This window comes from Oligoflexus sp. (genome assembly GCF_035638955.1).
Lineage (GTDB): Bacteria > Bdellovibrionota_B > Oligoflexia > Oligoflexales > Oligoflexaceae > Oligoflexus.
In genome coordinates this window covers 1-51,217 of record NZ_DASQYZ010000337.1, presented here as the reverse complement: position 1 = coordinate 51,217, position 51,217 = coordinate 1, and the positions used below count along the sequence as shown (strand labels likewise).

The 51,217-nt window shown below is 52.1% G+C and carries 46 protein-coding genes, 1 tRNA gene, 2 pseudogenes and 1 riboswitch; of the genes and pseudogenes, 25 read left to right on the top strand and 24 right to left on the bottom strand.

Annotated features, from left to right (window positions below):
- Positions 1-139: 139 nt before the first annotated feature.
- The 4 genes and pseudogenes from VE954_RS29900 to VE954_RS29885 form a co-directional block, all read left to right on the top strand.
- Positions 140-286: pseudogene (locus tag VE954_RS29900) on the top strand (transposase); the annotation flags it as partial.
- Positions 287-986: 700 nt separating this feature from the next.
- Positions 987-1,124, top strand: a riboswitch (cyclic di-AMP (ydaO/yuaA leader).
- Between the two features lie 47 nt (positions 1,125-1,171).
- The gene (locus VE954_RS29895) at positions 1,172-3,082 is read left to right on the top strand and encodes a potassium transporter Kup (protein WP_324959862.1); all 1,911 of its coding nucleotides are present in this window, start codon (positions 1,172-1,174) and stop codon (positions 3,080-3,082) included.
- A gap of 29 nt (positions 3,083-3,111) precedes the next feature.
- Positions 3,112-3,996, top strand: coding sequence for an AraC family transcriptional regulator (locus VE954_RS29890; protein ID WP_324959860.1), 885 nt, complete (start codon positions 3,112-3,114; stop codon positions 3,994-3,996).
- Between the two features lie 120 nt (positions 3,997-4,116).
- Entirely contained in the window at positions 4,117-5,001 is an 885-nt protein-coding gene (locus tag VE954_RS29885) for a M48 family metalloprotease (RefSeq protein WP_324959858.1), read from the top strand.
- A 24-nt stretch (positions 5,002-5,025) separates the two neighbouring features.
- On the opposite strand, the gene VE954_RS29880 is transcribed toward VE954_RS29885, so the two are convergent.
- A complete protein-coding gene (locus tag VE954_RS29880) occupies positions 5,026-5,439 on the bottom strand; it encodes a DUF1499 domain-containing protein (protein WP_324959856.1) in 414 nt (137 codons plus the stop codon).
- 160 nt (positions 5,440-5,599) lie between these two features.
- Between VE954_RS29880 and VE954_RS29875 the strand changes: the two genes are divergently transcribed.
- From VE954_RS29875 to VE954_RS29860, 4 genes are all read left to right on the top strand, one after another.
- Positions 5,600-6,556: a hypothetical protein gene (locus VE954_RS29875; RefSeq protein ID WP_324959854.1), complete on the top strand. Its 957-nt coding sequence runs from the start codon at positions 5,600-5,602 to the stop codon at positions 6,554-6,556.
- Positions 6,525-6,851, top strand: coding sequence for a hypothetical protein (locus VE954_RS29870; protein ID WP_324959852.1), 327 nt, complete (start codon positions 6,525-6,527; stop codon positions 6,849-6,851). Before VE954_RS29875 ends, VE954_RS29870 begins: the two co-directional genes overlap by 32 nt.
- A 256-nt stretch (positions 6,852-7,107) precedes the next feature.
- The gene (locus tag VE954_RS29865) at positions 7,108-8,157 is read left to right on the top strand and encodes a sulfate ABC transporter substrate-binding protein (protein WP_324959850.1); all 1,050 of its coding nucleotides are present in this window, start codon (positions 7,108-7,110) and stop codon (positions 8,155-8,157) included.
- Between the two features lie 151 nt (positions 8,158-8,308).
- On the top strand, positions 8,309-9,028 hold the full coding sequence (locus VE954_RS29860; RefSeq protein ID WP_324959848.1) for a transporter substrate-binding domain-containing protein: 720 nt from the start codon (positions 8,309-8,311) through the stop codon (positions 9,026-9,028).
- Here the strand turns inward: VE954_RS29860 and VE954_RS29855 are convergent.
- The 5 genes from VE954_RS29855 to VE954_RS29835 all read right to left on the bottom strand — a co-directional run bounded on the left by VE954_RS29855 (position 9,025) and on the right by VE954_RS29835 (position 11,949).
- A complete protein-coding gene (locus tag VE954_RS29855) occupies positions 9,025-9,228 on the bottom strand; it encodes a hypothetical protein (protein WP_324959845.1) in 204 nt (67 codons plus the stop codon). The two genes, VE954_RS29860 and VE954_RS29855, sit on opposite strands and share 4 nt — an antisense overlap.
- A gap of 93 nt (positions 9,229-9,321) precedes the next feature.
- Complete coding sequence (locus tag VE954_RS29850) at positions 9,322-9,945, bottom strand: DUF6151 family protein (protein WP_324959843.1); 624 nt, start codon at positions 9,943-9,945, stop codon at positions 9,322-9,324.
- Between the two features lie 3 nt (positions 9,946-9,948).
- Positions 9,949-10,440 carry an SRPBCC family protein gene (locus tag VE954_RS29845; RefSeq protein WP_324959841.1) on the bottom strand — a complete coding sequence of 164 codons (492 nt, stop codon included), beginning with the start codon at positions 10,438-10,440 and terminating at the stop codon, positions 9,949-9,951.
- A complete protein-coding gene (locus tag VE954_RS29840) occupies positions 10,430-10,765 on the bottom strand; it encodes a metalloregulator ArsR/SmtB family transcription factor (protein ID WP_324959839.1) in 336 nt (111 codons plus the stop codon). Before VE954_RS29840 ends, VE954_RS29845 begins: the two co-directional genes overlap by 11 nt.
- A gap of 65 nt (positions 10,766-10,830) precedes the next feature.
- Positions 10,831-11,949, bottom strand: coding sequence for a sensor histidine kinase (locus tag VE954_RS29835; protein ID WP_324959837.1), 1,119 nt, complete (start codon positions 11,947-11,949; stop codon positions 10,831-10,833).
- A 59-nt stretch (positions 11,950-12,008) separates the two neighbouring features.
- Here VE954_RS29835 and VE954_RS29830 point away from each other — a divergent pair, with 59 nt between their 5' ends.
- Positions 12,009-12,164 (top strand): hypothetical protein, encoded by a 156-nt coding sequence (locus VE954_RS29830; protein ID WP_324959835.1) that lies wholly within the window; start codon positions 12,009-12,011, stop codon positions 12,162-12,164.
- Positions 12,161-12,391, top strand: coding sequence for a hypothetical protein (locus tag VE954_RS29825; protein ID WP_324959833.1), 231 nt, complete (start codon positions 12,161-12,163; stop codon positions 12,389-12,391). The genes VE954_RS29830 and VE954_RS29825 overlap by 4 nt, the downstream gene beginning before the upstream one ends.
- Positions 12,392-12,431: 40 nt before the next feature.
- Here the strand turns inward: VE954_RS29825 and VE954_RS29820 are convergent, their stop codons facing one another.
- From VE954_RS29820 to VE954_RS29800, 5 genes and pseudogenes are all read right to left on the bottom strand, one after another.
- Positions 12,432-12,770: a KGG domain-containing protein gene (locus VE954_RS29820; RefSeq protein ID WP_324959831.1), complete on the bottom strand. Its 339-nt coding sequence runs from the start codon at positions 12,768-12,770 to the stop codon at positions 12,432-12,434.
- Positions 12,771-13,510: 740 nt separating this feature from the next.
- Positions 13,511-13,715: pseudogene (locus VE954_RS43900) on the bottom strand (KGG domain-containing protein); the annotation flags it as partial.
- Between the two features lie 76 nt (positions 13,716-13,791).
- Positions 13,792-14,535 (bottom strand): response regulator, encoded by a 744-nt coding sequence (locus tag VE954_RS29810; RefSeq protein WP_324959827.1) that lies wholly within the window; start codon positions 14,533-14,535, stop codon positions 13,792-13,794.
- Between the two features lie 14 nt (positions 14,536-14,549).
- Positions 14,550-16,712 (bottom strand): response regulator, encoded by a 2,163-nt coding sequence (locus VE954_RS29805; RefSeq protein WP_324959825.1) that lies wholly within the window; start codon positions 16,710-16,712, stop codon positions 14,550-14,552.
- A 191-nt stretch (positions 16,713-16,903) separates the two neighbouring features.
- The gene (locus VE954_RS29800; protein WP_324959823.1) at positions 16,904-17,368 is read right to left on the bottom strand and encodes a hypothetical protein; all 465 of its coding nucleotides are present in this window, start codon (positions 17,366-17,368) and stop codon (positions 16,904-16,906) included.
- Between the two features lie 313 nt (positions 17,369-17,681).
- On the opposite strand from VE954_RS29800, the gene VE954_RS29795 reads away from it, so the two are divergent.
- Positions 17,682-18,497, top strand: coding sequence for an RNA methyltransferase (locus VE954_RS29795; protein WP_324959820.1), 816 nt, complete (start codon positions 17,682-17,684; stop codon positions 18,495-18,497).
- On the opposite strand, the gene VE954_RS29790 is transcribed toward VE954_RS29795, so the two are convergent.
- The 3 genes from VE954_RS29790 to VE954_RS29780 all read right to left on the bottom strand — a co-directional run bounded on the left by VE954_RS29790 (position 18,494) and on the right by VE954_RS29780 (position 22,449).
- Entirely contained in the window at positions 18,494-19,138 is a 645-nt protein-coding gene (locus VE954_RS29790; RefSeq protein WP_324959817.1) for a response regulator transcription factor, read from the bottom strand. The two genes, VE954_RS29795 and VE954_RS29790, sit on opposite strands and share 4 nt — an antisense overlap.
- On the bottom strand, positions 19,138-22,056 hold the full coding sequence (locus VE954_RS29785) for a response regulator (protein ID WP_324959815.1): 2,919 nt from the start codon (positions 22,054-22,056) through the stop codon (positions 19,138-19,140). The genes VE954_RS29790 and VE954_RS29785 overlap by 1 nt, the downstream gene beginning before the upstream one ends.
- 75 nt (positions 22,057-22,131) lie before the next feature.
- Entirely contained in the window at positions 22,132-22,449 is a 318-nt protein-coding gene (locus VE954_RS29780; RefSeq protein ID WP_324959813.1) for a hypothetical protein, read from the bottom strand.
- Positions 22,450-22,702: 253 nt separating this feature from the next.
- On the opposite strand from VE954_RS29780, the gene VE954_RS29775 reads away from it, so the two are divergent.
- Positions 22,703-23,575 carry a hypothetical protein gene (locus tag VE954_RS29775; protein ID WP_324959811.1) on the top strand — a complete coding sequence of 291 codons (873 nt, stop codon included), beginning with the start codon at positions 22,703-22,705 and terminating at the stop codon, positions 23,573-23,575.
- Positions 23,576-23,614: 39 nt separating this feature from the next.
- Positions 23,615-23,953 carry a PilZ domain-containing protein gene (locus tag VE954_RS29770; RefSeq protein ID WP_324959808.1) on the top strand — a complete coding sequence of 113 codons (339 nt, stop codon included), beginning with the start codon at positions 23,615-23,617 and terminating at the stop codon, positions 23,951-23,953.
- 31 nt (positions 23,954-23,984) lie between these two features.
- Here VE954_RS29770 and VE954_RS29765 read toward each other — a convergent pair whose 3' ends face one another.
- Positions 23,985-25,112, bottom strand: coding sequence for a transposase (locus tag VE954_RS29765; protein ID WP_324959807.1), 1,128 nt, complete (start codon positions 25,110-25,112; stop codon positions 23,985-23,987).
- On the opposite strand from VE954_RS29765, the gene tnpA reads away from it, so the two are divergent.
- The gene (gene tnpA, locus VE954_RS29760; RefSeq protein WP_324959805.1) at positions 25,087-25,491 is read left to right on the top strand and encodes an IS200/IS605 family transposase; all 405 of its coding nucleotides are present in this window, start codon (positions 25,087-25,089) and stop codon (positions 25,489-25,491) included. The genes VE954_RS29765 and tnpA overlap by 26 nt on opposite strands.
- 97 nt (positions 25,492-25,588) lie before the next feature.
- On the opposite strand, the gene VE954_RS29755 is transcribed toward tnpA, so the two are convergent.
- From VE954_RS29755 to VE954_RS29745, 3 genes are read right to left on the bottom strand one after another with little or no spacing between them, the layout of a single operon-like run.
- Positions 25,589-28,855 carry an error-prone DNA polymerase gene (locus tag VE954_RS29755; RefSeq protein ID WP_324959803.1) on the bottom strand — a complete coding sequence of 1,089 codons (3,267 nt, stop codon included), beginning with the start codon at positions 28,853-28,855 and terminating at the stop codon, positions 25,589-25,591.
- A complete protein-coding gene (locus VE954_RS29750) occupies positions 28,848-30,314 on the bottom strand; it encodes a hypothetical protein (RefSeq protein ID WP_324959801.1) in 1,467 nt (488 codons plus the stop codon). Before VE954_RS29750 ends, VE954_RS29755 begins: the two co-directional genes overlap by 8 nt.
- Before the next feature lie 13 nt (positions 30,315-30,327).
- On the bottom strand, positions 30,328-30,963 hold the full coding sequence (locus VE954_RS29745; RefSeq protein WP_324959799.1) for a hypothetical protein: 636 nt from the start codon (positions 30,961-30,963) through the stop codon (positions 30,328-30,330).
- Between the two features lie 170 nt (positions 30,964-31,133).
- Between VE954_RS29745 and VE954_RS29740 the strand changes: the two genes are divergently transcribed.
- Entirely contained in the window at positions 31,134-33,185 is a 2,052-nt protein-coding gene (locus tag VE954_RS29740) for a SpoIIE family protein phosphatase (RefSeq protein WP_324959797.1), read from the top strand.
- 3 nt (positions 33,186-33,188) lie between these two features.
- Here VE954_RS29740 and VE954_RS29735 read toward each other — a convergent pair whose 3' ends face one another.
- Positions 33,189-33,863, bottom strand: a complete 675-nt coding sequence (locus VE954_RS29735; protein WP_324959795.1) for a hypothetical protein — start codon at positions 33,861-33,863, stop codon at positions 33,189-33,191.
- A gap of 273 nt (positions 33,864-34,136) precedes the next feature.
- Here VE954_RS29735 and VE954_RS29730 point away from each other — a divergent pair, with 273 nt between their 5' ends.
- The 3 genes from VE954_RS29730 to VE954_RS29720 all read left to right on the top strand — a co-directional run bounded on the left by VE954_RS29730 (position 34,137) and on the right by VE954_RS29720 (position 38,217).
- Positions 34,137-34,361, top strand: a complete 225-nt coding sequence (locus VE954_RS29730; protein WP_324959793.1) for a hypothetical protein — start codon at positions 34,137-34,139, stop codon at positions 34,359-34,361.
- A 184-nt stretch (positions 34,362-34,545) separates the two neighbouring features.
- Positions 34,546-35,700, top strand: a complete 1,155-nt coding sequence (locus VE954_RS29725; RefSeq protein WP_324959791.1) for a hypothetical protein — start codon at positions 34,546-34,548, stop codon at positions 35,698-35,700.
- Positions 35,701-35,832: 132 nt separating this feature from the next.
- On the top strand, positions 35,833-38,217 hold the full coding sequence (locus VE954_RS29720; protein WP_324959789.1) for a TonB-dependent receptor plug domain-containing protein: 2,385 nt from the start codon (positions 35,833-35,835) through the stop codon (positions 38,215-38,217).
- Here VE954_RS29720 and VE954_RS29715 read toward each other — a convergent pair.
- The 3 genes from VE954_RS29715 to VE954_RS29705 form a co-directional block, all read right to left on the bottom strand.
- Positions 38,194-39,522 (bottom strand): sensor histidine kinase, encoded by a 1,329-nt coding sequence (locus tag VE954_RS29715; RefSeq protein ID WP_324959865.1) that lies wholly within the window; start codon positions 39,520-39,522, stop codon positions 38,194-38,196. The genes VE954_RS29720 and VE954_RS29715 overlap by 24 nt on opposite strands.
- A gap of 175 nt (positions 39,523-39,697) precedes the next feature.
- Positions 39,698-40,369 (bottom strand): transcriptional repressor LexA, encoded by a 672-nt coding sequence (gene lexA, locus VE954_RS29710; protein ID WP_324959787.1) that lies wholly within the window; start codon positions 40,367-40,369, stop codon positions 39,698-39,700.
- Between the two features lie 26 nt (positions 40,370-40,395).
- Positions 40,396-41,646 carry a M48 family metallopeptidase gene (locus tag VE954_RS29705; protein WP_324959863.1) on the bottom strand — a complete coding sequence of 417 codons (1,251 nt, stop codon included), beginning with the start codon at positions 41,644-41,646 and terminating at the stop codon, positions 40,396-40,398.
- Between the two features lie 217 nt (positions 41,647-41,863).
- Between VE954_RS29705 and VE954_RS29700 the strand changes: the two genes are divergently transcribed.
- The 7 genes from VE954_RS29700 (at position 41,864) to trxA (ending at position 49,086) form a co-directional block, all read left to right on the top strand.
- Positions 41,864-42,850, top strand: a complete 987-nt coding sequence (locus VE954_RS29700; protein WP_324959785.1) for a YheT family hydrolase — start codon at positions 41,864-41,866, stop codon at positions 42,848-42,850.
- A 163-nt stretch (positions 42,851-43,013) separates the two neighbouring features.
- Positions 43,014-43,997, top strand: a complete 984-nt coding sequence (locus VE954_RS29695; protein ID WP_324959783.1) for an ABC transporter ATP-binding protein — start codon at positions 43,014-43,016, stop codon at positions 43,995-43,997.
- 6 nt (positions 43,998-44,003) lie between these two features.
- On the top strand, positions 44,004-45,002 hold the full coding sequence (locus VE954_RS29690; RefSeq protein ID WP_324959781.1) for a dipeptide ABC transporter ATP-binding protein: 999 nt from the start codon (positions 44,004-44,006) through the stop codon (positions 45,000-45,002).
- A complete protein-coding gene (locus tag VE954_RS29685; protein ID WP_324959779.1) occupies positions 44,999-46,804 on the top strand; it encodes an ABC transporter substrate-binding protein in 1,806 nt (601 codons plus the stop codon). The genes VE954_RS29690 and VE954_RS29685 overlap by 4 nt, the downstream gene beginning before the upstream one ends.
- 15 nt (positions 46,805-46,819) lie before the next feature.
- Positions 46,820-47,755 (top strand): ABC transporter permease, encoded by a 936-nt coding sequence (locus VE954_RS29680; RefSeq protein WP_324959777.1) that lies wholly within the window; start codon positions 46,820-46,822, stop codon positions 47,753-47,755.
- A 12-nt stretch (positions 47,756-47,767) separates the two neighbouring features.
- Positions 47,768-48,640, top strand: a complete 873-nt coding sequence (locus tag VE954_RS29675; RefSeq protein ID WP_324959774.1) for an ABC transporter permease — start codon at positions 47,768-47,770, stop codon at positions 48,638-48,640.
- A gap of 119 nt (positions 48,641-48,759) precedes the next feature.
- Positions 48,760-49,086 carry a thioredoxin gene (gene trxA / locus VE954_RS29670; RefSeq protein ID WP_324959772.1) on the top strand — a complete coding sequence of 109 codons (327 nt, stop codon included), beginning with the start codon at positions 48,760-48,762 and terminating at the stop codon, positions 49,084-49,086.
- Between the two features lie 22 nt (positions 49,087-49,108).
- On the opposite strand, the gene VE954_RS29665 is transcribed toward trxA, so the two are convergent.
- Together VE954_RS29665 and VE954_RS29660 are read right to left on the bottom strand one after the other, a co-directional pair.
- A complete protein-coding gene (locus VE954_RS29665) occupies positions 49,109-50,419 on the bottom strand; it encodes a HAMP domain-containing sensor histidine kinase (RefSeq protein ID WP_324959770.1) in 1,311 nt (436 codons plus the stop codon).
- Between the two features lie 248 nt (positions 50,420-50,667).
- Positions 50,668-50,743 (bottom strand) — tRNA-Pro (locus VE954_RS29660).
- Between the last annotated feature and the right edge of the window lie 474 nt (positions 50,744-51,217).

Genomic DNA, 51,217 nt, shown 5'->3' with positions numbered 1-51,217 from the left:
AGCGCGGTCCCAAGCTTGCGATTCCACAGGATCGAGTTGGAATCAATATCCCAGTCACGCGACAGTCCGTGTTCGTACTCGGGTAGAAAAGTTTCTTAAACTTTCTTTAGCGCTGTCCCAAAAATGCTGACACATTCCGAGGCATCAGATTACGAACTCTGTAGCTGAAGGCATCAATAGTAAAATCATGTCGGTCAAGCGGAGAGCCTGTGGGTTTCGTAATGCAGAGAACTACAAAACTGCCATTTATTTCTACTGCGGCAAGCTTGACGTCTTCCCATGCTAAACCCGGAAGGACCAGAAAGCTTAACGATGTGTAGGCGAGGGCAAACGACAAACTCTAGGCGAGAGTTGGAATCTGGCGCTCGTGGTAGGCTTCACTTCGAAAGATAATACGATAAGGAGTTCTCTTGCTCTGCCTTACGTCGCCTCTTTTGAATGTGCGCTTCCAAGAAGATGGTGCCCAATAAAACCATCGTTAATAGAAATGTCCAAGCAGTTGAGTTGATATCATCAACTATCATTGCCTTGGCTTGGAAGATCGCCTTAATGATAGTGACTATGATCAGTACTATTTGAAATGCACGGAGAGGACCATAATCCAATGACCTCAGAGGCCGTTGTTGGCAGTTTCCTCATGGAAGCAGAGTTATAGGCTGTCGTAGATCTTGCCGCAAAGGCAGGTCCTGTCCAAACACCTCCTGCATCCCTTCAGAAAAATCCTTTGCTATATTGACGTATGCCCTGAAAAGCCTTTAGAACACTTAGTTTCCCAAGGCTATTGTTCAAGGCACAAGTCGTTGCCAAAGCATGTCGCCGCATACGCCAAACAATCACTGCGCTCCAGCTACGCAAAAAATGACAATATTTTCAACAGCTCCCTTTGCGATTTCGTGCAGGACACGGCAAAAAGCATGTGGTCGGACCTGACCTTTGTCGCTTTAGTTTTGCAGCCATACTCGACAACGGCTGCATTGAGGCGTAAATTTCGATTATCGCTTAATTTCATTCATGCGAATGAAAGCGGGGGAACCAATTCAGGGGCGTATCGTATTCATGTATATGTAGGGCACTCTTCGGCCCGAGCCCGGCAGCTAACCTCGTCAGCAACGAAGGGAGACCTTGGAATGGACCAGGGAACTCCTCACTTAAACGATCAGCGAGGATCAACGTGTCCAGTTCCAATTCTGTAGCGCATCAAAATTCTGAACATACAAAAAAAACACCGCTCGCCCTCCTGACCCTGGGAGCTTTAGGCGTTGTCTATGGCGACATCGGGACCAGTCCGCTCTACGCGCTGCGCGAGTGCTTCCATGGTGCCCATAGCATCGAGGTGACGGAAGCCAACATCTTCGGCGTCCTCTCGTTGATCTTTTGGGCCTTGATTATCGTGATTTCAATCAAGTACCTGCTTTTTGTGATGAGAGCCGATAACAAAGGGGAAGGCGGTATTCTTGCCCTTATGGCTCTCGCTCTCTCGGATGGTCGACCCAATGTTCGGAAAACCATTGGGCCAGTGACCGTTCTGGCTCTTTTCGGGGCAGCCCTGCTTTATGGTGATGGCATCATTACACCGGCAATCTCTGTCATCAGTGCCGTTGAAGGTTTAAAAATTGCGACGCCTTTATTCGAACCCTACATTCTTCCCATCACGCTTGTGATCCTGACGACCCTGTTCTTTTTTCAGAAACGCGGGACCGCGACCATGGGCAAGGCGTTTGGGCCCATCATTCTCATTTGGTTTATTACCCTCGCGGTGCTCGGCATCCATGGCATCATGGGCGAACTTCATATCCTCGAGGCCATCAATCCCAGGTACGGTATTGATTTTCTCCTGATCAATTCGTGGCATGGTGTGGTGGTGCTCGGCAGTGTCTTTCTCGTTGTCACAGGGGGTGAAGCTCTTTACGCGGACATGGGACACTTCGGTCGAAAGGCCATTCAGTTGGGTTGGTTTTTCGTCGCCCTTCCCGCTTTGATGCTGCAGTACTTCGGTCAGGGTGCTCTGCTGTTACAGAATCCTGCGGCTGCTGAGAATCCATTTTATTTGCTGGCCCCAAGTTGGGCACTTTTTCCCCTGGTTATCCTGTCGACCGCTGCCACGGTGATCGCCTCACAGGCTTTGATCACGGGCGCCTTTTCCATGAGTCAACAGGCGATTTCGCTTGGATTTCTGCCTCGCATGCAGGTGAAATACACCTCGGCTCGCCAAATGGGTCAGATCTATATTCCCTTTGTGAACTGGGCGCTCCTTATCGGGACTCTCTTTCTTGTTTTGGAATTCCAAACGTCGGCGAACCTGGTCGCCGCTTATGGAATCGCCGTCACGACCACCATGATCATGACAACCCTGCTGACCTATGTGGTGATGGTGCATAAGTGGAAATGGAAACTCTATTTCGTACTCCCCCTGATCGGCTTTTTCCTGGTGATCGAACTCGGCTTTTTCAGCGCCAACGTGATCAAGGTGCTCGAGGGTGGATGGTTTCCAATCGCCATTGGTCTTATTATTCTGACTCTGATGATCACCTGGAAACAGGGTCGCTTGATCCTTGCGGATCGACTGGTCGCGGTGTCGACCCCGTTAAGCACCTTCATGAGGGATATCGTACCCAAAGTCAGGGCGAGAATACCAGGTACAGCCGTCTTCATGACTGCAACCAGTGCGGGAACACCTCCTGCTCTGCTGCATAATGTGCGGCACAATCAGGTCCTGCATGAAACGGTCCTGCTCCTGACGGTTCAAACCATCGATCAACCCTATGTTTCCGCTGATGAGCACCTGGCGATTGAATCGGTTGGCATCGGTTTCTATCGCGTGATGGCCTACTATGGGTTTATGGAATCTCCCAACGTGCCCAGCATTCTGGATCTTTGCGTGCAGAAGCAGCTGGCCGTTGACCTGAAAACGGCTACGTTTTTCCTGGGACGTGAAACCATTATTGCTACCAAACATCCGGGTATGGCTATCTGGCGAGAGAGAATTTTCGCTTTTATGTCGCGCAACGCGTTAAGAGCGACCGATTTTTTCCAGATTCCGTCGGAACAGGCCATCGAGATCGGGACAGTCATCGAAATGTAATGTCGCCCTTTTGCAAACAAGGGAATTTTTTGAGAGCCGATCGGTCGCAGCATTTGAATCTCCACGGCATGCAGGCCTTTGGTCTGCTGCCAAGCCATGTGGAAATGATTCGTATCAATGATCTCGCGCAAAGGCTCAGCCCCAAAATTCCTTTTCCTCATAAGCATAGTTTTTTTCAGATCGTCATCATCCTCAATGGAACCGGCTGGCATGAGATCGACTTTGCGAGGCACGTGGTCCACAAAGGGATGACCTTTGTTTTGAAGCCCGGCCAGGTGCACGCCTGGGATCTCAGTCCTGATACCAAGGGTTTTCTGGTGGAATTCGAATTCCATGCCATCAAGAAAATTCAAACGTCCCAGGAACCTTTGGCTCAACTTTATGCTCTCCCCGACCAGTTTGGCTTAACTCACGATCAGGAGCAGAAAGTCAGGGACCTTTGCCTCGAAATGATGAACGAGCAAAAGGATCTTGAGCCAGGCTGGGAAACCATTCTGCAGCTCAGGCTTTTGACTTTGCTGTTTTTATTCTTTCGCTATACGCCTGCACCGGTCGCGACTTCCGACAAAAACCTGGTCCTGCATAACTTTTTCAAGCTGGTGAACGCCTGCTATGCGAGGCACCATAATATTGAATTCTATGCTGAGAAACTGGGCCTAACGCCTAAGGCTTTGACCATGCGAGTGACCCGATTCTTTGGGGAGCCTCCCAAGAAAATCATTCAAGACCGCTGCCTGCTCGAAGCGAAGCGACTCCTGGCCTACTCGACAAAGACCAACAGCGAGATCGCCAGGAAGATTGGCTTCGATGATCCGAATTACTTCTCCCGCCTTTTTCGCTCGAAAACAGGCATGACGCCTAATGAGTTTCGTGTGCAGCAGACCACACCCCAGGACAAATTTCCCAGAATCTAGCATTTATGTAACATATTGAAAATATTTGATAAAATTGTTAGTGTGAGCTATCTTCATGAATAGTAACGCCGCCGCAAGCAGTCCCTTCGGGCCGCGTGATGACTCTTCTGAGGAGCCTTTATGCTACGACAAATTCTGGCTTTGACCATGACCTTTGCTGGAATCATGGCGACCTTTCTCTTTTGGTACAAAATCATTCCGCTTGATTCCAAATTTCTCGAATGGCAACGCGATCCTTATAATGTTTGGCTGACCATGGCGATCTGGGCTGTCCTGGGTGGCATCAGCTGTTTGATGGCTTCGCGCAATATTGCCAGCTGGGCGATGAAAGTGGATCTTTGGGATGATCAAACTGATCCCGATTTCCAGCGTGCTGAAGCGGCCCTTCAGCGGGCCCAGGCATGCCTGCACTTGAAGAAAAAGCCCCAATTGGGCCTTTATGAACGTGACGAGGTCAATGCCTTTATGATTGGACTGACGTTGCCTCGCAGTACGCTGGCGCTCTCGCGGGGTGCCCTTCGTCATCTCTCGGCGACTGACCTCGAGATCCTTATCACCCGCGAGCTTTTGCATTTTAAGAGTGGGGATGTCAAAGCCATTGCTCTCATGCAGGGCATGATCTTTGCCTTCACTTTGTATGTGGCCAGGATGCTGGCTTTTCTGTTAGGCACCAGCCTGCGGCAGACCGAGGAGGAGGAAACGCCTTCCCACGGTGTGGAGATTCTGGTGACGAGCGCCCTCATCGTTCTTTTAACTCTGCCAGGTGCTCTCGTTTTCTGGTTCTTTAGCCGTTCCAGTGCCTTGCGTGCCGACGCCGCGGCGGCTCGGGTTTTTGGCAAGCCGATCTATGCTGCGTTTTTGGATCATGTCGCGGGTCATCAGGTACCGAAGTCGGAAATTTTTTCTGATGCGTTCAAGCTACAAAGCCGACCTTACCCCGCATGGCTAGCCTGGCTTTCTCTGCAACCTGGGCTTGCGTTGCGGGCAAGGCTGCTCGCCTCATAAGATGAAGCTGGGGCCGATCCGTAATCATCGCCCAGCCGCTTCAAAGAGATGAATAATGTTTTTCATGCGTTTCTGGTTGGCCCTGAAATCCCAATAGCCGAGGCGTGACGCTGATCGAAATTGAATGATGTTCTGGGCTGGCTGGATATGAAATTCAACATCATCGACAAATTTAAAAAATCCCGAGGTGACCTCCACCCGCAGATAATTTCCCTTGTCCTCGACGATTTTAAATCCTTCCTGTTTTGACAGAACACTTTTCAAACGGCTCTTGGCTTCATCCGACGAACCCTTGAAACGCATGGGTTTGAGAAAGTGATCCCTATCGTCTTCATGGGCGCTGCAGGTGCAGTTAGGCATATTCGGGCAGCGCGAAAGTTTGCCATCCTTTTGCAGACCCAGGAAATTTTTAGCGACTTCAGGAGACATTCGAGCCATGGCCCATCCTTTCATTCCGTGTGATGGACCAACATACACGCGTGCTCGTCCTGACTTCAATGGGTGGGTTTGATCCTGCTGCGATAGCGCATGCAGGATAAAAAGGCCCGGTCCGTCTTCCTAAGGTATCCCCTCCTATAGGCTTTCATGACAGGAATGAATGATGAAAAAAATACTGATCCCTGCTGCTCTGACCCTTATGTTGACGTCCGTGCCGACGTACGCGGCCCCTTCCGCTCTGCCTGCGCCGATCCAAGCCATCCTGGAAAGAATCAAAGGGGAATGGGTGGTCGAGGATAAAGGCCACTTGAACACCCGTCTAAGGTTCCAGGCTGATGGACGAGGTCAGCTGGTGGATCGCAATGGCAGCTCCGAAATTGAGTGGCAATTGGAGGGTGGAAAAATCTCCATCCGTCTGCTGACACCTACCGAAACCAAAATTTATGAATACATCGAAGATGAGAATGGCAATGGCATCGGCATTCTCAACGTGACGGCCTTGCATAGTCTGACTCTGGAGTTTCACAAGTTCGATGTACTGCGTGGCATAATCTGGAAAATGAATATGAACGCCACCTCAAGTTATCCCGATCATCCAGAAAAAGGCGTCCAGGAGCAGACTTTTGTCCGCGATCAGGTGAAGCTCATCGCCAAACGTCAGTTTAAAGATTTTGCACCTCAGCAGGGTCAGATCCTGAGTTTGAATTTGCCCGACTATCAGGCCAGCACCAATGGTTCGGCTTTCAAGGAGACCGTATCGCTTCTGGTGCGGCTGGATGCAGGCCAGGTCGCGACTGTTTTGGTCGATCACCCGAGTGGACTCAAGCAACTTTCCTGGAGACTTGAGCAAGGTTCACTTCAGGTTTGGGATGGCAAGGGCTACAGCGTGTCCTATCAGCAGTATCAAGGCGATAGCGTTACGAAGCGTCTGCTGGCTGATGCCCAGTGGCCCGATCGTGAATTCGTGGCGGAAGAGCCCAGTGTCCTCGTCGATCCCATCGCACGGGGCCAGGGATTTCAGTCCCAGTCACCCATTTTCCAAGGCTGTTGGGAGACATGGGGAGACGATCATTGTTTTCAACGCGGTGGTCTTTTCCAGTTTCACGACGCACTATGATGGCGCCGAAGATTTTACAGGCTATGGTCTATGGAAACTTACTGAGGGTCGACTGGTCGTGGATCGTTTCTACAATGCGGACCGGCAACCCATCACTGAACTCGCGGCTATGATTCAGTGTGAGAAGGAGCTGGCCGACACGGAAGTGACGGAAAAAACTTGTCGACTTTATCAGACCCGTAGCTATGAACTGCTGAATGCCAACGCGAACAGCATAGGGGTCTATCGTATTCTTAAGAGTGGTGAATTCGAGCAGTACACGGCGCAGGCCTTTAAGCGGGTAGGCTCAAAGTAAAACCACCCACTCGCTGCTTCCATCAGATCCTGAGGGGCGGCGCACCCCATATCCTTATTTAAAATTTGTCTAAGCCCAGATTTGACTCCGCGTCCGAGTTCCGGCAAAACAGGGAAAGCCAAGAGTTCTTATTCGGAGTTTCCTATGCTACCCATTTTCCTCAGTCCATCCTGTTGTTGTTGACCCTCCCCAACGTCCCCCCATTTTTCACAATTGAATGTTCACTTCGCTTACCTCAATTATTTGGAGTATTGTTATGAAATCGTTGCATTTCCTTTTGCCTACGGCATTCCTCGTCGTGTCCTCGTCATCTCTTTTTGCTGGTGGCTCCGAATCGCAGACACCGGTTCAACCTGAAGCTCAAAAGATCCTGAACGTATCCTATGATCCCACCCGGGAGCTGTTCGAACAGATCAATCCGAAATTTGTGGAGCACTTTAAGAAAAGTCAGCAGCTCGATATCAGCGTGGATCAATCCCATGGCGGATCAGGGAAACAAGCTCAGGCAGTGGTGGATGGTTTACAGGCTGATGTGGTGACGCTGGCACTCGCTCCCGATGTGGATTTGCTGGTGGAAAATCAGCTCGTCAGTGAAGACTGGCAGCAGAAACTGCCCTTCAATTCCGCACCGTATACATCGACCATCGTTTTCGTTGTCCGTTCTGGCAATCCCAAGGCGGTCGCGGACTGGTCGGATTTGGTTCGTTCCGATGTTGGTCTTGTCACACCCAATCCCAGGACGTCCGGCGGCGCTCGATGGAGTTATCTGGCGGCCTGGGGCTATGCGTTGCAATCGGGCGAGCAGGCTGATGGTGAGGCAGCTGCCAAGGAGTTTGTAAGAAAACTCTATGATCGCGTGGTCGCCCTGGATTCCGGGGCGCGTGATGCCACGATCAGCTTTGCCGAGAAGAATAAGGGTGATGTGCTGATCACCTGGGAAAACGAAGCCTATCAAATTCTTGAATCCTATCCTGAAAGCAAATTCGAAATCGTACTGCCTTCGGTTTCCATCCTTGCTGAACCCGTGGTTGCTGTCGTGGATCGTGTGGTCGATGCCCGAGGCACACGTGAGGCTGCCACGGCTTATTTGAATTATCTCTATACTGAAGAAGCTCAGGACATTATCGCCCAGAATCATTTCCGTCCAAGAGATGAGAAGATCTTGAAAAAATATGAGGACTCTTTGAAACCCATTTCGCTGTTCAATCTTGAGCAAAAATTCGGCAGCTGGGCAGACGTTCAAAACGCACACTTTGCCGAAGGAGGCACATTGGACCAAATTCTTGATGATGTCAGTCGCGATTAAAGGTTCCAGTTAATCTGTGGGAGCCCCGCCTGTCCTCTGCAGGCGGGGTATTTCGTTCCAAAAACCCTACAAGTCTTGTATCATCGCAGGGAAAAGGGTTAACCTTACCCATAGCCCGCCCCCCGATGCTCAATCTTTGGAAGGTTTAAGAATGTCTCGAACCATGAAATATGGGTCCCTGCCGCTCTTTATCGTTTCGCTTCTGTTCGCCACCCAGCTGAACGCCCGTCATTTGGCTTTTGGCCTCGGTTTACCGAATGAGCATATTCTTTGGCCCAAGCTTCAGGGTTACATGAATCAGGTGGCAGCGAAAACGGACAAGGGCCTTCATATCGAGCTGAAGTCAACGCCTTTTCTTCGTATTCAGGATCTGCTTCATAAGGGCGAGTTGGATGGTGATCTGGGGCGGCTGAATGAGGTCTATGAAGAGGACTCTTCCGTGGTGCGCGTGGATGAGTCGGCGTCGATGCTCCGACTTTACTTTATCTATAACCGGGAGCGGGTTCTTGCCGAGCTTGCTGATGTCCGCCAGTATAAAACCCTTGCGGCCAAGGATAGCTTTTTTCACCGTCGGGCTTGCAAGGAACTCAAGCTCGACTGTGAATTCGTAGGCCCAGGATCCAGCACCATGGATATGCTCAGGCTCAAACGCGCGGGAACCGTGATCACAACCCAATTCCAATTTGCGGAACATTTCCGGTTATCGAGCGACCCGCAGCTCTTTCGCATGAGTGAAAGAACGTTTTATAAGGAACCCATCTATCTGTTTCTTTCGAAAAAAAATGCAGACCTTGCTGATAAGCTTGGTTCCGCATTCAAAGAACTTAAACAGGATGGAACATACAAAAAAATCTTTGGCATCGATCCTTAGCCTTGCCCGTATCGAGCCCGGTATAATTTCGCGGTTGAAAGCCAGATCACTTTCGCGGGTTGAGTGGGTCGCGGTTCGATTGGAAAAAGCTCAGTCAGCAATCGATTGAGATAGAAAGCCTGGCTGGCTTCAATCAATGTCCCTCTTAAATTCTTCGTTTTCTTCTTATTTGGATTCGTCTTCTTATTCTTACTTTTCACGCATCCCCCCTTGCCCATCATGTAATATTGGCGTGATTTGAGGTCGCCGGTTATCCAACAGGCCCTGGGGGGTCAAGTATGCAAAAAATAAGCCTAAGCTGGCCCACATAGCTTACGAAGACTCACACGCTCATCACGCGTAAGGACGTAAGGTGTGACCCGCATCTGGCCCTTGCTATCAAAGAAAGGCGAAGGTTGCTGCTTCCGTCGCAGCCAGCCTGAAGTCAGAAAGCGCAGGACAACCAGAATTGCCGGTAGGGAAACTTTCTGATCGGTGCCTGGGGGCAGTGGACCAATTCCGAACTTCCCCTGTATGCGCATATGAACAGGTCCGATCGCTTCCTCGTGAGTCGTGGCATCGGCGGCATGATCCATGATGGTATGAACCACTCCCACGTAAGGCATCCTGGATGAAGGCGGACTGTTCGCAATCGGTGTTTTGCAGCAACCAGCGTACCAGCGCAGAAGACCTTTCGGAGAAAGACGCAAGCACTTCACTTGGTCAGCACCTTGCGTGAATTCCAGATGAGACGGGTAGCAGGGATAAATATCGGTTCCCCCATTGGCATCGAGAACCTCCTTGGCACGACCCAGCTGATGGGCAAAAGCCTGGCAGTCATCACAGAGACAGACCGCCCGCTTGGACGACATTCCAGCGAGATTGATGCGTCCACGAAATTTACCACAGCTGCATTTTAGTGAAACATGATCATTCATAGGTCACCTGATTTGCGGTGCAAGAGCCACCAGTTGATCCAGACACTTGCCCCAGCCGTCCTGAAAACCCATTTCCTCATGCCGCTTCCGATCCTGGGCATTCTTATGCATCACGATCGCCTGGTACTTCGTTCCCTTGCCATGGGGCTCCATCAAAACCGTTGCGGTGAAGGCCAGGTCGGCACCGGACTCCAGTTTTGCCGCGGGACGATAACCAGGCAGCAAAAGATCGGTCCAAACCAGTTTTTTGTTTTCAATGATTTCAAGATAACAGCCGACGTTGGGAAACTTTTCCCCTTCAGGCGATTGCATGATGGTTTTGAAAATGCCTCCTGGCCTCAAATCCACTTCACAGTCAGCAATGGTCCATGGCGCCGGTACAAACCATTTTTTGAGATGTTCGACTTTGGTCCAGGCTTTCCAAATGATCTCTGGTTTGACATCCACGACGCGTTCCAGCATCAGATCCAATTCGGGGTTGAATTTATTCATCATCGTCCTCCTTAAGGGAATGAAGGTATTGATCCAATTGATTGAGTCGCGTTTCCCAGAGTAGTCTTTGTCGGGCCATCCAATCCTCGGCTTTCTTCAATTCCTTCGCGTTCAGCGAATAGGTGCGAACGCGGCCTTCTTTGTGAGAACTGATGAGATGACAGTCCTCGAGAAGAGCGAGATGCTGAACAAAGGATGGAAGCGCCATATCGAAGGGTTTGGCCAGCTCTGTCGTTGAACGGGAGCCTCGACTTAAACGTTCGAGTATGGCCCGCCTGGTTGGGTCGGCCAGCGCTTTAAATACCTGATCCAGCTGTAAAGTTGACATGCCCATATAGTTCACTTTAAGCCAGCCTGATACTTAGGTCAATACCTAAGTTTGCCAAAGACCCTTCAGTCGAAGGTCGGTGCATTTTGATAAGGTCTGGCATCTCCAGGCAGCGTGATGGTGATGGTGGTCCCGCGCCCGAGAGCGCTGTCCACTTCAATGGTGCCACCATGAGCCTCGGTTATGCCGCGCACGATCGGCAATCCAAACCCCCAACCTTTGATGTCATGGCCTTGGGCTCCATGGGAGCGATGGAAGGGCTGGAAAATATTCTCCTGCTGCTCGACGGGGATGGGTTGGCCTTCGTTATGGACAGAAATATGGAGGGCACCACGGATTTCCTCGAGTTTGACGGTCACGTCTGTGTTGTTCTCACTGTACTTCAGAGCATTATCCACCAGATTTTGAATCACTCGACTCACCCCGCGCGGGCACCAGTAGCCCATCACGGACTGGCCTTCCAGGCGAATCCTGGAGTTGGAATGTTGACGAAGCACTTTTTGAATGACTCCAAAGATGTCGATATGTTCAATGCCAAGTTTAATTCTGCGGCTTGCCTTGATCACACTGGCATCCAAAATATTATCGATGAGCATGCCGGCGTTTTCTGCAGAGTCAGCGATTCTCCGAAACAGCTCGTAGGCTTCCTGAGGATCCGTCCCCTCCATGAGCAAGGTCGTCGCCATCTTGATGAATGAGATGGGTCCTCTGATGTCGTGAGCGAGCATGGCGATAAACTGCTCCCGAATATAAGCTTCGGCCAGAACAAACGATGTAATCGACTCTTGAAGAGATTGGTCAATGGACCGGGTGGAGCAGTTCATGATGACTATCTCTTTTTGAGTCAGTTGAGCCCTGCTCCCGAGAACAGCATGTATGGCTTCCTTGAGGGCGTAAAATTCTGTAGCGATTTGGGAGATATTGAAGTTGGTCAGACGGGCACGTTCACCGCCGTGTTCGTGCGCCGATGTATTGCCTTCGACAGCGTCGATTCGGTTTGAGTCTGGAGCCAGGGCTTCGGCTATGCGTTGCAAAAGGTTGGGAAAGTAGTTGAAGAGAATAGGGTCAGCCAGCTCTGAAGCCGATCGAATTTTTGCTTCCACAATCTGAGCCCAGAGCTCTTCGATATCGGGTTTATATTTTAGCATGGCTTCGGCTGCGGACATCGATTGATTATTGATCATAAAGCCTCCGTTCACGTCACTGGTCAGGCTTTTGCAAAAAATTCTCCTTTGGGGGATTTATGAAAGCAAAACTATCCTGGGAAAAACTTGCAAGAACTCAAGGCTATTTCTATTTGGCAACCGGATTATGGCCTTTGTTTCATCGAAAAAGTTTTGAAGCGGTGACAGGTCCAAAAAATGACTGGTGGCTTGTGCAACCGTCGGGGTGTTGGTGACAGCCATTGGAGCCTCACTTCTTGCTGCATCCCGCAGGGAGCAGCCTGAAGCTGATACAGTGATGTTAGCAGCAGGATCAGCGCTGGGACTTGCTGGTATCGATGCTGTTCATGTAGCAAAACGTACGATCAGTCCGATCTATCTAGCCGACATGACGGCTGAACTTCTCCTGGCCCATGCATGGAAGCGGGTCCAGCAGGAGCCCAAACGAGAGAACCGCGGATAACCGCGGTTCCTGGAGTCTTTTCAATGGAGAAGGTTGAGAATCAGCGATTACGGTTCGATGAGCCGCCACGCGATGACGAGGAGGATGAGCCTTCTTCTTCGTCTTCTTCCTCTTCGTTGCGATTGCTATTCTTATTTTGGTTCTGGCCTTGGCTTTGATTTTGATTTTGGCCGCGCGAAGCTTGATGAGATGCCTGGCCACCTTTACGGCCAGCTTCGCGTGCTTCTTCGGAATCAAATTCGTGAGCATTTCCGCTTTGGTGAGCAGCGCGTCCGCCTTTGGCGGAAATTTCCCTCTGTTGCTCCTCATCCATCCCTGCAAAGCCTCTTTGGCTTGAACCTTGACCTTTGTTTTTCTGATTTTTTTCATTGCTCGTCATAAAAACATCCTTCAAGTTGCGTTAGAGTTAGCTATCCAGCCTAATGTACTTGTGATCGATCCTTCGCAAGTCTCTTCACAATCCATACCAAACAACTCTTTCGCGTTTTTATGAAATTTCAGGTGCAATCAAGGCCCGAAAGCGTATGGAATCAAGTCCAAGGTGAATTCTTTTTGTAACAACATTTTACTTCATGCCAAATTTTACGAAGAATGGGCTTCGGAAAACGCATGTCTTTAAGTCAGAAACCTTTGGTTTTTAAACGCGCAAATCTTCTCTGCCGCTATGACGATCGCCTTTTTCATCCCCGCTTTGCGAGGCAGAGCCTTCACTTTCTCTTAGGTGATCTTCATCTTCTACGCTCTCATCACCGCTCGTGCGGTTGTCGGCGCTCTCTCCTCGACTCAGACTCTCCTGCTGTTCGACATCGCTTGCGCTACGCTCGGCTTCCTGTTCGTTGCCGCTTCCGCTCTGCGCTTCGGAACTCCTGTCGCCTTCCTCTGGACTGGAAGCAGGGCTGCTCGTGCGACCTTCGTTGCGTTGTGACTTGGATTCGCTGGTAGCACCCTTACGGCGGGATTTCCTACTATGTTCATGCGCTGTTTCACTATGGGTGTGGGCCTGATGACCATGAAGCTCACTCTCGTCAAAGTCACCATTTTCATGATGGAGAGCTGCCTTGCGATGATGGTGTGCAGCTGATTCATGGTGGAAAGCAGCATTGCGATGATGAGCGGCCAAGCCGCCCTTGCGTCCGATTTCAGCCATATGCTCACGGTTTTTACTGACAGCTTCACCACCTTTACGACCCGCCTCGGCTGCTTCTTCCGAGGTGAATTCGTGAGCGTTGCCAGATTCATGAGCAGCCCGGCCGCCTCGCCTTGCAATCTCTCTCTGTTCCTCGGGATCCATGGCGGCAAATCCGCGCTCATTTTTCCCAGCCATGATTATGTACTCCTGCTTTTTAGGTTGATTTCATATCTTCTCAACATCAAATGATGCGGTATAAAATTTGCAATTTTTATACCGATCGACTTGAAGCAGGCTGAAGCGATCCTTTTGGAATAAACGATCGTTCCGTGCTCTTGCTGATGGCAAGGCTGACCCTGCTGCGGCATGATTCATTGAGATAAAGAAACTCCACACCGAGTCCCGGAGCCAGATCACCTTCACTGACCGTTCTTTTCCAACGCACTTTGCCGACCCCCTCGAGGACCAGATCACGGGTTGTGACGCGAAAGCTTACAATGGAGCCTTTCCGGATCCCCTGCATTTCGATGCCGACAAACATTCCACCTCGTCCCAGGCTGAAATTCTCGGGATGCTTGCTGCAGTCAACATCGATTTGATCCGTCGGCTGCCAACCGGCCTGTTTTCTTTCGTTATCGCCCCAACGTTCGGGCATGGGCAGGCGCATGGATCGAACCAGCTCTTCCAGATCACTGATACGAAATGGTTTGCCAAAAAATCCATTGGCACCCAGAGCGTAAGCTTCCCAGGGTGGGGTATCAGCATAGGCACTCATGATCACCACAATCGTTTGGAGATTGGTGGTGCGTATCGTCCGTAAAAGGCCCCATCCATCGATATTGGGCATACGGACGTCGGTGATCACAACGTCGTAATTCTCTTTTTCCAATTTTTGCAAAGCGTCAAGGCCATCGACGGCCTCATCGACGTCCCATTGATCGATGATCAGCTCTTCACGCAGAGCCTCCCGAAGATCAGCCTCGTCGTCCACAATCAAAGCTCGTGCTTTTCCCATTGTTGGTCCTCCCTTTATGAAGCCTGAGAGCGATCGGATTTTACCTGTGATTCGACTTTGCGAAGGGGCGGCCTTTGCGCCATCTTCGGCATATTCTGCAGCATTTTCAGCATGGATTCACTAGCAAGTTCTTGAGCCCGAAAGATGCGATAGCAGCAAATATCCCCGCGCACTGGTATCAGGCTGTCCATCATCTTCTCCAGATTGAAAACCATAGTGTCCTCGGATTGTGCTGAACTGTCGTGGCTGGTTTCGGTGGCGAACTGAAGTTGGGTTTGTGTACGGACGGCATGATCAAGTTTAGCGATCAATGCCGTGACCTTCCGAGCCGTTGCGGACGAGCCATCCGCTTTAATCCGGCCGAAAATATCCTTGGCTTCCTGGTATTTTATCAGGCGAATGTAGGCTAAACCGAGGTTAAAGCAGATGGTGTCGTGAATGTCATTCCATGGCTGAGGCAAGGATTCAAGAGCTGATTTATAGAGGTTGATGCCCTTCTGAAGCTGGTTGTTACGAATCAGGGCCACAGCTTTGTTATTCGTATAAGCCACAATTCGGTGCAGATTTTCCATACCCTTGAGGGTTTCGGCCGCGCGTTTGGTATCATTGCTGGCGATGGCTATGTGAGCCTCCGTTTCACTCACCAGAATGTTCACGGCATCGATGGTTTTCGCCTCGACGAGCAGGCTTTCAGCTTCTTCCTCTTTACCCATTTCACTGCAGATGGTCGCCATGCGACAGATCCGATCAATATTGCGGGGTGCCAGGGCATTGGCTTTCTCGAGCAGCTTCAAGGCATTTTCATAGTCACCGAGACGCATCAGGGCTTTGGCGAGTAGATTAAGCAGGTCAAGTGAATCACCGGTGATTTTGAGAGCCTCAAAGGCCATGGTGCAGCATTGTTTATAACGACCTTTGAAGAAAGCGAATTCGGCCTCGATCCGCAGTTTGCCGACTGGCTCAAAGGCAGGATTGCAGAGATACATGGCTATAAGGCGGGATGCTTCCGCTTCGTTGGCCGTGGCGAGGCATTGCTGAATGCGGCGATCCATGGCTGTTTGATCGCTGGGATAACGATGCTGCTGAATCACGGTTATGATTTCGGTCATTAAGGTTTGCGTGTCAAATGGCTTTTCGACGACTCCCCTGACCCCGATTTCCTTGATGAGAGAAAACTCGCCCGGGTTGATGAGAGAAGAAATAAGGATGATAGGGACGCCCGGGGAATGCTGGTTGATACGCTGTATCAGTTGCAGAGCATTCAATTCTGGAATGCGCCATTCCATAAGAATCAGTGAAGGGCGACCACCCTGAGTCAGCCAGCGCCAGGCACTGTCGCCTGATTCAAATGTCTCAACCTGTTCAACGCCAGCCGTCTTGAGTGACTGGCGAACGAGCTGGTGAACAGTCGTATCAGGATCGATCAGAATGCATGAGGCCAGACCAAGCACATTCATTCGGCTATTGTCCTCGTCAAGGGGAAGATCGAGATCGATTGGCATTTCAAGGGTTTCCTGAGGAACAAAGCGCGTTTTAAGCTGCTCGACCTCATTCGTCAGGCTGGGATCAATGAGCAGGACCTGTTCGAGGGTTTTCCGGCCTTCCTTGCGTCCGGAATTCAGTTCGGCTTCAGCCAGCGCGAGCAGAATTTGAGACGAGCCAGGAAAAACGTCCAGAAGAGATTTTTGGAGATGAATGATCATATCCCAACGCCGTTCTTCCTTAAGGATCCGACAGAGAAAGTTGGACGATGCCAGCGCACTTCTGTAGCCAGCAAGGCGAATGATGCGGAGAAGGTCGGAGATCTCCTCGGGAATGCGGCTTGGGATATGGGAGCTGTGATAGGATAGAAGGCCCAGTTCAAAGGCCAGAGGCAGCATTTCCTTTTCGTGTTCACGCATCATAAAGCTTACCCGGGTCTGCTGCAAACGGGGCTCATCCAAACAAAGCTTGAGGAGGTGAATAATATTGATGTCACTATTGAAGCAACCTCCTGCGACAATCCAGTCCGATCTTTGGGTCGACAGATGAACCAGCAGGGTTTTGAAATCACCGAAGCCAGTGACCTGACTAAATCCCTGATTACGCAGCGTTTCAATCAGCACCGAGCGGAGGGCAACCATGGGTTCCACAACATGAACACACATATCAGCAGGTCGGGCAAAGAGATTGATCATATGGTCCTCGATGAGAGACGAAATTGGGCAGCGAGACATCACGTTCGCCGTGCGAAAGGTGAAGAGTAGATTGTGTGCGTTCTCTTGTGAAGGCTACAGAAGAACCAGGGCAGGTTCAAGGGAGGACCTCATGAGTGTAAAAACTCAGTGGTGAAAAGAAGGGCATCCGCGTCATTAAAATATGATGGGGGTTATTTGTAACCGCCGTTGATCCAGGCCTGAATAAAGATCTTAAGATTGTCGGGCTTGGTGTCGTTTTTAACAAAGCGTTCGGCCCAACCACCTGCACCAGCCCAGGTTCGATTGCTGACCCGGTCTGTTGGTTTCAAATTGAGGCTTGGCGCATTTTGGGCTGCAGGGACCCCATATCCGCCCTGAGCGTCGCGATTGTGATGGCAAGCGCTGCAAAGCATCGCATCATCGCGACCAGCACTTTGACTCGTAATAATTTGAGCAAGGGTTTTGCCGTCAACATTCCTGTTCGGAACCAATCCAAACGTCCTGGAATCAATGGGTTCATTAAAGGCTAACTTTTGAACGCTTTTGCTGTCAGCATTGGCCATGCTCTGCAGGACCTTTGTTGCATCAGGTTTACCTGAATCTCCACAGCTTGTCGCAAGCAGGAAAATTAAGAGACTTAGGCTTCGGTGTGCCACCAGTTCGGTCCTCCAGATTCGGGTGTACCATGGCAAGCAAGAAAAGGACCGTTTTCAGGTGCCTGGGACTGGCCCGTGAGCCAGAATATTATCCTTTATTATTCAGACTTTGGAGCGCTATTCGGGCACCCGCGCCGGGATTTTTGAGCGTGTGCTGTGTTTAGAGGTCAGGCGCTGATTTACAACTTTTCACCCGCGGGATCATAACCCGCAAATGTATTAACTGACTGATATGATTATGGTTGGATAGGAAGTCTTGGCATTGGCGTGGAGTTAAGCTAGAAAGTGGGGCTCTGTATGCAAAGGAAATATCATGGGTTTTAAGCCTCGTTCCACACCTGTCATTGCTGCCAAAAGTGCAGTCAAAGCTGTCGAGAAACGACCTGAGCTGCTGTATTGCGGTTTGCATATCTGTGAGACTCTGATGCGGGTGCGGAAAGAGGACATCATTCGCGTGTACTGCACCGAGGAATTATTGCCAACGTTCGGTGAGCTCCTGCGCTGGTGCGCCCAGCAGAAGAAAGCTTATCATATGGTAAGCACTGCGGATCTGGAACGCATCACCAGCTCGGTGCATCATGAAGGGGTTGCGATCCTGGCTCGTGCTCCGGTCCATGGCGATGAACACGCCCTGCGCAAGCGGCTGGAGGTTTTTCCTCAGCCTTTTGTTTTTCTTGATGGTGTCCAGAATCCCCATAATATTGGAACGATCATGCGAGTCATGGCCCATTTCGGTTGGCGGACGCTGGCCGGACATCAGCAGTTGCCGGCCCTATCAGCGGCCACTGCTCGCGTGAGTGAAGGCGGCGCAGAGTTTGTCGATACGTTTGTGCTGGATGATGCTTTGAATTTCTTGTCAAAACTTCGGCAGCAGGGGTATCGCATCGTGGGCACTTCAAGTCACGCCCGCACGTCCTTGTATGCCCAGCCTTTGGCCCGTAAACTCTGCCTTGTCATGGGGCATGAAGTGCGAGGCGCTTCGCCGGAGATCGAAGCCATGTTTGATGATGCGATCGTCATTCCAGGAACGGGAGCTGTGGAGAGTTTGAACGTTTCGGTGGCGACCGGTCTGATGTTGGGTGAGTACAGCCGTCTGCATGGTGTCCATGATCCAAGCGGACAGGACTAGATTTTAAGCATTTTGACGTCCTTCACATAGGTCGTCATTTCCAGATCCTTGCCTGCTGTTTCGTGCAATCGCTTCACAATGTTGGCAATCCGATCCAGCGATTGATTGAGTTTTTCAAAGCGGTGTTCATCGAGGCCTGCGAGGCCGCGAGCCAGACTCCCTGAGGCAATCATCAAGGCATTATTGATCTCATGATTGTAAGTGGTGATCAGGGCCCGCACGGCTTCCGCTTTTCTCACCTTTTCCTGAATCGTCGACAGGTCCCGCAGCTGCAAATGCGTGCGCAAACGCAGCTGGGCCACTTCAAAGTCAACAGGTTTAGTCACATAATCATTAGCTCCCAGATGAAGAGCCTGGACGGTGGTCTCGCTATCTGTTTTGCCTGTGGCCATAATCACGGGAAGCTGCAGGATGCTGCGGGTTTGCCGGATGGTGGCCAGCACCTCAAGACCTGAGATGCCTGGCAGTTCAATGTCGAGCAGCACCGCATCGATCGTGGGATCGGAGCTGAGCAGCTGCAGACACGCTTCCCCGGTCTCGCAGGCCAGCGTTTGGAATCCGGCCTTGCGCAGCTGAAGGGACTCAATATCTCTGAGAACCAGGGAATCTTCCACCACCAGAATCTTGGGCTTGGGATCCATCAGGCCACATCCTTTCTGGATATGCTGTTATCATTCACAAGTTTTTTGAGTTCGACCTTCAACCGATCGGTAAGGCCTTCGATCGGCTGCAGAAGGGCCGACAATTTATGGACGTGACCTGCCTTGCCCGCGGCTTCCAAGGCCTGATGAGCTTCCACCAGCGTTGGTGCGGCGAAGAGCATCGTCAGACCTTTCAGGGTATGGGCGATCTTGGCAGCAGCTCCCGTGTCGCCACGCTCGATTTCGCTGCGCAGACGATGCATGAGGCCATCAATTTCCTCGAAATAGCGGAGGATAGCCGTTTGAATCAATTCGTTGTCATGAGCCAGGCCCTGCGAGAATGCCTTGAGATCCATGAGAGGTGCAAGCGGAGGCGCCGACTGGGGTGTCGGGGCTTTCGCATAGCCTACGGTTTTGATCAGAGCATCGAGCGAAATGGGTTTGCTCAGAACGCCATCCATCCCGGCGTGAATCGCCTGTCCCTGCACACCATCCAAGGCATTGGCGGTGAGGGCGAGGATAAGCGGACCGCGGTCGGGCCGATACGCCGTGCGGATCCTTTGCGTTGTTTCGAAGCCGTCCATGCGAGGCATCTGACAGTCCATAAAGATCACGTCGTAGCGTTTGTGTTTGATCTTTTCCAACGACTCAGGCCCATCAAGGGCGGTATCCACGCTATAGCCCAGTTTGACAAGCAGGCTTGAAGCCACTGTGAGATTGATCGTGTTGTCATCCACCACCAGAACGTTCTGGTAGGTATGAGGCTCGACAGCTTGTGGACCGGACGCCTGCAGCGCCACCACAGGCCAGGGCAGGCGGAGTGTAATCTTGTTGGTCAAAGGATCGGGCCGTTCCAGGACGAGCCGGCCTCCCATGGCCTGCACGAGCCTGTCGCAGATCTTCAGATTGAAGATTTCCATCGGCTGATAGTTTTTGATATTGCCGAACTCGCGATCGTTATCGTGAACTTCTTCCTGCGAGCCCCGCCTTGTTTGAATGGAGATGATCAGGGTGCCGTCAGCCTGATGGGAGGCGGAGACGTGAATACGACCGCGGTGGGTGCGACTGATGGCATCACCGAGCAGATGACTGAGGATGCGATGCAGTTGGCCTCGGTCCCCCTGGATTTGCAGGGTGGTGGGTAAATCAATCTGATAGTGAAATTGATTCTGGCGTTCTTCGGCGGGCAGTTCGTAAACGGAGATCACGGCACATAGGAATTTTTCAATCAGGAACTCTTCCGTCACCAGGGTCAGGAGGTTGGCTTCCATGGCGCCATAGGTGTGAACGTCGTCGAGCATCATGCGCATGGATTGGCAGTTGCTGATGATCGTTTCCATGCCGCTGCGTTGCTTGTTATCCAAGGCACTGGCCTGGATCATGTCCAGCAATCCCAGGATACCCTGAAGAGGACTTTTGATCTGATGGCTGATGTTAGCCAGAAGATTGGCCTTGTCGCGATCGGCATCACGCAGAGTTTCATAATGATGAAGGAGTTCGTCATATTGGGCTTTGGTTTCCACGCTTTCAGCAGCCGGTTTATTCTGAAGCGATAGGAAGAAGACGTTGAAGGTGAAAGCCAGGATGATAGCGAGAAGGGTCATGAAAATCGGATCACCATTGCGGCCGCTATTGAAGGCTTCGGCAGGAAAATCCACCTGCAGGTTGAAGGTCTGATCGGCGATTTTCAAAGGTTTTTGAAACCTTCCGTAAAGAGGTGCGCGTGTGGGTGCGGATGCTGTGGCGTCGCGACCAAACCAGCTTTGATACAAGGCCTCCGGTGTGCTGCGGTCGGATGGGTTTTGAATTTGAATGTGAAAAACCGGATGGTTCAGGATGGGAAGTGCCGGTTGAATAAGCTCAGACCAGTTTAAAACAGCGACCAAGAGACCCGGATGGGTGGCATGGGTTTGGGCATTCAGGGACCTTGTCATAACCAGAACGGCTTTCTGATCCGAAGCCAGCTGAAGCCGAAAACTTCTGGGCGCCCTGGACTCGTCCCAGGCTTTTTGCAGAAGGGGCCCGGGAATTTCATTCTGACTGGCAAACTGGGTTTGGGGGATCCACATGATGCGAGGCCAGGGTTTTTCCCAGGTCTTTGAGTTATCTATGACAACGAGTGGATCCACGATTTGGGATAGCTCAGCCAGCATTTGCAAATGCTGCAAGGCGTGCTCGATTTTTTCTTGAATGTCGAGGTGAAAGTCGTTGACTTCGTGTTTCAGAATGCCGCGATTGCGATTGTCCGTCTGGGTCAGGTGAATGGTCAATGCGGTGGTGATGACAAGGCTTAGCGCAGCAGGAGCCAGAAGAAAGGGAGACAACTTAAAGCGCCCTGGATTGGTATAAAGGTCCTGGTGCATGCGAATCAGCAGCGGGGCCAGCATGCCCGCTCCAAACGCATCACCCAGCCACCACCAGATCCAATTGGTTGGAAAGGAACTGAAATCGATGACATGAAAAGCTGTGAGAGCCGAAACGCCAAGAGTGGCTGCGATCAAACAGGTGATCGGTCCCAATAAAAGCACTTCCCAAGCCAAACGTTGAGGGTGGGCCTGATTCGGCAGTCGGCGATTCAAAGCGTGATAGATCAAAGACCCCAGGTAGGCCTGCAGGCTCGATCCCAGTGCGAGACAAAGCTGGACCAGAATCTGGTGCATGGGATGTTGAATGAGTTCATCCGGCCGAAGGTTGGTGGCAATGGAGCCAAGGAAGACAGCCAGGGTTAAGGATGGTCCCCAAACTATGGTGGCGGCGATGGCAATACCTGCCGCCGGCCAGATCGGAGAGGCATATCCCGGCGGCAACGCCAGAAGTATGGCCAGTCGAGCGGCCGCCACGTAGGCCAGGAATACCCATAATTGCCGCATGATGCGTGGAATAAGATCGCTATCTTTTTGAGTGACGCCAGGTAACACAGGTTCTCCCGATTCTGCACCTTGGAACTATCGGTTCGGGAGCCGGCGGGCTGCGGAGAGTTTGGGGGGGTTTACCTAAAAGTCAGCTTTTTCGCAAACCACCTTGTCTTCATGACAGAAGGCTTTGCTGCCTTTTTCGCAGGCATTCAGCGTTCGTGCCTTGGCTTCGAGCATGGTTTCGCCTTTGCCGTGGAAGGTTCCAAAGGGAGTATTCAAAAGGCAGCTGAAGGCCGGGCGTTGTTCCCGCAATCGATCCAGTTCGTTTTGCAGTTCACGGACGCTTAATTCCAGGCTGCGAATGCGTTCTTCGAAATCAGAGGGATGACGTGGACCGTGGGCCCATGCGGATGAACTGAGGGTAAGCAGGGTCAGGATCAGAGGCCATGTTTTCATGATTGTCCTCGCGGGTGGGAAGCAAGGGTTTTTGCTCCTTACGGTGAGGATTGCAGTGGCTGTACCATTCTTAAGCTGCTGAAACTATTTGAGTCTGGTTCCGAATGAGGCGTGATCCCGGCGGCTCAGTTGTATCCTTTTTTGCTCTTTTACCAGGTAATGGGGCTGCCCTTCCTCCCTTTTTAGTAAGTTTTTGATGGTTCCAGCCGAAGCGTTGATGGGCAGAAACACTTTTAAATCGCCCGGAGCCGGGATGTTCCGTCTTGTCTTGACATGGATGGTCATGGTCCTGCTGCTGTCCTGCAGTGGAACCACGAATCGGTCGTCGACCGAAGAGGATGACTTTGCCCTGGATTTGGACGATGACGGCGATAAGGTCGATGACAAAGGCTACTTCAGTGATCTGCAGCGCAGCGAGGCCGCTCTAGGATTTGAAACATCCTTCCCCTTGCCGTTTGCGGTGGGCAAGAGCATCGATCGCTTTGAAGCCACACCAGAACAGGCGAAAAATCCTCAGGCATCGGTGATTTCTGTTTTGCTGGGCACATGTAAGTTTGCGCTCAAAACCGGTCCTGTTCAGGTGGATCGTTATATCCTGGCCGGACAGTGGATTAAACTCAATGAATCGCTGCCTGCCGGTGTTCCCGTAAAACTGGAGCCGCACATGGACTTAAATTTAAAAATGGCGGCCAAGTTGGTGGTGGAAATCGCTGACGCGGATCAGGCGACATGTCGCTCTCTTCTGTCCGGTCGACGCGTTTATATTGGGCGATTCCATTTGAACAAGTCACGGGTGGGATTGCTGGCAGGACCAGGCTATCCGCGCGCCGTGTTCTCATCACGATCCATGGAGCCCAAAGGCAAGCGGGTCTTTATTCGTTGGCAGGCGGGTGCCGCGGCGCCGATCCTTATCGATGATTTTGATTTCCCGGCGACCTCGGAATCAGGTATTTTCCGCTCGCTCATGGGTGAGAAAGGTTATTACTATCTCGTCTTCCAGGCTGCTCTGCGGATGGATCAGGTCGATCAGGTGATGATTAAGATTCCATTTACCCCGGATGCCAAAAGCCGTATTCCGGAGAAGCAAAATCGCTCCAAGCCTGGGAGGAAGAAGCAGGACCAGTGAATTTCTGTTAGAATGTTAAATTCAGGGAGGTTGGACGCAATGGTGGCAGGCGGCCCGAATCAACGTGAACATTATCGAATCTTCTATCGGGCTCCCGATCAGCCTGTTTTTCAGTGCGATCAGGGCAAGTTTGCAGTGTTGGATATTTCCGAGGGCGGTTTTCGCTTTGCCTTTAAAAAAGGCGCGCTCTTTATGGAAAAGGATTATCTGGAAGGCACCATCCACTTTCCCAGCAAACGTGGTTCGGTTTTTGTCAAAGGCCAGGTCCTGCGTGTGTTCGATCGGGAAATCGCTGTGCAACTGGATGCGGGTGGGCGCGTGCCTCTGGCCAAGATCATGGAAGAGCAGCGGGCGCTGATTCAAAAAGGTAAACTTTGACGTCCTCCCCACGGCTAAAGCCGGGGGATTCCTAGGCCACTTCAGGCGCTAGCGCATCACGCCCGATGCGGAGGATGTTCAGTGCTGCGTTGATATCTCTTTCGTGGATTGCTCCACATTCACAGCACACCCATTCCCTTACCGAGAGTCCTTTCAATCCTTTCGGAGCGCTGGCCGGGATTGCTCGACAGCCAGAACAGGTTCTCGTTGTGTTGGTCTCATCGACCTCCACATACCAACGCTGACGCGCACTCGCTTTATATTTCAGCATTGTTTTAAACATCGTTGTGCCAGCATCATTGATGTACTTGGCCATCTTTGTTTTGGCCAGTTTTTTCGCAGACAACTTTCCCACGACGATGACCTTATTTTCTTCGACTATTTTTGTTGAAGCCTTGTGCAAGTCGTCCATGCGCTTGTTTCTGATCTTCGCATGAATACCTCTAGCTTGCCGTTTTTTCCTGCCTTGCTGGGCTTTACCGAGTTTCCGCTCCATCATTCGGTAGTATCGCCCATTGGATACCTTCTGCCCGTTGGATAGCGTCGCTGTTGACTTCAGGCCGAGATCAATTCCAACTTGTCCGGATGCTTCAGATACTTCGACTTCATAATCAACGGAGATGCAAAGATACCAGCGCCCCCTTGAGTCTTCGCACAATTCACCAGAACCATAGTCACCTTTTTCAGGAAGCCTCTCGGCCTGGAATAACTTCAGCTCCTGGCCAGAATAATAGGCATTGCCATCTTTAAAAGTGATCCCCGTACTTTTAAAAGGAATCCATCCCAATGACTTCCGGCCACGCCAGCGAAGCTTTCGCTTCTTGGCTTTCTTCCTGCGCAAAGCATGTTCTGAGCAGATTTCCTGGACCGTGGTTGAATTGATTCCAAGGTCTTTCCCCACACCCTTTGTTAGCTTCTGCAGATCGAAGCCTGAAAGCCATTCGCTGTTATAGCGAATGGCATAGAGCGAGGTCTCGTTGCAGTAGTTCCAGACATAGTTGACAGCCCGCGCCATCCGTTTGAGATGCTTTGCGCTGGTTGAGTCTTTTATGCGGATTTTTACTGTTTTCGTTGCCATTTCGCTCACACGGTGGTATTTCGAATAGTTATACAGACTATAGGTATATAACACAATGAAAAAAATCAAAAGCAATAACAACGTCGTCTTCTCTTGCACATATCATGTTGTGTGGGTCACAAAATATAGGAAAAAATACCTGGAAGGTGCTGTTGAAAAGCGACTCAAACAGGTATGCAAAGAAGTCGCGAAAGAATGCAATTTTGAAATCAATGAGATGGAGTGCGAGCTAGACCACATCCATTTGGTTGTGGGTGTCGATCCACAGTTTGGAATACACAAAGCAGTGAAACGCATGAAGGGAAGATCATCCAGAGTTCTAAGGCAGGAGTTTCCTCTACTCAAGCAGCGGCTGCCTACGCTCTGGACCAACTCGTACTTCGTTTGTACAGTAGGAGGAGCGCCAATCGCTATCGTTAAGCAATATATTGAGTCACAGAAGGAACGCGCGGTACGTTGAAATCGAAGAAGTGGTGCCCAGCTCCGCAGGGCACCGGGCGGCTTATATCCCCATGGCTGAAGCCAGGGGCTTTACGCCGCATTTCGGTAATCTTCGGTTAATGGAAGTTTCGTGCTGGCGGCAGCCTGGTGAAAGTTTCCTCGAGAGTCCCCGGAGCTTTGGGCCCGGTACGATCCAGCAAAGACGCAATCTTCGGATCCTTCACATGTCTTGGATAGACCTGCTGCACCAGGACTGAATGTCCTTCCCCCTGCCTTTGCAAACGTCCCCGCACACAAAGAAAAGCATGCGTATGGGCAATATGCTTATAAAGCCCCAAGGTCTGCGGCGTGAAGACCAAATTGATAAAACCTGTCTCATCTTCCATGGTAAAAAATTCCATGCCCTTGGCCGTCATGGGCGCCTGTCTTACCAGCACAAGCCCAAAAGCATGAACGGTTGAACCATCGCGCCGCTCGCCGAGCTGGCTGGCCGTTTCCAATTTTTGCACGGGCAGTTCATAGGACCAAAAGCGTTCCCGCAAAAGCTGGGCGGGATGCTGCCCCAGTGTGGTGGAGAAGCTGCCAAAATCCCTTTCCAGACGCATCTGATCATCCTCGACGGTAAATTCATAAGGCAGCTCATGATCCAAAAGCGGAGCAAAGGGCACGGCTTCCGTCAGCCAGATGGCGGCCGCGCGATCGATTCCAAAACCTTGCAGAGCACCCGCTGCCGCCAGGGCCGTGAGATCGGTCCGGTGGGTGACGTTTTGCTGTAAAAATGGACCCAGACTGGTCCAGAGCCCCTGGGAACGCCTCTTCTCGATCAGACGGCGCGCGCCGGCTTCCTTGATGCCGCCCACCAGATGAAAGCCCAAACGGATGGCCCAGACCCCGGGCCTCTGTTCCTCGAGTGTGCTGTCCCAGTCCGAACGATTGATGTCGATAGGGTGAAAGGCCAGACCCTCGCGCCTGGCTGTTTGCACCAGCGCATGAATCGAATAGAAGCCCACCGGCTGGGAATTCAGTAGCGACACATAAAAGGCGGCTGAGTGATGACACTTCAAATAGCTGGAGGCATAAGCGATCATGGCAAAGGAAATCGAATGGGATTCCGGAAAACCATAGTTGGTGAAGCCATGAAGATGGCCCAGAATCTGGGTGATGAATTTTTCCTGCAGACCGCTTTTTCGAAAACCCTCCTCCAACTTTTTCACCATCGGCCCAAAGCCTTTGGTGGGGGACCAGCTGCCGATATGCTTGCGCAACTGATCCGCTTCGGATGCCGAAAAATTGCCCACCAGCATGGCGATGCGCATGACCTGCTCCTGAAAAATCGGAATGCCGAGTGTGCGCTTTAAAATGGGAATCAGGCGTGGATCCGGATAAAGAATCGGTTCCCTGCCCTGCTTGCGCCGCAGATAGGAATTGATCAAACCCCCGACGATGGGACCCGGACGAATGATGCCGATCTGCACGGCGAGTTCATAAAAATTTTGTGGACGCAGACGCGGCAGCATCGACATCTGCGCCCGCGATTCAATTTGAAAGGTGCCGACTGTTTCCGCCTTTTGAATCATGCGATAGGTGGCGGGATCATCGGCCGGTATTCCATAAAGCGTATAACGTTTCCCCTGAGTCTTCTCCACCAGGTCGAAGGCTTTGCGAATGACGGTCAGCATGCCGAGAGCCAGCACATCGATTTTGAAAATATTCAGCGCCTCAATATCTTCCTTGGACCATTGAACAACGGTGCGACCTTCCATGGTGGCTGGCTCAATCGGCGAGATGGTGGTCATGTCCGTATGGTTCAGGATAAAGCCTCCGGAATGGATGCCCATATGCTGCGGAAAACCTTTGATGCGTTCGGCGAGGTCGAACCACAGATCCACCGGAATCCGGTCCGTCACGGTTGGGTCGCCCCAGCCCGAAGGCATGTTTTCGTCGAGCGTAGGTGCCTCCAGGCGCTGCAGCCGCCTTTCCTGCAGAAGGTTGACGTCTTCGATGATAGGCATGGGGATGCCCAGGGCTTTGCCCACTGTGCGCAGAGCACTCCGACTGCGAAAGGTAATGACGTTGGCAACCATGGCTGCACGGTGGCGGCCGTAGCGTTCATAAATATGCTGGATCACCTCCTCACGCCGCTCATGTTCAAAGTCCACATCGATATCGGGCGGCTCACCACGCTCGGCACACAGAAAGCGTTCAAAAAGGAGTTCAAAACGTTCGGGATTCACGGATGTGATATGAAGCACATAACAGATCGCGGAATTGGCCGCGGAGCCTCGGCCCTGACAGAGAATATCCTGTGAGCGTGCCCAGCTGACGATTTGCCAGACGGTAAGGAAATAATCGGCGATGCTCAGATGCGCGCTCAGATCCAATTCCTTTTCGAGCGTGCTGGCCACAGAGGAAGGAATGCCACCCGGATAGCGTTGCCGAGCCGCTTCCCAGGTCACTTCTTCGAGATAACTCTGGGCTGTATGTCCCGGAGGCAGCATTTCCTGAGGGTACTGATAGCAGAGTTCCCAAAGATTGAAGCGAAAGCGTTCCGCCAGTTCCTGCGATCGCCGCATGGAATCTGCAAAACCAGGCAAACCCTGGTAACGCTGATAGAGCAGTTCGGTCGGTTGCAGACATCGTTCACGATTGATGAAAAGGTGCGGCATCACCTCGTCCACCGTTTGATTCAAGCGGATGGCCTGCAGGATATCACAGAGTTCCTTGGATTTTTCATCATGGAAGAAAGCATCCTGGCTGCAAAGGTAAGGAATCTCAAGACGCCGGCCCAACTCCAGGGTTAAAGGAATCCAATGATCCTCGGCCGGATTCAAATGCCGACTGATCAGAAGAAAAAAATTAGGCCCAAAGGCCTCGCGCACGCTTTGATAACGGGCATAAACCATGGCCGGCGTGGCCCGACGGATGAGACCCCGCATGGGCTGAAGGCAGATCAGATCCGGACTGGCGGCAGCCAAAAGTCGATCCAGCGGCAGGACCGCAGCATCCTTGCTGCCCTTATGGGCGAAGCTGATCAGCTCATTCAATTGGTGATAGCCGGAGCGATTCAGGGCCAGAAGGATGATGCTGTCCCGATAGACAGGAGGCTGTTTATGATCCGCTGCCAGATGGATTTCACTGCCAAAAAAAAGGGGAATCTGTTGGCCCTCGGCCAGCAGCTGCTGCACCTGGCCCTCGGCCAGCAGCTGCTGCTGCCGAAAGGCTCGCACAATCCCATACACGCCATCATAGTCGGTGATGCCAAGCCCGCGATAACCCAATTCATGGGCTCTCTGCACGCAATCCTCGGGATGCGAGGCGCCGACCAGAAAACTGAAATTGGTATGACAGGCCCATTCCCACCAGGGCCTTGAAGCGTCAGCCATAGACGCCGAGAACCAGGAAATGCCCGGCGGATTCCCGGGCGACCCACAGGAGCTGCTGATCACAGAGAACTTCATAATAATCGCGCACCGCGGTCTGGCCGGGACGGATCCACCATTTCTCCATGGTGCGTTCGCGGAATTTCCACAAGAGGCTCTGGCCAGGACGAAACAGGGGATAGGCTTTCTTCTGCATATAGAGAGGTCGGCTGCGACCGAGGCTGTTGAGACTGGTGACATGCTCGGGCTGAGGCGGCGCGATGGTTTCCTGTCCGGCTCTGGCAAAGGAATCTTCGGGCACCCAATCATCACGCAAAGCATAGGCCTCGAGGGGAGCCGGGAGCTGGTTCTCCAGATTCAGGAGTTCCTCCCACGCGCTGCTTTCCCCTTCGTTAAAAAGAGTCAGCTGCCGTGGGGGTGGCTGCAACTTTTGAGTGATGCGGAGTTCCCAGGATACGATCCAAAAGCATGGATCCTCGAATTCACTTAACCTTTGCTGCTGCAAAGCTTTTTGCAGAGCAAAGGAAATTTGGAGCAGGGCTGTCCTCTGCTGGGGATAATCATGTTGGAGGCTATGGGGATGGCGAAAGAGGATTGAGACAGGGAGTTCTTGCAGGTTGTAGAGGACAATCTTCCACTCCAACGCCAGAATACGCTCACCTTTCTTAAAGGAACTTAAGAGCGGGAAGTGATTGAGGTCATCACGTAAATAAGTTTCCAGCACATCCCAATCCCGGGCCGGTGCATCCAGAGTGCGGCGCACGCAAAGATCGGCACCCTGCACTTCGCTCTGCCAAGGGAAAAGCATAGGGGCCGCACTGTTGGGAAGCAGAGGCGGGGATGGTGGCTGCCAAGTCAAACTCCAAAGATCACCAAGAAAGGCACCGAATCTTCGCCGAATCTGTTCGGGCGGCATTTTCTTAAGATGATGAGGTGTGCTGCAGCCGAGTCGACGCATAGCAAGCTGCATCGGTCTTCGCCGCTTCTGAAGTTCCACACGTGAACCCTCTCCGGGGCTGTGTTCGGCATAACGGGTACAGGCCTGCCACCAATCATCCCAGCTGAGCCCCTGCAAAAGATTATCGCCCATGGAACTGTGCCGATTGATGAGACCAAAATAATTTTGCTGGGCAAGGCAGGGTAAAAGCAAAAGCGCCTGCCACGGATGATCGCCAAGGACCGCCCGGTAGCTTGAGACCCCGCAGATTTCATCCAGATGCCCCAGGAGGAGTTGATGAAAACTCATCCGCCTTGTTTGGGCCTGGGACTGCCAGTAGACCTGACAGCTCGCTAGATCAATCAGCCATACATCTTCCGCCCAGTGCATCACCTCGGGACTTAAACTATGCCCCAGCTGCTTCGCTTCCGCGGGGGAAGCGGGCCACTGCAGGGCCAGAAAGCGATCCTGCTGAGGGCTTTGCAAATTCCGTGTGAAATCAGGAAAGGACAGAAGCTTATGCATGGCTGTCTCCTTGTTAAATGAAATTATGGAAAGGCAGCAGAAGCTGCCGCTGCTGATGACCCTTGAGAAGCGTGATGCCGACATGCTGGTGGGAAAAGTCCCGCCAGCAGTTGATGCGGATGCGGGCCCAGACGTTGCCATGGGCTGTTGTCAAAGTGTAAGGATGCAGAACGAGGATGTGCTGCTGCAGACGGCGCGCCTGTCTTGCAAGAAACGCATAGTCCTCGTCGGTGAGGCGGGGTACGCCGTCCAGGACAATCACGCGAAAAAAACCGGAAAGAAAGAGTGGTTTCAATTCGATAAGAGGTTTGGTGCTGAAAGCAAAGCGCAGCTGCTCCAAACGAATCCCGCGGGCATGCCAGGCCAGAGGATTGACACAAATATCCTTTTGCCCATAAACCCATAGAACCCAGGCTGGCGGCTGTTCACCCTGTTGGGCACTGACCAGAAAAGGCAGAATAAGATCCCGTAGGCCTGTTCCCCAGGGCAGACCCCATTCACTGAGGTCGCCCCAACCCAGGCCGCCACCCAGGAAGCTGTCGAGCAGGGACACGTGGCTGGGCAGCGGCGGCTGCGATAACCTCGCTTTCCCTTGGGAGAGCTGGCTTGCAGGGACTGTAACGTTTGGTTTTTTCTCATTCTTTTGCACAACATACCCCTTACCATACAAAAGCATGGTAACCAGGTCCAGGCCGCTTCGTCAACTCCGCCCGAAAATTTCATCCCTTGGGGCGAGGGGTTTCTACAGAATTCCCAAACTCAATTATCAAGACTGGCGCGGGTTTGCCGATGCGTATGGCAGAAACGTGGAGGTCCGGTTTGCAGGAGCAGACCAAAAATACCAGTAACTCTCAGCACGGCCAAAACTCGCAGCGGCTGTTCGTGCTCGTATGGCTGTTTTGGGTTTTGATCCTGCAGCTCATCGGCCCGAGTGCGGTGCACGATTCCATTCAAACCTATGCCGCCGACCCCGTGCTCTTCCGCGTCCGTGACAAGCTGGGCAAGACCCCGGAGCTTTCACCGCGTTTGAAAATTCTGGCGCTTGATGATGGCACGATCGATTTTCTGAAAAAACCCGAGCTGAGCGTGCATGACCTTTCCCTGCTGCTCGGCAATATCGCCAAGAAAAAACCTCGAGCCATTATTCTTGATAAAGTCTTTTCGCTGATGCCTGAGAAAACCAATGAGGAAGATTTGGAACGTCTTCGGCAGATTAAGGACGCGCCGGTCTATACGGGTTCCTTTATCAACCAGGCTGCCATCAAACTGCGGTCGCCTTTGGAACTGGAAGAGGACAAATACGGACCCACACGCTGGCTTAAACCCGGCGCTGATTGGGAGGATGTCCTGCGGCATATGCGCAGCAGCAAGGATGTGAAGGATACCTCGGGTTTTATTTATGCCTATGAAAAAGCCTTTCAAGGGGCCTTCACGGGTGTGGGTCATATCAGGATCAACACCAATGGCAGCGTCATGCCCTTTATTCTCTATCAAACCCATTATCTTTTGCCCCATCTCGCTCTTTATGCTGCGGACAGCATCGAGGTCGGAAAAAATTTGGAAATCAATGGCCAGAAGGTTCCACTGCGTGAGAATGGAAGCGTCTATGTCAACCATCGACCTCTTCCTCTTTTTTACGACGTGGCCCACATGCGCAGTCTGCAGCATGCCATCAAACGAGCTCGCGAGGATCGAACGGAATCCTGGATTCAGGAAGATGATGTGGTTCTCATCCTGTTTGACTTCTATACGGGTGCCACCAACTTCATTGAAGGGGCGCCCTTTGGTGAATTGCCGAACGGCATTCTGGTGTCGACACTGGTGGACTCGGTGGTGGCCAATCGGTGGCTCACGCCCATGGGTTCCTTGCCCTGGCTGATCATTTTGGGCACGATCCTGGGAACAGCCATTGCCCGCTATACAGGGCCGATGCAGTACTGGGCTTTTCTCCTTATCGTAGCGGCCCTTTGGTTTACGCTCGTCAATTACCTCTTCAGCTATCACAGTATTATTGTGCCTTGGGTTATGCCCTTGATCGGCCTGCTCGGAGGCGGCATCATTCAGTACATTTATAACAGGTTGGGCAGCGAATGGCGGGTGATGGAAGTGGAAAACCAGTACCTGCAGGAGAGGGCCCGCCGCCTGGAAGAGGAAAAAGCCAAGGTGCAATTCGCCGAACGGTTGAACCTGGGACGCGCCGTCCAGGAAATCCTTCTGCCCTCGCAAATGGAGCAGACGTTTCATCCCTTTGGCATCTCCATGAGCTATCAGCCCGCGCAGGAGATGAGTGGGGACTGGATTTATCTTTGGGAAGCTGGTGACACCGAAAGGCGTATCTTCCTGGGTGATGTCGTGGGCAAAGGTCCCTCTGCGGCCATCCCGGTCGCTGTGATTATCGGCATCCTCGGCGAATGCCAGGGTCTCGGCATGTCCATTCAGGAAACCTTGCAGCGTTTGAACCGTCGGCTCCTGGAACTTTTCGACAAGCAGATCAGCAGCTCGGTCACCGCGATCGCCTTGCATCAGGACGGTCATGTCGAGATTCATAATGCGGGATCACCTGGCTGGTTTTTGCGGGAGTCGGGTCAGTCACGGTATATTTCCCTGCGTTCCTCGGCCTTGGGCGTGACAGAGGACAATGTCATCAGCCACGAAGAACTGCGGCCGGCGGCGGACTCCATCCTCTTCGCCTTCACCGACGGCTATATGGAAGGTTCGCGAGCTTTCAAGCGCCTCATCCAGCGACTGGATCAGATGCCTTCGGAGCCGATGACGATCGACGTGCTGCAATCCACCTTGGATGAAGTCGGCAAGGATTTCCGTTTGGAAGATGACCGCTCTCTTTTGCTGATCAACTGCAAAGCATCCTGAGTTTCAGAACACCATACCCAAATGAAAATTCAACAGACGGATGGACGTTTCTGTATTCCGGTCGGAACGATCCAAGGAGAGGTTTCGACGGCTGCCGTCCTCGCGGATTTCCTCCTTATTGCCGTTGACCCTCGTGGGTGAAGCCGGAATATAGGCGCCTATCCATTCGCAGCCGATCGTAAATCGCGACCATTGCCACTGGTTGCCGATGCCAATCAGAAACCCAGCGTCGGTGCGGCTATAGTCGCTTGTATGCGTGACCCAGAACGTGGAATCCTCGATGATGAGATCCCTGTTTTCCCGATGCACATATTTTTTACGAACGCCAAAGCCGCCTTCCATGTAAAAGCTGTTGCTGGTAAATTCCTTGACAGTGATCGCCAGCAAATCCGAATGCGCCCTGTAATCATCAAAGAGGCCCGATACCTCGTCACTGCGCAGGTACTTCAGTCCCAGATGGACATCAGGACGAAGATAATAGGAACCCATCACGCCGCCGGCCAGGCCATCACCAAAGCCAAGCGGTTGAACTTCAAGGCTATAGGTCGAGCGTGTGCGATGGCCCCGACTGCTTTCATCCCGGACAGTGCCATCATTTGACGCAAAAGCCGGCACCGCGAAAAGTAAACCCGCCATCCAACGAATAACCTGGCGAACTTGAACAGAATTGCTGGACATAGAAGACCTCAAGTGGGGTTATCCAAACGACCAACCCAAGGACGATCGGATATTCAAAATGCGGCACACCCGCGGCAGGCGTATTTAACCCACTGATATAATAAGTCAATATTTCATCCGGCCGGGATTTTCGTGTAGCGCAGCTTTTGTAGTCTGTGTCACGAATCATGATACCTTGTCCCACAGTCATTATTAGGACTTATGCCTGGCACTATACTTGAAATAGAAGAGCATCGAATGAAGGTGGTTCAACTGTCGGGAAGGACGGATGCTATGTTGATGTCATTGCTTATGACGCTGACTTTGGTGGCTCAAAATGATGTGAATGATTCGAACGATCATGAAGTGCACAGCTTTGCCGATCGTTTGAAGGCGAGTCATGAGCTGAAGAAACCTTCGGCTCTCGAGCCCGAAGAGGATGAAGTACAAAATAAGACTACGCATGCCGCTCGACCTTTTCAGGTGCGCATGACTCAGACTGTAGCGCGACGCCGCTAGGATCTTGCATCTCTACTTATCTTCCTATCTGATGCATGGAATCGTGCATGATGGTCCTGAGAAGGATTCCGCATGCTCGCCTTTCTCCACCAAAATTTTTGAATTCCCCAAAATTTTTGATTTACAAACAGACAGGATCGTCGGAGGATGGCGACACATTTCATGTGAGCTAAGGAGAATCAACATGAGATTTCTCAAGCGTGTTTCCTCTATTGCACTGTTTCTAAGTTTTTCGTCGTGTGGATCATCGACCCAGCCTGTATCGAACAGCGAACTGCGTGAAGCGCCGAATGCAGTGAATGCCTATCAAAGAATTGGTCTGGCCACCAAGCCCTATACCAACGTCCGCACCTCGGCGCAGGTGAATGACCCCCGCAGATACTGGAGCGGCTTTTACTGGCCCACCTATCAGGGCGGGATTGCCCAACGGTGGCAGAACTTCATCCAATCAGAATCCTACGTTGATTTTCTTTACGGCGTCGCCGCCTTTCAGGATTATTTACAGCTGCCGCCTGAACAGGTCAAGCAGCTCTCGCCTGCAGAAAAATACGATCTTTGGCTGAATGACCCTTCCATGGGACTCACCCGGTCGGAGCAGCAAAAGGTTGTGTCAACAGCCCAGAAGTTTGGCAATAAAGTTCCGACCTGGTTTGGGATCTGCGACGGCTGGGCTCTGGCCGCTTCGATGGAGGATGAACCTATCAAAATGGTTCGCGCTCAATCGGCGAGCGGGCAGAAAATTGACTTCTATCCCGAGGACATCAAGGCGCTCATGGCCTATTACTATACCTTCGCGCCGAAGCAGTACGTGGCAGCCGGTGGGCGTTGCAACCGTCCCACCGTCACCAAGGATGCCAATGGTCGGGTCATCGAACCTGAATGCCGTGATATCAACCCCGCTACCATTCATCTGGCCCTGGATCGTTTTGTAGGGGACGCCAGTCAAAAACTGGTCGTTGATATATCCCGTGATGAGATGGTCTGGAACTACCCGATTCAGAGTTATCAATTCCAATATAGCAATTTGCGTCCACTGAGTGATGACGTTGCTTATCAGCATGCGGCTCCCGGTACCCAATTCCTGGTCAATGTCGATGCACAGGTCATGGTGGTCAATGGTGTGAACCCGACCACGCAGCTGAAACCGCAACGCGACTATTCCGAAAAGCAATGGCGCTATATCCTCGAGCTGGACGGCAACTCGAATATCATCGGTGGCGAATGGATTACGGATGATCATCCCGACTTCGTCTGGATCGTGAGATCGGTGGGCAATGGCTCGTCACGGGTCGACTACCGCAATCTTTCGACACTCGCCCAGGCGTCCCGCATGTTTTAAGTCTTCACTGGAAACGGGGTGATCAGCGAATGATCACTCCGTATTGTTATGTAGCCACTCCCTGCCCATCTAGGCAAGCTCTTCGACTCATCTTAATCTAGCGTCTTTCAACTCTCCTTATGGTGGAAGACTATGCAAAAATTCATGACAGCCCTGGGCCTGCTTGGCCTGGCCTGGGACGTTCAGGCTCAAAATCAGCCGCTCGAAAAAATGTCAGTGGTGGGAACGCGTGTGATCGGTCGCAGCGCCGATGAAGCCGCAGTGGCCATCGAGGTTTATGATGAGGAACAGCTCGAGAAGACCGGTATCGCGGAAACCGGCAAACTCCTGCAGGCCCTGTCGCCGAGCTTCAACTTTTCCGCCACCACTGTTTCGGACGGGACTGATGCGGTTCGTCCTGCCACACTCAAAGGCATGGGTCCTGACCAGGTCCTGATTCTGATCAACGGCAAACGGCAGCATAGCCAGGCTCTGCTGAATGTGCAGCAAACAGTCGGCCGCGGCTCGGCAGGAACCGATATCAATGCCATTCCGGTTTCGGCCATCAAGCGGGTCGAGATCCTGCGCCAGGGCGCATCGGCCCAGTATGGATCGGATGCCATTGCCGGCGTGATCAATATCGTTTTAAAGGATGGCTCCACCACCAATCAGGTTCATGTCTATGGAGCACAAAATTATACCGGCGATGGCGACACAGCCTTGACCGGCGTTACCGCCCGTTCCCTGATCGGCGCCGAGAGTTTTGTGCAGGTGAGCGGTGAGATTCAACGCCGTGGTGAAACCAATCGCGCGGAAACTGACCAGCGTTTCGGCCGTAAAACCATGCGTATTGGGGAATCGGAAGCTCTGGACGGCTCGGCTTTCCTGAACAGTGAATGGCGCCTCAATGACCAGACGGTGCTTTACCTTTTTGGGGGTGCTGCCGAGCGTCGCAGTGAAGCCGGTGGTTTCTTTCGCGAACCGGATAGTGATCGGAACAATCCCAATATTTATCCCAATGGAACACTGCCCCTGCTCGTGACCCGTATCCAGGATCGTTCGGTCGTGGCTGGAATCAAACGCGAGGTCGGCAACGGCGATCTGGACTTAAGCTATGGCTATGGGGAGAACAGTTTTAATTTCCGTTCCAAAAACTCCATGAACATTTCCCTCGGTGATGCGTCACCCACCGAAACCGATGATGGAACGTTGAGCTATGCCGATGCCACCGCGAACCTGGACCTGCGGCAAAGTCTTGTGGCTCGGGACAATTGGCAACTCGATCTCACAACCGGTCTGGTCTATCGCCAGGAACGTTATCAAATCGAAGCCGGTGACCCAGCCTCGTGGACCTATGGTCCGACCAACGATTACTCCTTGACCCTTCTGGGGCCACAAGGGCAACTGGCCCCGGCCGGTATCCAAGGCTTCCCAGGTTTTCAACCGGCCAATGAAGTCAACGCAGCCCGTTATTCCCGGGCAGCCTTTGTCGATTTGGAATCGCGGTTCGCCAAGGATTTTCTGACCGCTGTGGCCGGACGTTTTGAGGATTATGAAGATGTCGGCTCCTCCACCACGGGTCAGCTCTCCATGCGTTATGATGTAACGCCGCAACTGGCTTTCCGCGGCACAGTCTCCACCGGATTCCGCGTGCCTTCCCTGCAGCAGGTGAATTACAGCTCCCGCAGCACGACGTTCGCCGGTTCGGAATTAACCGAAACCCAGACCGCGCGTCAGGGCAGTGCCACTTTCGAGGCCATCGGTCTGCGCGATCTTAAGAATGAAACGTCCATCAACCAGTCGATCGGTGTCTTCAGCAAACCGCTGCCTCGCATGACCATCTCAGCCGACGCCTATCGGATTCGCGTGCAGGATCGCATCGTCCTTTCCGAATTTCTGAATGCAGAACCTGCGGCGGGCTGCGCGCCTGATAACAGCAATTGTCCCATCCGGGCGGTTCTGGATCCCCTCAACGTGGATGCAGCTCAGTTCTTCACCAATGCCATTGACACGGATACCCGCGGCGTGGATGTGCTGGTCGATTATTTGATTCCCTTGAATGCGGGCCAGACGATCAACACCCGCTTTGGCTATTATCGGAACCAGACCGAAGTGGTCGATGTTCGTGCGCCGGAGGGTATAGATCCCGCTTTGATTTTTGGACAAGGCCAGATCGTTTTAACGGAAGAAGGTCAGCCCCGTGATCGGCTGCAACTGGCTGGTGAATACAACCAGGCGCGCTGGAATGCAGGCACCCAGCTCAATTATTATGGGCCGGTCTCCGGAGCCGGTTTCAGTGGCTATAAACAGACCTATGACGGCAAGTGGATCACGGATGTGCACTCCGGTTATGCTTTTGCCAGCGGTGTTCGTTTGGATGTTGGCGCGCAGAACCTCTTTAATATTTATCCTGAAGCCATGAATGCGGATCATCCGGTTCGCAGCTATGCCGGGGGCAGCTTCAAGTATTCCTGGGAGACCACGCCTTTTGGTTTCAAAGGCGGTATGTATTACTCACGTCTGGCCTGGAATTTCTGAGGGATTGGCCAGGGGCAGTTCCACCTTAAAGGTGGTGAACCTTGCCGATGTGTCGAGCCACAAAAGACCCTGGTGCTGTTCCACCATGCCCTTGGCAATGCTGAGGCCAAGACCGATGCCTTTGCCTATGGGTTTGGACGAGGAAAAAGGCTGAAAAAGTCTGGATTTCTGCTGGGGCGCAAGCCCCGGACCACTGTCGGATACGATGAAGACCACGCGTTCCGTATCGTGAACGGTCCAGACCCTGACCCAACGCTCGGACGCTCCGAGCACAGCATCAAAGGCGTTGGATAAAAGACTTAACAGCACCTGGGCAATCTGTGACTGGTGGCAAGGAATGAGCAGGGATTCTGGAACATCCTTATCGATCATCAGATCCACGCCGTGGTGCTGAAATTTCTGCCGGCAGAGATCCTCGACATGGGCCAGGATGGAAACCACGCTGACATTCTGAAAGGCATCCCGCTTGCCATCACCGGAAATCTGCAAAAGACTCTGGATAATGTGCGAGATGCGGGTGGATGTCTTCTCCAGATTTTGAATCGAATCCACCATGTCGGCCGTGGTCAAAGCTCCCTTCTGCAGTTTCGCCCGGAGAGCGTAAACCTGAGCTTCAATAATCGATAGGGGATTATTGATTTCATGCGCGATGCCGCCGGCCATCTCGCCGAGAGCCTGCATTCTGGAATTCTGCACCAGCGCGGACTGCTGCCGTTCAATGGTGGATTTAGCCTGCTGCAGATGCGTGCCTACGGCGACCATTTCATTTTGAATTTCCATAAAGCGAAGACGCAGGAAATCAAAAACCAAAAACAGAAAGATAAACGAACTGTTGATAATGACCAGCCGCATGAGAGGCACCATCCACTCCGGCTGCGACCGGGTCAGGTGAAAAACATTGTAATTATGCCACTCCAAAATATTCCAAAGAACAGGCCCAGCAAGCACGGCCGCCCATTCGATCCCACGCTGGGGACGCAGATGGGTGATCTGGCTTAAAAAAGCACAGAGGAAAAGCACCTGCACCATCGCAGCCTCGCCCAGAATATTGGCGAAAATAAAAAGGGTGGTATTCTGCAGCAGGATCATCAGGGCTTTGAGCCTGGAATTCAGATTATGGACCAGTCGCAGCAGCAAAAGATTGACGGGAATCTGTAACAGCAAAAGAACGACCAGCTCCCGATAGCGCTGACCCACGATGAAAATCAGAACATAAACCAAATCCGAGAGCGCATGGAATCGCGTAAGCTTGCGAATCTGCCGCTGATGCGCCTCCATCTCGGATTTCTTGATGTGCTGATGCATAGTCAACGTGCCAGCCCTGCCTTATGGTTGCGCGCGTATCCTAGCCGCTGAGAAACAATATGTAAACGAGTACCGGGGAAAGAGGTCAAGTTATCGCCTTTGTGGACCGAGGCGATAACTTAAAGGGTGGGAAAAGCCATTCTGGCTAAATTGAATTGACTTGGAAAAGTCAGCATTAATTCAAGTCAAACATGGTGCGTTGCAAGGCGACCACGCGGCCCAAAACCGCGAAGGGTTCGATGTCGGCATGGATTTCTTGAAAGTCCGGATTTTCCGGTTTCAGATACCAGCCGCGACGATTGTCGAGACACAGCCTTTTTACTGTGGCGCTCTCACCCACCTGCGCGACGACGATGGTGCCGTGCGGAGCATCCTGCTGCTGCTGAATCACCAGCCAATCCCCATCCAGGATCCCAGCGTAGAGCATGGAGAGCCCCTTGGCCTGCAGGGCAAAAAGATTTTCCGATGTGACGGAGCGTGGCAAAAGACTGCTTGAAACCCGGATATAACCGGAATGATCCTCGATGGCTTCGATAGGAACGCCAGCGGGAACTTTGCCGAGGCAGGGCACCAGAAAGGAATCGCCCATGTCGCCAGGCGCGGCGAGCTTCACTCCGTAGAAGGCTTTGCCCTTGTCGGAGAGTGTCAGGGATCGTGCGGCCTGTTTGAGGGGAGTGGTGATAAAGCCTTTTTTCCGCAGCGAGGCAATCACATCCTGAGCGGAGCCAACGGCTTTATAACCCATAAAGTCACAGAGTTCACGAAGCGTCGGGGCATAGCCCACACGTTCGGTGTGCGATTTTATAAACTCGAAAGCTTTGAGCTGGCGTGGAGTCAAGTTCTGCATAAGCTGCACCTTTCAGAGTCAATTTGTTAACGAAGATATCCCATGGCATCCAATCGCTCGAGTAGGGGCGGATGCGAATGATAAACCCCCGAATACCAGGGGTGGGTGATCGGCATGAGATGACTGTTTTCACGAAGTTTCAGCAGGGCATCGCCCAGCTTGCGTTTATCCTCAATGTTCTGCAGGGCGAAGGCATCGGCCTGGAACTCATTGCGTCTTGAAATCTGACTCAGGAGCGGCTGTAAGATGAAATTAATCGGACCAAACCACAGTGAAAATACCACGAGGGCGCCGTAGTCCGAAACAGCCGGCAAACCGAAAGACTGATAGAAGCTGACCAACGGCAGGCACAGACTGAGCCCGTAGAACATCAGGCCGGTGATGAAAAAGCTGCGAATGAGCGACCAGCGGACGTGATGCAATTTGAAATGCCCCAGCTCGTGGGCCAGGACGGCGACGACTTCGGCCGGAGTCATGCTTTTCACCAGGGTATCAAACAGCACAATTTTCTTTTTACCAAAGACGCCGGTGAAGTAAGCGTTGCCATGCGAGGATCGCTTCGAGGCATCCATGATGGAAATGCCATCGGTATTGAAATCAATCTTGCGCGCCAGCTGATAGATGTCATCGCGCAAGGCCCCTGCCTCCAAAGGATGAAACTTATTGAAAAGGGGAGCCAGGAGAGTGGGATAAAGCCAGGCGGTCAGAAGACTGAAACCAAACAGCAAAAGCCAGGCGGGAATCCACCAGTTGCTGCCCGTGCGTCCCATGACGAAAAGCAGTGCGGCGAGCAGGGGTCCACCCAACAGAGCGGTCAGCAGCACGGTTTTGATCAGATCCGTGACGAAGCCTTTAAGCGTCTGGCGATTGAAACCATGTTTCTGTTCGATGACAAAGGTGAAGTAAAGGTCGAAGGGCAGGCTCAGGACAAAGCCGAGGAGTCCAAGCAGCGCGAAAAATCCCAGGCCGGTAAGAATTGGGCTCGCCGCGCCACCGGTCAGGGGGCTTATGGTCTGTTCAACCCAACCCAGGCCACCTGCAGCGAGAAAAATCAGGGTCACCAGCAGCTGAACCGCATTGGAGATCTGGGAGAAGTGATACTTATCCCGGGCATAGGCTGAGGATTTGGCCATCGCCTCAGGGCTGATACCGAGGACCTTGCCGGCTTCAGCCTGACGTTTCGGGTCCTGGGCATGGCGGTGATTGAGGTAGGCCAGCAGAGTTTCGATGCTATACTGCGCCAGGCGTAGGATGAGATAGACAGTCAGTATGGGCATAGCGTTCAAGGGATTTCCCCATAAATAGTTACGGACCCAAACTAACGATAGGTGAGCCAAAATGCAAAGTAAAAAAGTGAAGAATGTCGAGTAGCTGTCGAGAATTTGCAAATTTTCCAGCGCCAAAAAGTCAATCCAAGTCAAAGACTTGCCTGGAACGGCCTCAACCCGTCAGGTGCCTATGCCGACAAGAGGGCATCTCTCCTGGAGTACGCGCATGTCTTCCTCATTCAAGCCTCATCCTCTCTGTCCCGGCGGTCAACTGCAGACTGTCATCGCCTATTTATGGCCCAATTCATCGCCGATCCTACCGGATGAGCAGATGATTGTTCCTTTGTCGGACGGAGATGCCATTGCTCTGGATATCAATCATCCTTCTGCGTCTTTCCAGCGAACGCCTATCGTATACCTGATGCATGGCCTCGGTGGTGATTCCGATTCTTCCTATAAATTACGAATGACGGCCAAGCTCACCAGGATGGGCATACGCGTGGTTCGCCACAACCATCGTGGAGCTGGGCAGCACGGGAAGCTCGCGCGCCGCATCTATCACTCCGGTTCAGTTGGCGATGTGTTGGCTGGTCTGCAGTGCATTACACAACGCTGGCCCGACAGTCCGCTGCTGGTGGTTGGCTTTTCACTTTCCGGCACGATCCTTCTGAATCTTCTGGGAAACCGTGTCAGCGATATGCGCGCGTTGCCCCAACTCAAATCCGCTTTGGCCGTTTGCCCGCCGATTGACCTGGAACACAGTTCCCGCACGATCGATCAGTTCAGCAATAAGCATCTCGATCTTTTTTACGTGCGCAGCCTGCTCAAGCAATTGCTCGATCGGAGCGTGGTCGATAAGGACTTTGTCGCGGAAAAAATGTCCCGGTTTTCATTGCGTCACTTCGATGAAGTCATTACTGCCCCTTTGGGCGGTTTTCTGAATCGCGATCAATATTATGATAGCTGCTCGCCCAAGCATATTGTGGGTAATATCCGGCTTCCCACTTTAATTCTGGCTGCCGCCGATGATCCGATCATTCCCGTTTCATCGGTCTTACGTGCGCCCTATAGTACCAAAGCCGTGCTTTCCATGCAGACCTCCGGAGGCCATCTTGGCTTTATCAGCAAAGACCGGACGCCGCAGGGAGATAATCGCTGGCTGGACTACTTCGTTACCACCTGGGTCCAAGAGCGGCTGCGCGCCAGTGCTTAGTCTGGATCATTAAAAAGCCAAAAGACGCTTATCCTGAGCCACCCGAACAGCTGACTCTGCTTCGGGTGGAATGGCTATGCAACGCAATTGCAAGTCAATGCGAAATAGATTAGAAGGGAGGTCACTTAATATCTGCAACCTACGTTTATGATCGGGAAGGTTGATGTTGGATTCCAAAGATACCCTGCTCAGTGTACGGGATCTTCGCACGTCTTTTCAGACGCAAACAGGGACAGTACGCGCCCTTGATGGGATCAGCTTTACCGTCGAAAAAGGCAAGACCCTGGCGGTCGTCGGTGAATCCGGTTGTGGAAAATCCGTCACAGCCATGACGATTATGGGTCTGGTCCAGGAAGCGAATGGTTTCGTTGAAAGCGGCGAGATTCTTTTCGAAGGCCAGGATTTAGCCAAAATGCCGAAAGAAAAAATGCGCGCCCTCCGTGGTGATCGCATCTCCATGATATTTCAGGAGCCGATGACAGCGCTGAATCCGGTTTACACGATCGGTGATCAAATCGCCGAAGTGATCCGCATTCACCGCGGCGTGTCGCGTCATGAGGCTCGTCTGGAAGCGCTACGCATGCTGAAGCTGGTGCGCATTCCCGACCCTATGCAAAGGCTTCATGAATATCCTTTTCAAATGTCGGGCGGCATGCGGCAAAGAGTAATGATCGCGATGGCACTGGCCTGCGAACCCAGTCTTTTGATCGCCGACGAACCCACCACGGCGCTTGATGTGACCATCCAGGCGCAAATCCTGCAGCTCATGAAAGAACTGCAGCAGGAAAAGCAGACGTCGATTATTTTTATCACGCATGATCTGGGCATCGTTGCAGAGATGGCGGATCAGGTGGTGGTGATGTATGCGGGCCAGGCGGTGGAACATGGTGATGTGTTTTCCATCTTTGAGAATCCGCGGCATCCTTATACCAAAGGTCTTCTGCAGTCCATTCCTTCGACGACCATCACCAAAAAGCAAAAACTCTACACCATCGAAGGCACCGTTCCGAGTTTGCGCAATCTGCCCCAGGGGTGCCGTTTCAATACCCGTTGTCCCTTTGCCTTTGATCGCTGCTTTGTGGAGGCGCCCGATCTTACGGTTGTGGCCGGGGATCATCGCGCGGCCTGTCATCTGGAAGGAAAATAAATCTTCATGACCAGTCTGCTCGAGCTTAAAAATCTGAGCATGCATTTTCCCATACGCGGCGGCCTGCTGAAGCGTCAGGTGGGGTTCGTGTATGCTGTGAATGACATTTCGTTTCAGCTGGAGGAAGGCGAGACCTTTGGCATCGTGGGGGAATCGGGCTGTGGCAAATCCACTTTGGGTCGCACCATCGTTCGGATCTACAAACCCACCTCGGGACAGATTCTGTTTCGCGGCCAGGACATTGCCGACCTCGATAAAAAAGCTCTCAAAAGTTTCCGTCGCGACATTCAGATGGTGTTTCAGGATCCTTACGCGTCCTTGAATCCCCGCAAACCCATTTTCGAAATTTTGGAAGAGCCTTTCCTGCTGCATGGATTGGGGACAGCCGCCGAGCGTCGCACGCAGGTGAGTGAGCTGATGCAGCTGGTTGGTTTGCGCACGACCGATATGAACAAGTTTCCCCATGAATTCAGCGGCGGTCAAAGGCAAAGAATCGGCATTGCGCGCGCGCTGGCCCTGCGCCCCAGTCTGATCGTCTGCGATGAAGCCGTGTCCGCCCTGGATGTCTCGATCCAGGCGCAGATCATCAATCTTTTGATCGATCTGCAGAAGCAACTGAAGCTGACCTATATTTTTATTTCGCATGACCTGAATGTGGTGCGGTATATTTCAGACCGCGTGGCCGTGATGTACCTGGGTCGGTTGATGGAAGTGGCAGAATCCTCGGAGATTTATGCAAGACCGGCTCATCCTTATACCCGTGCGCTGATGGCATCCGCGCCCAAACCGGATCCACGCCGTGCGGTAAAACCAGCTGTTTTGGAAGGGGACGTGCCCAGTCCCAGTCGTCCCCCGACGGGTTGCCCCTTTCACACCCGCTGTCCCCATGCCGTGGCCATTTGCAAAGAGCAACTGCCCCCTTTGCTGCCTCTCGGATCAAACACTCAACATCTGGTCGCCTGTCATTTGGCGAAGGAACTGAACAAGGAGGCTCCTCACTCATGATGAAGATTCGAAGCCGTTTGCTCGTCTTAATGTGCTTGCTGAGTGGTATGGCGGTGCAGCCTGCCTGCACGAAGAAAAAACCTGAAGAAACCAGCAGCGTGAAAAGCAGCCCAAGCGGTCCCAAAATATTATATCACTACCGCCGCTCGGAAGAAAAAAGCCTCGATCCGGTCAAGGCTTTCGATGAAGCTTCACGCCAGCACTCGCGCAATATCTTCGATGTGCTTTTAGAGTACAGCTATCTCAAACGGCCCTACGAGCTGGCGCCATCCTTGCTGACGAAAATGCCGGAAAAGCAAGCTGATGGTGTGACCTATCTCTTCACGCTCAAGCAGGGTGTGAAGTTTCATGACCATGCGATTTTCCCAGGTGGCAAGGGTCGCGAGATGGTGACCGATGACGTGATCTATTCCCTCAAACGTTTCGCGGACGCGAATACCAACCGTTTGAGTTACACCCTGATCCAGGGTCTCGTGGTGGGCATGGATGAGTTCCGTGAACTGGCACGGAAGCAAGGCAAGACCTTCAATTACGACAAAAATGAAATTTCCGGCCTTAAAAAAGTCGACAACTACCAGTTCACCATCACCTTTACTCGCGACAGCCCACTCAATTTCTATCCGCTGGCTTTTGAAGGCACCTCGGTTGTCCCGCGTGAGGCCATTGAAAAATTCGGTGACGACTTTGATAAAAATCCGATCGGCACCGGGCCATTCTATTTGAAATCCTATGCGCGTCGCGGCACCACGGTGTTGGCCAGGAATCCCAACTATCATGGGACCTATCCGACCGAAGGTGCGGCCGGGGATCAGGAAGCTGGACTTTTGCAATCAGCTGGTAAAAAGCTGCCTTTAGTTGATGAAGTTCATCTGCCTTTGATCGAGGAATCCCAGCCCCAGATGCTGAAGTTCAAGAAGGGTGAAGTCGCATGGGTTGCCATCAGCCGTGATGATTACGTGGCTATGGTGGATAGGGTTCCCACCACCGACGGGACCAAAAAGTTCAAGCTCAAACCCGAGTTTGAAAAGCAGTATGCACTCTATTACGTGCCGAGCCTCGCCACCAACTTCATGCGTTTCGGTATGAAAGATCCTGTGGTGGGCTCGAACAAGGCTCTGCGGCAGGCCATTGCTTATGCGATGAATGCGGACGGTTTTATCGAGATGATGTACAACGGTCGCGGCGTGCGTTCGGAATCGATGATCCCGAATGAAATCGCCGGCAGCGGTCGCGAAACCGGCTCCACCTGGTACACCCAGGACATTCCCATGGCCAAGAAAAAGCTGGCAGAGGCTGGCTATCCCGATGGCAAAGGTTTGCCGCCTCTGATGGTTGAATACCGATCGGCGATCAAGGATCAGCGTCAGCAGTATGAGTACATGCGCAATGAGCTGGCCAAGGCCAACATCAAAATCGTCGGCAACTTCCAGTCCTTTTCCAACTTCCTGAAAAAGACCGATGAAGGCAATTATCAGATCGCTGATGCCGGATGGAATGCCGACTATCCCGATGCTGAAAACTTCTATGCCCTCTTTTATGGCAAAAATAAGGCCCCTGGTCCCAATACCAGCAACTTCGAAAATCCGAAATATGATGCTCTTTATGAGAAATCCCGGCACATGATGAATGGACCCGAGCGCTATAAAATCTTTGCGGAAATGGATGCGATCCTGAAAGATGAGGTGCCCATGATTCTGATCACGAGTCACTATGTGATGGGCCTGCTGCAGCCCAATGTTCGTAACTTCAAGCGCAGTTTGCTGGAAGAATATCCGTATAAGTATATGGACCTGGCTGATTAATCGGGAGATCCTGCCATGATCAACTATATCATTCGCCGGGTTCTACAAACCATTCCCATTATCCTGGGCGTGGCCTTCATCGTCCTTGTCCTGTTCACCCAGGTCGGCGAGGACCCGGTGCGGATGAAGCTGGGCAATCATGCGACCACCGAAGCCATCGAGGATCTTCGCGCCGAGTGGAATCTCGATAAGCCGCTCGGCACCCAGTATCTTTTGTTTCTGAAGCAGATCGTGACCTTCGATTTCGGTGAATCCTTCAACTCGGGTGAGCAGCTGAGCGAGATGTTCGCGAGCGGGGCCTCGGCTACGCTGATGCTCACCCTGCCGCCGTTTTTTGGAGGCATCCTCATCAACCTGATCATTGCCGTGACCATTGCGTTTTATCGGGGTTCATGGATTGATCGCTACAGCACTGTGCTGTTTGTCGCCGGCATGAGTGTCTCGTACATGGTCTATATCATGTTTTTCCAATACTTCCTGGCTTACAAGCTGGGATGGTTTCCCATTAACGGGTTTGAGCCGGGACTGAATGCGATTCCTTATCTGATTTTGCCTTGGCTTATCACCATGATCGTGAATGCAGGCCCGCAGATTCGGCTCTTTCGTACGGTTTTTCTGGATGAGACGCGGGCGGATTATGTTCGAACTGCATTTGCCAAAGGTTGTTCGCCGGCCCGGGTGATGTTTGTCCATATCATGCGCAATGCTCTGATTCCAATTCTCACTTATACGGTGATTGAGATTCCCAATCTGATCCTCGGGGCCTTTCTGATCGAACGTTTTTTTTCCATACCTGGCACCGGCGACATCCTGATTTCGGGTGTCAACAATGGTGATTTCCCGATCATCAAGGGCCTCACGGTTCTGATCGCGATCACCTTTACCATCTGTAACATGCTCATCGACATCCTCTATGCTTACGTCGACCCACGCGTGCAGCTGGATGGATAGAACAGGAAAAATATGACGGCGCATGAGTTAGTCAATGAAAGCGAAAGCCCTGGAAAAAGAGCCTGGAACCGTTTCAAACGTCATAAATTCACCCTGATCTGTCTTGGCGTCCTGATCGGATACGTGCTGATTGCCGTGGCAGGTTTTTTGGGTCTTTTGCCTGATTTTCAAGAGCGGGTTGGAGCGGGCAATGAAACCCCCTCCATGTCCGTAGCCAGAATTCTCGGCACTGATCTCTTCGGGCGTTCGGTGCTGTATAAAATCCTTATTGGCACCAAAACGGCAATTACCATCGGTTTTCTGACCACATTGATTTCGGTGCCGGTTGGCATTTTCTTTGGTGCTGTGGCGGGATATTATGGTGGCAGGATCGATGCCATGATCACCTGGTTCTATACGGTGCTATCCTCCATCCCCAACATTCTGCTTTTGGTTGGCATCGCTTATGTCATGGGCAAAGGGCTTTTATCCATCTGTGTGGCGATGGCCGCCGTCACCTGGGTTGGACTGTGTCGTCTGATTCGCGGCGAAGTCATGAAGCATCGCAACATGGAATATGTGTTAGCGGCACGTCTTCTAGGTGCGAGTGATTTTCGGCTGATTTTTCGTCATATCCTGCCCAACGTTTTTCATCTGGCCATTATCAGTGCCTCACTGATCACACTCACAGCCATCAAGTTTGAAGTGATTCTGACGTTCCTTGGTGTCGGTATACAGGACGGCGCCAGCTGGGGCACTATGGTATCCGATGCGGGGGGCGAACTGGTCAATGGTATCTGGTGGCCACTCTTCGGAGTCACTGTTGCCATGTTTCTAATTCTCTATGCCCTGAATATCGTAGGCGATGCTCTGCGGGATGCTCTGGATCCAAAATTCGTTGACTGATTCGAGGCTTACCTGAAACTCCTGGGCTTGTCCCTTGACAGTTTCGAGGTGAGCCTTATCTTGTTAGAAGTTATAAAGGTCCGCATGGGCCCCTACAAAGACTACAAAAGGTAATAATTATGGCCACTTTCACCAAGCAAGTTACCGATGCCGATTTTGAATCTGTTGTGCTCCAGTCGAACCAGCCTGTGTTGGTGGATTTCTGGGCTCCTTGGTGCGGCCCCTGTATTTCGATCGGTCCCAGTCTTGAAAAATTGGCCGAGCAATACCAGGGCCAGGTTAATGTAGTCAAGATCAACGTGGACGAAAATCCAGAAGTTTCCGCACGCTTCGGTGTGCGTTCGATTCCATTTCTTGTGATGTTTAAGAATGGCAAGGTGAGCGAATCTGTGGTTGGCGCGCAGCCCCCTCAGAATCTGCAGAAGTTGATTGAACGAGCCTTGTAAACCATGCATCAGCGGTCGTGAGTCACGACAGCTTCTGTAACGGAAGTGAAAGACAAAACCGACCGCTAGGTCCGCTATCGCAGGTTAGATCCCCTCCATACTGCCGTGCAATGCATCGCGCACTATAAAGACTCAGCCCCAGACCCGCTCCCACTTCTTTCGTTGTGAAAAACGGTGTAAAGAGTGAGCGATTGATCTCATCCGAAACCCCTGGCCCACAGTCGGCAACCTCCACCTGAAAAAATCGGTCGTGACTGCGAAGTGTTAAAGAAACGGCTGGCGTCTTGTGACCCAGCATCGCTTCCAGAGCATTATTGATCAAACTATCCACGGCATCGATCACATGCTGGCGTTCACAATGGATGACCGATTGATCGGTGAGATCGACCTTAATTTTCAACTGAATGCCATGGTTATAAAGATAACGTTTCGATCGCTGGGTGATCAGCTGGGCTATCGCATGAACGCACAGTGGTTCCGGCTGGGCCGGTACCTGCGGCGTCGAAACCAGAAGTTTTTGCAGGATGCTATGAATTCTGTGAATGGCATCGTAGGCCTTTCGAATGCGGGGTTTTATGCCGCGCGGGTCGTTTGGCCCCGCGTGATTTTCCAGGCTTTCCAGCGTCAGCTGAATGATCGCAAGTGGGTTATTGATTTCATGCGCCGCGCCTCCCGCCAGTCGACCAATCGCGGCCATCTTCTCGTCCAGCGCGAGCACGCGGTTTCTTTTCAAGGCTTTACGATACTGCTGATTGGACTGCCAGAGGAGAAGAGCGGATGGGGTGGTAATGCAAATGAAAGAACCCAAGGTAATAACCAAGCGCAGGATGCGAGCCGTTCCTTCAGCCAGCGGCTGTGTGCCCATGGGGATCAGGTTAAAATCAACGATTTCAAAAACGGCAAACGCAGCGGTGGAGCAGAAAGCAATCCAACGCCACTCGTGGGCTCGAAAGAGAAGGAAGGGAAAAAGTGCTAGATGCAGACATAAGAGAGAGAGATTGGTTTCTTTCCCTTGAAGATGAATTCCGTAGAGTAAAGAGAGAAGGCAGGTGACGAGATAAGCGACTCTTGCGGTTAAAAAACAGCGACAACGCGCCAGATAGAGAATGAAGAAGAGCAGTATGATCACTGGGATCAGGAGCATGATCAGCAACGCCAACTGCCCTGTCAGCAGAAGAATAAGAGCATACAGGGACGTCACGCCCAACGAGATATAGACTGAGGCATTCAGGACCATAAGCTGCAAGCGGCAGCTTTTATCCTTGAGCGAATTCTGGCCGGCTTCAAGGTGCCGCATACAAAAAGAAGCCAGACGGGAGGCGACAATGTTCACAACAGGTTTCCCTACCTGACCCGTGCACGAAGCGGCGGAGCCAGTACCATCAGTTTATCGTCAACGCTGGCGCGTGGCGATTATTGCTGGCTATGTATAGTCCACAACACCAGACAGCTCAAGAGTTGTTAGGTTTGATTCGGATATGGGAAGCACACTATGTGACGTGAATGATGGGACTTATGCAGGGTAATATGAAGGACTTTGCATGAAATGGTTCATAAACGGAGAAAGAAAGAAGAGAAAGATGGTCGGGGCGACAGGATTCGAACCTGCGACCTCATGGTCCCAAACCACGCGCGCTACCAACTGCGCTACGCCCCGCTCCAAGTGGAGATAGAGTTTGTACTGTAATATCATCAGCGGTTCAACTCGAAATCTGAGGGGATGGAAGAAAAAGTGTATGGGTTGGCGCGATAGGGAGGTGGCTTTCTGCCAACAGGACTTGAAATCTGGTCACAAGTAACCGGTTGGGTCATGAAGGTGGAAAGGTGAACCCGGCTCTAAGAAGGGCATGAAGTGCGGCATATTGACGAGAAGAGGCGGAAATGTGTGAATAATAGTTTATGTTTCAGAACCTAAAAAGGGAGTGTAAAAAAGTTTGTGTAACCAGCCTCAACGGAGATAAGCTCGGACGCTGTCTCCATGGAAGGAGCTGGAGCTGGATATGGATAAGGAATCCCAACCATCAGAAAGCCTGCCGTTCGATCTGAGCAAAGTTCAGGATAAACTGAAAGACGTAAAGACTTTATCTGATCTAACGGGGCCTGGCGGCCCAATCCAGGAACTGCTAAAACA

Coding starts and splice junctions, on each gene's coding strand:
- trxA (WP_324959772.1), top strand. CDS start 48,760: ATGGCCACTTTCACCAAGCAAGTTACCGATGCCGATTTTGAATCTGTT.
- VE954_RS29680 (WP_324959777.1), top strand. CDS start 46,820: ATGATCAACTATATCATTCGCCGGGTTCTACAAACCATTCCCATTATC.
- VE954_RS29695 (WP_324959783.1), top strand. CDS start 43,014: ATGTTGGATTCCAAAGATACCCTGCTCAGTGTACGGGATCTTCGCACG.
- VE954_RS29875 (WP_324959854.1), top strand. CDS start 5,600: ATGATGAAAAAAATACTGATCCCTGCTGCTCTGACCCTTATGTTGACG.
- VE954_RS29700 (WP_324959785.1), top strand. CDS start 41,864: ATGTCTTCCTCATTCAAGCCTCATCCTCTCTGTCCCGGCGGTCAACTG.
- VE954_RS29845 (WP_324959841.1), bottom strand. CDS start 10,440: ATGATGAATAAATTCAACCCCGAATTGGATCTGATGCTGGAACGCGTC.
- VE954_RS29830 (WP_324959835.1), top strand. CDS start 12,009: ATGAAAGCAAAACTATCCTGGGAAAAACTTGCAAGAACTCAAGGCTAT.
- VE954_RS29705 (WP_324959863.1), bottom strand. CDS start 41,646: ATGCCCATACTGACTGTCTATCTCATCCTACGCCTGGCGCAGTATAGC.
- VE954_RS29840 (WP_324959839.1), bottom strand. CDS start 10,765: ATGTCAACTTTACAGCTGGATCAGGTATTTAAAGCGCTGGCCGACCCA.
- VE954_RS29725 (WP_324959791.1), top strand. CDS start 34,546: ATGAGATTTCTCAAGCGTGTTTCCTCTATTGCACTGTTTCTAAGTTTT.
- VE954_RS29790 (WP_324959817.1), bottom strand. CDS start 19,138: ATGGATCCCAAGCCCAAGATTCTGGTGGTGGAAGATTCCCTGGTTCTC.
- VE954_RS29720 (WP_324959789.1), top strand. CDS start 35,833: ATGCAAAAATTCATGACAGCCCTGGGCCTGCTTGGCCTGGCCTGGGAC.
- VE954_RS29805 (WP_324959825.1), bottom strand. CDS start 16,712: ATGATCAATCTCTTTGCCCGACCTGCTGATATGTGTGTTCATGTTGTG.
- VE954_RS29730 (WP_324959793.1), top strand. CDS start 34,137: ATGTTGATGTCATTGCTTATGACGCTGACTTTGGTGGCTCAAAATGAT.
- VE954_RS29880 (WP_324959856.1), bottom strand. CDS start 5,439: ATGGCTCGAATGTCTCCTGAAGTCGCTAAAAATTTCCTGGGTCTGCAA.
- VE954_RS29755 (WP_324959803.1), bottom strand. CDS start 28,855: ATGGCTGACGCTTCAAGGCCCTGGTGGGAATGGGCCTGTCATACCAAT.
- VE954_RS29850 (WP_324959843.1), bottom strand. CDS start 9,945: ATGAATGATCATGTTTCACTAAAATGCAGCTGTGGTAAATTTCGTGGA.
- VE954_RS29750 (WP_324959801.1), bottom strand. CDS start 30,314: ATGCATAAGCTTCTGTCCTTTCCTGATTTCACACGGAATTTGCAAAGC.
- VE954_RS29675 (WP_324959774.1), top strand. CDS start 47,768: ATGACGGCGCATGAGTTAGTCAATGAAAGCGAAAGCCCTGGAAAAAGA.
- VE954_RS29795 (WP_324959820.1), top strand. CDS start 17,682: ATGGGTTTTAAGCCTCGTTCCACACCTGTCATTGCTGCCAAAAGTGCA.
- lexA (WP_324959787.1), bottom strand. CDS start 40,369: ATGCAGAACTTGACTCCACGCCAGCTCAAAGCTTTCGAGTTTATAAAA.
- VE954_RS29865 (WP_324959850.1), top strand. CDS start 7,108: ATGAAATCGTTGCATTTCCTTTTGCCTACGGCATTCCTCGTCGTGTCC.
- tnpA (WP_324959805.1), top strand. CDS start 25,087: ATGAAAAAAATCAAAAGCAATAACAACGTCGTCTTCTCTTGCACATAT.
- VE954_RS29690 (WP_324959781.1), top strand. CDS start 44,004: ATGACCAGTCTGCTCGAGCTTAAAAATCTGAGCATGCATTTTCCCATA.
- VE954_RS29735 (WP_324959795.1), bottom strand. CDS start 33,863: ATGTCCAGCAATTCTGTTCAAGTTCGCCAGGTTATTCGTTGGATGGCG.
- VE954_RS29685 (WP_324959779.1), top strand. CDS start 44,999: ATGATGAAGATTCGAAGCCGTTTGCTCGTCTTAATGTGCTTGCTGAGT.
- VE954_RS29775 (WP_324959811.1), top strand. CDS start 22,703: ATGTTCCGTCTTGTCTTGACATGGATGGTCATGGTCCTGCTGCTGTCC.
- VE954_RS29770 (WP_324959808.1), top strand. CDS start 23,615: ATGGTGGCAGGCGGCCCGAATCAACGTGAACATTATCGAATCTTCTAT.
- VE954_RS29820 (WP_324959831.1), bottom strand. CDS start 12,770: ATGACGAGCAATGAAAAAAATCAGAAAAACAAAGGTCAAGGTTCAAGC.
- VE954_RS29860 (WP_324959848.1), top strand. CDS start 8,309: ATGTCTCGAACCATGAAATATGGGTCCCTGCCGCTCTTTATCGTTTCG.
- VE954_RS29835 (WP_324959837.1), bottom strand. CDS start 11,949: ATGATCAATAATCAATCGATGTCCGCAGCCGAAGCCATGCTAAAATAT.
- VE954_RS29780 (WP_324959813.1), bottom strand. CDS start 22,449: ATGAAAACATGGCCTCTGATCCTGACCCTGCTTACCCTCAGTTCATCC.
- VE954_RS29885 (WP_324959858.1), top strand. CDS start 4,117: ATGCTACGACAAATTCTGGCTTTGACCATGACCTTTGCTGGAATCATG.
- VE954_RS29715 (WP_324959865.1), bottom strand. CDS start 39,522: ATGCATCAGCACATCAAGAAATCCGAGATGGAGGCGCATCAGCGGCAG.
- VE954_RS29810 (WP_324959827.1), bottom strand. CDS start 14,535: ATGGGAAAAGCACGAGCTTTGATTGTGGACGACGAGGCTGATCTTCGG.